General features: G+C 46.0%; 48 protein-coding genes and 2 pseudogenes. 21 read left to right on the forward strand and 29 right to left on the reverse strand.

Going from position 1 to position 57,671, the window contains the following annotated elements; genetic code table 11:
* Positions 1 to 472: 472 nt before the first annotated feature.
* The 6 genes and pseudogenes from rpsU to ACLGGO_RS02545 all read right to left on the reverse strand — a co-directional run bounded on the left by rpsU (position 473) and on the right by ACLGGO_RS02545 (position 5,513).
* Complete coding sequence (gene rpsU, locus ACLGGO_RS02520; RefSeq protein WP_006103066.1) at positions 473 to 664, reverse strand: 30S ribosomal protein S21; 192 nt, start codon at positions 662 to 664, stop codon at positions 473 to 475.
* A 325-nt stretch (positions 665 to 989) separates the two neighbouring features.
* Positions 990 to 1,283, reverse strand: a complete 294-nt coding sequence (locus ACLGGO_RS02525; protein WP_446334466.1) for an RNA recognition motif domain-containing protein — start codon at positions 1,281 to 1,283, stop codon at positions 990 to 992.
* Between the two features lie 184 nt (positions 1,284 to 1,467).
* A pseudogene (locus tag ACLGGO_RS02530) lies at positions 1,468 to 3,297 on the reverse strand (phosphoenolpyruvate synthase).
* A 252-nt stretch (positions 3,298 to 3,549) separates the two neighbouring features.
* Complete coding sequence (locus ACLGGO_RS02535) at positions 3,550 to 4,071, reverse strand: response regulator (RefSeq protein ID WP_446418161.1); 522 nt, start codon at positions 4,069 to 4,071, stop codon at positions 3,550 to 3,552.
* Entirely contained in the window at positions 4,046 to 4,798 is a 753-nt protein-coding gene (locus ACLGGO_RS02540) for a PAS domain-containing protein (protein WP_446418162.1), read from the reverse strand. The genes ACLGGO_RS02535 and ACLGGO_RS02540 overlap by 26 nt, the downstream gene beginning before the upstream one ends.
* The gene (locus tag ACLGGO_RS02545; protein WP_446418163.1) at positions 4,752 to 5,513 is read right to left on the reverse strand and encodes a PAS domain-containing protein; all 762 of its coding nucleotides are present in this window, start codon (positions 5,511 to 5,513) and stop codon (positions 4,752 to 4,754) included. Before ACLGGO_RS02545 ends, ACLGGO_RS02540 begins: the two co-directional genes overlap by 47 nt.
* Before the next feature lie 640 nt (positions 5,514 to 6,153).
* Between ACLGGO_RS02545 and ACLGGO_RS02550 the strand changes: the two genes are divergently transcribed.
* Positions 6,154 to 6,417 carry a hypothetical protein gene (locus ACLGGO_RS02550; RefSeq protein ID WP_446418164.1) on the forward strand — a complete coding sequence of 88 codons (264 nt, stop codon included), beginning with the start codon at positions 6,154 to 6,156 and terminating at the stop codon, positions 6,415 to 6,417.
* Positions 6,418 to 6,790: 373 nt separating this feature from the next.
* On the opposite strand, the gene ACLGGO_RS02555 is transcribed toward ACLGGO_RS02550, so the two are convergent.
* The 3 genes from ACLGGO_RS02555 to ACLGGO_RS02565 all read right to left on the reverse strand — a co-directional run bounded on the left by ACLGGO_RS02555 (position 6,791) and on the right by ACLGGO_RS02565 (position 8,003).
* Positions 6,791 to 6,997 carry an RNA-binding S4 domain-containing protein gene (locus ACLGGO_RS02555; RefSeq protein WP_446334470.1) on the reverse strand — a complete coding sequence of 69 codons (207 nt, stop codon included), beginning with the start codon at positions 6,995 to 6,997 and terminating at the stop codon, positions 6,791 to 6,793.
* 35 nt (positions 6,998 to 7,032) lie between these two features.
* Positions 7,033 to 7,479 carry a peptide-methionine (R)-S-oxide reductase MsrB gene (gene msrB, locus ACLGGO_RS02560; protein WP_446361356.1) on the reverse strand — a complete coding sequence of 149 codons (447 nt, stop codon included), beginning with the start codon at positions 7,477 to 7,479 and terminating at the stop codon, positions 7,033 to 7,035.
* A 296-nt stretch (positions 7,480 to 7,775) separates the two neighbouring features.
* Positions 7,776 to 8,003, reverse strand: coding sequence for a photosystem II protein, Psb35-related (locus tag ACLGGO_RS02565; RefSeq protein WP_446334509.1), 228 nt, complete (start codon positions 8,001 to 8,003; stop codon positions 7,776 to 7,778).
* Positions 8,004 to 8,147: 144 nt separating this feature from the next.
* Between ACLGGO_RS02565 and ACLGGO_RS02570 the strand changes: the two genes are divergently transcribed.
* From ACLGGO_RS02570 to hetR, 3 genes are all read left to right on the forward strand, one after another.
* Positions 8,148 to 9,983 carry an FAD-dependent oxidoreductase gene (locus ACLGGO_RS02570; RefSeq protein WP_446418165.1) on the forward strand — a complete coding sequence of 612 codons (1,836 nt, stop codon included), beginning with the start codon at positions 8,148 to 8,150 and terminating at the stop codon, positions 9,981 to 9,983.
* A gap of 271 nt (positions 9,984 to 10,254) precedes the next feature.
* Positions 10,255 to 10,521, forward strand: coding sequence for a heterocyst-inhibiting protein PatX (gene patX / locus ACLGGO_RS02575; RefSeq protein ID WP_446361360.1), 267 nt, complete (start codon positions 10,255 to 10,257; stop codon positions 10,519 to 10,521).
* 270 nt (positions 10,522 to 10,791) lie between these two features.
* Positions 10,792 to 11,691: a heterocyst differentiation master regulator HetR gene (gene hetR / locus ACLGGO_RS02580; protein ID WP_446334474.1), complete on the forward strand. Its 900-nt coding sequence runs from the start codon at positions 10,792 to 10,794 to the stop codon at positions 11,689 to 11,691.
* Between the two features lie 84 nt (positions 11,692 to 11,775).
* On the opposite strand, the gene ACLGGO_RS02585 is transcribed toward hetR, so the two are convergent.
* On the reverse strand, positions 11,776 to 12,546 hold the full coding sequence (locus tag ACLGGO_RS02585; protein ID WP_446418166.1) for a TIGR00297 family protein: 771 nt from the start codon (positions 12,544 to 12,546) through the stop codon (positions 11,776 to 11,778).
* 301 nt (positions 12,547 to 12,847) lie between these two features.
* On the opposite strand from ACLGGO_RS02585, the gene ACLGGO_RS02590 reads away from it, so the two are divergent.
* On the forward strand, positions 12,848 to 13,276 hold the full coding sequence (locus ACLGGO_RS02590) for a VOC family protein (RefSeq protein ID WP_446418167.1): 429 nt from the start codon (positions 12,848 to 12,850) through the stop codon (positions 13,274 to 13,276).
* 48 nt (positions 13,277 to 13,324) lie between these two features.
* Here the strand turns inward: ACLGGO_RS02590 and ACLGGO_RS02595 are convergent, their stop codons facing one another.
* A complete protein-coding gene (locus ACLGGO_RS02595; RefSeq protein WP_446418168.1) occupies positions 13,325 to 13,924 on the reverse strand; it encodes an esterase/lipase family protein in 600 nt (199 codons plus the stop codon).
* 184 nt (positions 13,925 to 14,108) lie between these two features.
* On the opposite strand from ACLGGO_RS02595, the gene ACLGGO_RS02600 reads away from it, so the two are divergent.
* Genes ACLGGO_RS02600 through ACLGGO_RS02610 form a run of 3 tightly spaced genes read left to right on the forward strand, consistent with a single transcriptional unit; the run spans position 14,109 to position 17,073 of the window.
* The gene (locus ACLGGO_RS02600; protein WP_446418169.1) at positions 14,109 to 14,432 is read left to right on the forward strand and encodes a hypothetical protein; all 324 of its coding nucleotides are present in this window, start codon (positions 14,109 to 14,111) and stop codon (positions 14,430 to 14,432) included.
* Positions 14,402 to 16,771 (forward strand): CHAT domain-containing protein, encoded by a 2,370-nt coding sequence (locus tag ACLGGO_RS02605; RefSeq protein ID WP_446418170.1) that lies wholly within the window; start codon positions 14,402 to 14,404, stop codon positions 16,769 to 16,771. Before ACLGGO_RS02600 ends, ACLGGO_RS02605 begins: the two co-directional genes overlap by 31 nt.
* Before the next feature lie 2 nt (positions 16,772 to 16,773).
* A complete protein-coding gene (locus ACLGGO_RS02610; protein ID WP_446418171.1) occupies positions 16,774 to 17,073 on the forward strand; it encodes a tetratricopeptide repeat protein in 300 nt (99 codons plus the stop codon).
* Between the two features lie 702 nt (positions 17,074 to 17,775).
* Here ACLGGO_RS02610 and ACLGGO_RS02615 read toward each other — a convergent pair.
* From ACLGGO_RS02615 to ACLGGO_RS02635, 5 genes are all read right to left on the reverse strand, one after another.
* Positions 17,776 to 18,069 carry a UPF0175 family protein gene (locus tag ACLGGO_RS02615; RefSeq protein WP_446418172.1) on the reverse strand — a complete coding sequence of 98 codons (294 nt, stop codon included), beginning with the start codon at positions 18,067 to 18,069 and terminating at the stop codon, positions 17,776 to 17,778.
* 267 nt (positions 18,070 to 18,336) lie between these two features.
* Positions 18,337 to 18,567, reverse strand: coding sequence for a DUF4926 domain-containing protein (locus ACLGGO_RS02620; RefSeq protein WP_446418173.1), 231 nt, complete (start codon positions 18,565 to 18,567; stop codon positions 18,337 to 18,339).
* A 15-nt stretch (positions 18,568 to 18,582) separates the two neighbouring features.
* Positions 18,583 to 18,915 carry a DUF6883 domain-containing protein gene (locus ACLGGO_RS02625; protein WP_446418174.1) on the reverse strand — a complete coding sequence of 111 codons (333 nt, stop codon included), beginning with the start codon at positions 18,913 to 18,915 and terminating at the stop codon, positions 18,583 to 18,585.
* 476 nt (positions 18,916 to 19,391) lie between these two features.
* Positions 19,392 to 20,174, reverse strand: coding sequence for a hypothetical protein (locus ACLGGO_RS02630; RefSeq protein WP_446418175.1), 783 nt, complete (start codon positions 20,172 to 20,174; stop codon positions 19,392 to 19,394).
* A gap of 20 nt (positions 20,175 to 20,194) precedes the next feature.
* Complete coding sequence (locus ACLGGO_RS02635; protein ID WP_446418176.1) at positions 20,195 to 21,514, reverse strand: WD40 repeat domain-containing protein; 1,320 nt, start codon at positions 21,512 to 21,514, stop codon at positions 20,195 to 20,197.
* 704 nt (positions 21,515 to 22,218) lie between these two features.
* Here ACLGGO_RS02635 and gndA point away from each other — a divergent pair.
* Positions 22,219 to 23,634: an NADP-dependent phosphogluconate dehydrogenase gene (gene gndA / locus ACLGGO_RS02640; protein ID WP_446418177.1), complete on the forward strand. Its 1,416-nt coding sequence runs from the start codon at positions 22,219 to 22,221 to the stop codon at positions 23,632 to 23,634.
* A 327-nt stretch (positions 23,635 to 23,961) separates the two neighbouring features.
* Here gndA and ACLGGO_RS02645 read toward each other — a convergent pair whose 3' ends face one another.
* On the reverse strand, positions 23,962 to 26,316 hold the full coding sequence (locus tag ACLGGO_RS02645) for a hypothetical protein (RefSeq protein ID WP_446418178.1): 2,355 nt from the start codon (positions 26,314 to 26,316) through the stop codon (positions 23,962 to 23,964).
* A 489-nt stretch (positions 26,317 to 26,805) separates the two neighbouring features.
* Positions 26,806 to 28,791: an iron uptake porin gene (locus ACLGGO_RS02650; protein ID WP_446418179.1), complete on the reverse strand. Its 1,986-nt coding sequence runs from the start codon at positions 28,789 to 28,791 to the stop codon at positions 26,806 to 26,808.
* Between the two features lie 811 nt (positions 28,792 to 29,602).
* On the opposite strand from ACLGGO_RS02650, the gene ACLGGO_RS02655 reads away from it, so the two are divergent.
* Positions 29,603 to 29,815 (forward strand): DUF2839 domain-containing protein, encoded by a 213-nt coding sequence (locus ACLGGO_RS02655; RefSeq protein WP_446334486.1) that lies wholly within the window; start codon positions 29,603 to 29,605, stop codon positions 29,813 to 29,815.
* A 337-nt stretch (positions 29,816 to 30,152) separates the two neighbouring features.
* On the forward strand, positions 30,153 to 30,536 hold the full coding sequence (locus ACLGGO_RS02660) for a DUF1815 family protein (protein WP_446334487.1): 384 nt from the start codon (positions 30,153 to 30,155) through the stop codon (positions 30,534 to 30,536).
* A gap of 155 nt (positions 30,537 to 30,691) precedes the next feature.
* On the opposite strand, the gene pdhA is transcribed toward ACLGGO_RS02660, so the two are convergent.
* Complete coding sequence (gene pdhA / locus ACLGGO_RS02665; protein WP_446334488.1) at positions 30,692 to 31,723, reverse strand: pyruvate dehydrogenase (acetyl-transferring) E1 component subunit alpha; 1,032 nt, start codon at positions 31,721 to 31,723, stop codon at positions 30,692 to 30,694.
* Between the two features lie 242 nt (positions 31,724 to 31,965).
* On the opposite strand from pdhA, the gene ACLGGO_RS02670 reads away from it, so the two are divergent.
* A complete protein-coding gene (locus tag ACLGGO_RS02670) occupies positions 31,966 to 34,299 on the forward strand; it encodes an IMS domain-containing protein (protein ID WP_446418180.1) in 2,334 nt (777 codons plus the stop codon).
* A gap of 38 nt (positions 34,300 to 34,337) precedes the next feature.
* Here ACLGGO_RS02670 and ACLGGO_RS02675 read toward each other — a convergent pair whose 3' ends face one another.
* From ACLGGO_RS02675 to ACLGGO_RS02700, 6 genes are all read right to left on the reverse strand, one after another.
* Positions 34,338 to 36,068, reverse strand: coding sequence for an iron uptake porin (locus ACLGGO_RS02675; RefSeq protein ID WP_446418181.1), 1,731 nt, complete (start codon positions 36,066 to 36,068; stop codon positions 34,338 to 34,340).
* Positions 36,069 to 36,253: 185 nt separating this feature from the next.
* Complete coding sequence (locus tag ACLGGO_RS02680) at positions 36,254 to 38,062, reverse strand: iron uptake porin (RefSeq protein WP_446418182.1); 1,809 nt, start codon at positions 38,060 to 38,062, stop codon at positions 36,254 to 36,256.
* A 379-nt stretch (positions 38,063 to 38,441) separates the two neighbouring features.
* Positions 38,442 to 39,740 carry an RNA-guided endonuclease InsQ/TnpB family protein gene (locus ACLGGO_RS02685; RefSeq protein WP_446418183.1) on the reverse strand — a complete coding sequence of 433 codons (1,299 nt, stop codon included), beginning with the start codon at positions 39,738 to 39,740 and terminating at the stop codon, positions 38,442 to 38,444.
* 298 nt (positions 39,741 to 40,038) lie between these two features.
* Positions 40,039 to 40,707, reverse strand: coding sequence for a phosphate signaling complex protein PhoU (phoU, locus tag ACLGGO_RS02690; protein WP_446418184.1), 669 nt, complete (start codon positions 40,705 to 40,707; stop codon positions 40,039 to 40,041).
* Positions 40,708 to 41,097: 390 nt separating this feature from the next.
* Positions 41,098 to 42,390: a sensor histidine kinase gene (locus ACLGGO_RS02695; protein ID WP_446334494.1), complete on the reverse strand. Its 1,293-nt coding sequence runs from the start codon at positions 42,388 to 42,390 to the stop codon at positions 41,098 to 41,100.
* A gap of 136 nt (positions 42,391 to 42,526) precedes the next feature.
* Positions 42,527 to 43,279, reverse strand: a complete 753-nt coding sequence (locus tag ACLGGO_RS02700; RefSeq protein WP_446334495.1) for a response regulator transcription factor — start codon at positions 43,277 to 43,279, stop codon at positions 42,527 to 42,529.
* 312 nt (positions 43,280 to 43,591) lie between these two features.
* Here ACLGGO_RS02700 and ACLGGO_RS02705 point away from each other — a divergent pair, with 312 nt between their 5' ends.
* From ACLGGO_RS02705 to ACLGGO_RS02720, 4 genes are all read left to right on the forward strand, one after another.
* Positions 43,592 to 44,338 carry a creatininase family protein gene (locus tag ACLGGO_RS02705; RefSeq protein WP_446418185.1) on the forward strand — a complete coding sequence of 249 codons (747 nt, stop codon included), beginning with the start codon at positions 43,592 to 43,594 and terminating at the stop codon, positions 44,336 to 44,338.
* Positions 44,339 to 44,518: 180 nt separating this feature from the next.
* Positions 44,519 to 45,451 carry a hormogonium polysaccharide biosynthesis glycosyltransferase HpsE gene (gene hpsE / locus ACLGGO_RS02710; protein WP_446418186.1) on the forward strand — a complete coding sequence of 311 codons (933 nt, stop codon included), beginning with the start codon at positions 44,519 to 44,521 and terminating at the stop codon, positions 45,449 to 45,451.
* A 20-nt stretch (positions 45,452 to 45,471) separates the two neighbouring features.
* Positions 45,472 to 46,518 (forward strand): glycosyltransferase family 2 protein, encoded by a 1,047-nt coding sequence (locus ACLGGO_RS02715; protein WP_446418187.1) that lies wholly within the window; start codon positions 45,472 to 45,474, stop codon positions 46,516 to 46,518.
* 120 nt (positions 46,519 to 46,638) lie between these two features.
* The gene (locus ACLGGO_RS02720) at positions 46,639 to 47,691 is read left to right on the forward strand and encodes a glycosyltransferase family 1 protein (protein WP_446418188.1); all 1,053 of its coding nucleotides are present in this window, start codon (positions 46,639 to 46,641) and stop codon (positions 47,689 to 47,691) included.
* An 83-nt stretch (positions 47,692 to 47,774) separates the two neighbouring features.
* Here ACLGGO_RS02720 and ACLGGO_RS02725 read toward each other — a convergent pair whose 3' ends face one another.
* Both ACLGGO_RS02725 and radA read right to left on the reverse strand, forming a co-directional pair.
* Entirely contained in the window at positions 47,775 to 48,707 is a 933-nt protein-coding gene (locus ACLGGO_RS02725; protein WP_446418189.1) for a polysaccharide pyruvyl transferase family protein, read from the reverse strand.
* A 36-nt stretch (positions 48,708 to 48,743) separates the two neighbouring features.
* On the reverse strand, positions 48,744 to 50,312 hold the full coding sequence (gene radA, locus ACLGGO_RS02730) for a DNA repair protein RadA (protein ID WP_446418190.1): 1,569 nt from the start codon (positions 50,310 to 50,312) through the stop codon (positions 48,744 to 48,746).
* 174 nt (positions 50,313 to 50,486) lie between these two features.
* Between radA and rpaB the strand changes: the two genes are divergently transcribed.
* From rpaB to ACLGGO_RS02745, 3 genes are all read left to right on the forward strand, one after another.
* A complete protein-coding gene (gene rpaB / locus ACLGGO_RS02735; RefSeq protein WP_446334510.1) occupies positions 50,487 to 51,215 on the forward strand; it encodes a response regulator transcription factor RpaB in 729 nt (242 codons plus the stop codon).
* 82 nt (positions 51,216 to 51,297) lie between these two features.
* Entirely contained in the window at positions 51,298 to 51,960 is a 663-nt protein-coding gene (locus ACLGGO_RS02740; RefSeq protein WP_446418191.1) for a cofactor assembly of complex C subunit B, read from the forward strand.
* 64 nt (positions 51,961 to 52,024) lie between these two features.
* The gene (locus tag ACLGGO_RS02745; RefSeq protein ID WP_446334506.1) at positions 52,025 to 52,564 is read left to right on the forward strand and encodes a DUF456 domain-containing protein; all 540 of its coding nucleotides are present in this window, start codon (positions 52,025 to 52,027) and stop codon (positions 52,562 to 52,564) included.
* A 299-nt stretch (positions 52,565 to 52,863) separates the two neighbouring features.
* Here the strand turns inward: ACLGGO_RS02745 and ACLGGO_RS02750 are convergent, their stop codons facing one another.
* Positions 52,864 to 53,790 carry a glycosyltransferase family 2 protein gene (locus tag ACLGGO_RS02750; RefSeq protein WP_446418192.1) on the reverse strand — a complete coding sequence of 309 codons (927 nt, stop codon included), beginning with the start codon at positions 53,788 to 53,790 and terminating at the stop codon, positions 52,864 to 52,866.
* A 444-nt stretch (positions 53,791 to 54,234) separates the two neighbouring features.
* On the opposite strand from ACLGGO_RS02750, the gene ACLGGO_RS02755 reads away from it, so the two are divergent.
* Positions 54,235 to 54,387, forward strand: a complete 153-nt coding sequence (locus ACLGGO_RS02755) for a hypothetical protein (protein WP_446418193.1) — start codon at positions 54,235 to 54,237, stop codon at positions 54,385 to 54,387.
* Between the two features lie 723 nt (positions 54,388 to 55,110).
* Here ACLGGO_RS02755 and ACLGGO_RS02760 read toward each other — a convergent pair.
* Positions 55,111 to 55,441, reverse strand: a pseudogene (locus ACLGGO_RS02760) (protein kinase domain-containing protein); the annotation flags it as partial.
* 523 nt (positions 55,442 to 55,964) lie between these two features.
* Between ACLGGO_RS02760 and ACLGGO_RS02765 the strand changes: the two are divergent.
* Positions 55,965 to 57,575 (forward strand): adenylate/guanylate cyclase domain-containing protein, encoded by a 1,611-nt coding sequence (locus ACLGGO_RS02765; protein WP_446336331.1) that lies wholly within the window; start codon positions 55,965 to 55,967, stop codon positions 57,573 to 57,575.
* The last annotated feature ends 96 nt before the right edge of the window (positions 57,576 to 57,671 follow it).

Consider the following 57,671-nt stretch of genomic DNA (forward strand, 5'->3'; position numbering starts at 1 on the left):
ATCTTTGGCTGGCATATTTTTTTTGTTCTTCGGATTTCCTATTTTAATTATACCCTATTTAAATGCCGAACAGCTTAAGTGAGGTACACAGACAGATCCCCGACAAGTCCTACGAAGTCGGGGATCTTGGTTGAGGCTGTACCTAATCAACCACCAAATCTGCTGTAAATTGGGTATTAGTAGCGAGCAAGACGCTCGCACTACAACGATTTCGCAAAGGATATTCAAAAGTTTAATTTCTCGGACTTTTTCCCTTGATTAGGTATGTAGTTTTTTGTGATTCGGCGATCACTCTTAGGTTGAATAGCACGTTCAGATGAGGCTGGTGGGCATTGCCCACCCTACGATATATCAAGGGTTTCGGCGCTCCAAAAATGTAAATTTTCAGTGCCATTCCTCTTAGATTGGTCTACTTTAGAATCGTTTACGGGAACGATTCTAGTTACCTTGCGAGTTCCATAGATACCGTTGTTTAACGCCGTTTCCGATATCTGCGTTGTTGTCGGTGTCTGGCTATTTCCTTGCGTTTGTGCTTTTCCAAGGGAGTTTCAAAAAAGCGGTTCTTCTTCATGTCTGAGAAAATCCCAGCGCGAGATACTTTGCGCTTGAATCGTCTAAGTCCAGATTCAATTCCCTCGTTTTCTCCAATAATCACTTGAGCCATGCTTATCTCCTTTGAAGCTCAACACAAAAAGGGCAGACAATTACCTGCCCTCAAAATTCAAAAGCTATAATAATTTAATTCCTTATCGTTCCTAATTTCATAGAAAAATAAGGAAATCAGCTTTTGAAACTCCCACCGCTAAATGCTTAACCTTATAGCGCTCTTGCCACAACTGTCAGGGTGAGAAAATAACTTTTCTCACAAGAAGGCGCGATTTATGTCACCACTCTCATCCAGTGTAGCGATATCAGTATGACACAAAAAACGAAACATTCACTATCCATCCCCACCGCACGAGATGAGTGGGGAATTGGAGCGATTTTACTTAGAAAGAGCTACGGCTATAGTCACCGCGATTTCCATTTCCATTGCTTCGTTCCCGTGGTCTTGCTTTGTTAACCTTCATTGAGCGTCCCATCCATTCAGCACCATCAAGGGTTTCAATGGCACTGTCTTCGTTAGAGTCAGACTCCATCTCCACAAAAGCGAACCCTCGTGGACGTCCGGTTTCACGATCTTTAGGTACACTCACACGAGTGACGGTGCCGTATTCGGCAAAAACTTCCGTCAGATCCTCTTGAGTTACATCGTAGGACAAATTACCAACGTAAATAGACATAAGGCACTTCCTTTTACTGAACCTGTAGCGAGATGAATCGGAGAAGTGCCTGCGGACAAAATCGAAATCGAAAAAATCGAAACAAGCTTACTTACCGAAAATCAACCGTATCTACTCTAGCATTGATGGGGGGAGTTTGGCAAGATATTTAACTTGTCTGGATCATCTCCCCCCAATCTACCCCTTATCCCTTATCTTCCTGTTGTGCGACTTGCTGCTTCACCTGACTCACACTATCCGGATTCAGGGAAATCGAATCAATTCCCGCTTCGACTAAAAACGCGGCAAAATCCGGATGATCGCTGGGTGCTTGTCCACAAATACCCACCTTGCGATCGCACTGATGCGCGGTTTTAATCAGTCGCAGGATCATTTTCTTGAGCGCCAGATTGCGTTCGTCAAATAGATGGGACAGATCTCCAGAATCTCGATCCACCCCTAAAACTAACTGAGTCAGGTCATTACTACCAATGGAGAAGCCATCAAAGCGTTCAGAAAACTCCTCCGCTAACTCCACATTAGAGGGAATTTCGCACATCACATAAACTTCTAACTCATTTTCCCCGCGCTTGAGTCCATTTTCTGCCAAGACGTGGAGAACCTTATCCGCCTCATCCAGGGTGCGACAGAATGGAATCATGATAATCACATTATTAAAGCCGATTTCTTCTCGTACCCGTTTCAAGGCGCGACATTCCAAGGCAAACCCTTCCCGGTAGCGATCGCTATAATACCGAGATGCGCCCCGGAACCCCAGCATGGGGTTGGCTTCCTTTGGTTCAAATTGTTGACCGCCAATCAAATCAGCATATTCATTGGTCTTAAAATCACTCATCCGCACAATCACGGGATCAGGATATTGGGCGGCGGCGATTTTGGCAATTCCCCGGGCTAAATTATCGACAAAATATTCCGTCTTATCCTCATACCCCTGAGTCAAGTCCTGAATCTGTCCCGCCGCGATCGCATCCCCTATACTGAGTCCAGAAAGGATTTCTTTGCCCTTTTCCTTGAGGCTATAGGTTTTTAATGATCCGGCTTCTTTTTGGGATTGAACTGTTTCTGGACGCGCTTGCACGATAAACAAGTTGCCTGTATCTCCATCTTTTGCCCATTCCATATCCATGGGTTTTTGGTAATGGGCTTCAATCGCACTTGCCTATTGACCCAATTGTAAAATTTCCTCGTCATTCAAGACAAAGGAATTACGCTCTTGGGACGATGTGTCTATATTTTGCGTCGTCTCGCTTCCCCCTTTCGCGTAGATCATTTTCTTCTCTTTGGCGCCCTGTTTTTTCTCAATAATCGGTTTGAGATTGGCATCCTCTAATAGGGGTTTAAATACCCGATATTCATCTGGCGTTACTGAACCCTGTACCACATTTTCACCTAATCCCCACGCCGCATCAATTACAACCACATCGGGAAAGCCCGTCTCGGTATCCAGGGAAAACATCACCCCAGCGCTAGATTTATCCGATCGCACCATCTTTTGCACCCCCACCGAAAGCGCCACTTTCAGATGGTCAAAGCCTTGCGCCTGTCTATAGCTAATCGCGCGATCGGTAAATAAGGAAGCATAACATTTACGACAGGCTTCTAGTAATTCTTCATAGCCAGTAACATTGAGAAATGTTTCCTGCTGACCCGCAAAACTTGCTTCCGGCAAATCCTCAGCCGTTGCGCTACTTCTAGCCGCGATATCTACATCTTGGGTATCATAGCGTTGACTGAGGTGGTCGTAAGCCTCACGAATTTCACTGGCAATGTCTTCGGGAAAGTCGGCAGAATGAAATAGCTTGCGGATAGATTTACCGACTTTTTCTAGAGGATTTTTTTCATTTTCTAGTTCAGATAAATGCGACTTTATTTTTTCATTTAGCTGGTTAGCCTCAAGGAATTTACGGTAGGCATCAGCCGTAGTAGCAAAGCCATCAGGTACACGAACCCCTTCATCTTTTAGACTGCGAATCATTTCACCTAATGAAGCATTCTTCCCCCCGACTATTGACACATCAAATGACTAAGCTATATCCCTCAGACTTTTACCAGATGACACTGTACCGGAAAATTCCAGATGTAGCAGAAGGCTCCAGGGCATAAGGCAGAAGGCTTCAAGGAAAAAGTACCCTAGGGCTAAAGGGGGTTACTTCGTCGAATTTGGTATCATTCTTTATTTTTTGAGATGAAGGAAGTGATAATCTAGATAGTGGCTACAATCTCACTTTCTTACCCCAGCGATCTCTCACGCTTGGGTTTTCCTGAGTCAGCCGATTGTCTTGGGTTCACTTTGGTTTTGTGCCAGAACAGCCACAGCTCGAACTAACTGCTCTGGCTCAAGGGGCTTGGAAACGTACCGTTGATAGCCACTGCTGAAGGCACGCTGCTGATCTTCAAGTCTGGCATAAGCCGTCAGTGCGATCGCGGGAATTTGTCCCCCTTTTTCGGCTGGTAAAACACGAATCTGTTCAAGCAGGGTATAACCATCCACATCCGGCATCCCGATATCACTAATTAACACATCCGGTTGAAAGGATTTCAAATTGGCGATCACTTGGGACGCACAGGCAACAGTCAAGACTTCTGCACCATACTCCGTGAGCAATACTGTTAATAGCTCACAGGCATCAGGTTCATCATCAACAGCGAGGACTCGAATTCCGGTCAGATCGAGTTCGGGTTGGCGCAACTTTTTGATCGGCTTGATTTGCGGTTGAGCATTCAACAGTGGCAACCTTACCGTAAAGGTGGCTCCGAACCCTTCACCGGGACTGTCTGCCGTGATCATGCCGCCGTGAGCCTTTTGCCTTAATCCAGCGTTCAATACCATCCTGAATGCCAATGGTGCGATATTCCACATCATAGTCACCGCCGTTGGCTGGGTTAACAGACCCCTGTATTACCTGTTCCACTCGTTGGCGATCATCGGGATGTAGTCCCTCAAAAAATGTCTCAATGCTGATTTTGGCTTCGGGGGGTAAACCAAACATGGCTTTGCAACCTGCATCCCAAGTTAGCTGATTGGTGGTCAGATTCCAATCCCACGTTCCCAACTGGGCGGACTCGATCGCTAGGCGAAGGCGGTCTTCACTCTCTTTGAGGGCGGTTTCTGCTTGCTTGCGATCGCTGATATCACTCACTACTCCCACTAGACGTAGTGGTGTTCCATCCAACGCTACATCGAGTTGCCCACTCAGTTCAATCCACCGCCACTGACCATCATTGCGCCGCCGAATGCGACAGATCAAATGAAAGAGGTTGTTGCTTTTGATTCCCTCAGCTAAAGCCCATTCAAAAGTCTCGCGGTCTTCTGGATGAATCACGCTTTCCATAAACTCAGCTTTGCCCAGGGTCTCGTCTTCGAGAGTGTGACCGAAAATTTGGTACGTCTGGGGGTTCTCCCAGATGGCATAGTCAGTCTGGATATCCCACTCGAAGACGCCGAGTTGGGCAGCAGTTGTGGCTATGTCAAGACGCTGTTGTCGTTGGTGTAATGCTTCTTCTGGGAAAGGCATAAACATCAAACCAGCGATTCATCGATTCAGAGCCATTCTCAAAGCGAACGGGTTCACCGGTTAGAGCCACTGTGCCGTAAATCTCAAACCAATGGTCTTCGTGATTGGGAATCAGTTGACGTACCGTTTTACCCTCTACCTGTTCAAGTCCCGTTTGTTTCTCGAACATGGAATTGACTTCTAGGAAGCGGTAATCGACTGGTCTACCATTTTCATCGAACAGCATTTTGATGACGCAAAAGCCTTCATCGATGGATTCAAACAGTGTGCGATAGCGTTCCTCCGAGCGGCGCAGGGTTTCTTCTGCAAGTTTGCGATCGCTAATATCAGTCAGGACGCCGGGAAAGGTAATCGCATTGCCGTTTACGTCGTATTCTACCTGTCCCCGGGCGATGACCCATCGCTGTTTTCCGTCAGCATCGCGGATGCGGTACTCAGCCTCATAGTTTTCTCCGGTTGCGATCGCGCGTTCAATTCCGGCGGTGACTTGAGGACGATCTTCGGGATGAATGGCGCTCAGAAATTGATCGACTGGCAATCCTGCGGTAGCCTTGTCTGGGTCAACCCCGAACAGGTGCGCGAAGTTGCGATCACTAATCACCAGATCCTTGACGATATTCCAGCACCAAGTGTAGATCGAACCGGCTGCTAAAGCGGCTTCTATTGGAATATGGGCTTCTTGCAGAGCTTCTTCTGCTTGTTTGCGATCGCTCATATCAATGACTGAACCGATATATCCTTTAACATCCTCTCCCTACCCCAGTTCCTCTGCTTCGGTTTGCCCTCAATTTCTACATTGACCAGAGGTTATCCCATTTCTAGGATGGGGTGCAGAAGCTGTTCGGCAGTATCGGCTAGTTCTCATTGTAGTACAATAATATCAAGCCTTCTCTAGTACAATTGTTGGTTTTTTGCCAAACATCATCGGTAAAACCCGCCCCTACCGCCTTGCTCCGGAAGCGCTCTCAACCCAAAGCTTTTCCAATAACTAAACTTTTGTAACGGGATCTTCCCAATTTAGCGGCAAATTGGGGCGGTTTTGTTTACAAATATTGATGTAAATGTAAAGATTTAATTATATCTATTGAGCATTATGAAATTCAAGTAACCTAATGTATATAAAAAAAGCTCGTGCAAGATCTAAAGCTGAAATTTCTCCGAAAAATCTGTGACATTAATCACAACGAAGCGTTTTAAAAATCACATCATTTAAAGGAAACTATCACAGAATCCCGTGAGAATAATCACTATTTTTTAGGGATTAAATTACAGGAATTCCCCTAAAAATGAGAGATCATTTAACTATAACTTGGTTTATGGTCTAGATTGAGTTGAGAGTAAGCGGGGAACTAACCATGAAACTATTTGCCAATTATACGGTCAGCGAAGGAGACATAGAGCTTCTGTTAAAAGAAACAGATAACGATGGGGATTTATCCTTCGAGGAGTGGGATGCAGATGTCTTATCCCATGACTGGGAGGTGGATGCTTTTATCGAGGAATGGGATGCAGATTATCCAGTAAATGATAACAATAGGGAGATCTGGTTTAATGACTGGAAGGAGTTTGAGACAAACTTAGACGACCTGCTAATTGACTGTCGCGAATGGGAACTATAAGCTATCTCTAAAATCCAACAGCTTCCCATTGATTTTTGTCTCTGACTTGATGAACCCAATTACCCAATTTATTAGGGGCATTACCCTGAACTCAATTCCTAATAATTAACAGCTTCTTGCCGTTAATCTTAATTCCTTAATACCGTAAAGAACCCTACCTTCATTTTACAGGTTAGGGGAGGGCGGGTTGGGCAAATAGATTTATAAAACACAATTAAGCGCCTCTCACCCGCCCCGAAAAGCTCCTAAATACTTGTTGTATATGCAGGAGCGCCATACATAAGCGCCATACATATAGGAACAAGGTACTCGCGTCTGGACACTGGGGAGTTACCTCGCCATTTTTAATAGCAAAATCTCCGCTCAAACAGGGTTAGAGTGGAGTTCCAACCTTATAGGTTTCCCCTTGTACGCTTACCAAATCTCCTTCAACTAATTTACGTCCGCGCCGAGTTTCGATGATACCATTAACGGTCACATCACCTTCTTGAATCATCAGTTTGGCTTCGCCACCTGTGGACGCGATACCTACCCACTTGAGGAACTGATCTAACTTAATGGTTTGGATGGAGCTGGTCATGCCAAAATAGACAAATCGCTGATCTCGAAGTCAGGTTAGGCAGTTGCAGATTTATCAGTTTCCGCCTTAGATGCTGATTCTACCTGATCAGACTGGACAAAGTTTAGCGAGGCAGAATTTAGACAGTAACGCTGACCCGTTGGTGCTGGTCCATCATTAAATACATGACCTAAGTGAGCATCACAAGCTGCACAGAGGATCTCAGTACGACGCATCCACAAAGTATTATCCGCTTCATATTTGACGTTTTCTTCATCAATCGGTGCCCAAAAACTGGGCCACCCTGTCCCAGAATCATATTTGGTTTTGGATGTGAACAAATCATTGCCACAGCAGACACATTTATAGATTCCCGGCTGCTTGTTGTCGTGATACTCTCCGGTAAAGGCGCGTTCTGTTCCCTTCTGTCGGGTCACTTTGTATTGTTCTGGGGTAAGCTGTTGTTTCCAATCAGCGTCACTCTTTTGTACTTTCTGAATCATGGTTTCAGGTTCCTTAACTATGCGAATATCAGCTTAAATTCAAGGGGGTGTAGGGGGAGAGGAAGAATGGAGATTATCCTCTCTTGGCTCATCCTACCCAATCTAATCCTATCGTCACATCCTCCTGCCCATCTTGAGCTACACCGAAGAAAAACTAGCAAGTTGTGAGTCCAATGAAAACCCACAACTTAAATCTCTACTATTCTCTTCCTGCTTTCTCCACCGTGCTTAAAAACAAATGCTGTTAACACTAAGATGGTGGCGTGGAAGAAGCGTTGAGCGGATAAGGGATGCGGCTAGGAAGGCAAATTATTGCTCGCATAAGCATCCATCCTGTAAGCTGGGGTGCGATCGCTGTAATTTGTCTCGATCCCTGTGATCGACTCTGCTAGCTGCTCAAAGGACTCACAACGCCAGTTGCGATCGTGGATTGGCTTGCTCTGTTCGCCTCGGAAGTAAGCCTGAGTCCCTAATACAGCAACGGCAACCCAACCCACGAAAAACAATGACACTAAGATAAGCATTGGGCTAATCATAATCGTTCCCCTTTGTTTAGCAATTTTGTAAATTTATATTACTCATAATGTAACGGATTATTACAAAACGTATCTGTGACTTGACTCTGGTGTAGGTGTGATGATAATCACTATCCCCAACCCATTTTTTCTATGGCTGTGAATGAATTAACAACAGAAGTCTTAGTTGTCGGTGGTGGTACAGGTGGCACGAGTGCGGCAATCCAAGCGGCACGTCGAGGCGTCAAAACAATTCTAGTCAGTGAGTTTTCCTGGCTAGGAGGAATGCTGACGACAGCCGGTGTCTGTGCGCCCGATGGCAATGAATTAGCCGCGTGGCAAACGGGGTTATGGGGCGCATTTTTGCGAGAACTTCAACAGCGACAGCCCGGAGGACTCGATCATGGGTGGGTGAGTTTGTTTACCTACCACCCTAGAATTGGCGCTCAAGTCTTTGCAGATTGGGTTCAAGCATTACCCAACCTAAAGTGGATTGCTGGACAAACGCCGTTAGCGGTATTGAAAGCAGGGGATTGTGTAACCGGGGTGCGATTTGCTGATGTTGTGATTAACGCCAAAGTCACCCTAGACGCCACGGAATTGGGAGATGTGCTGGAATTAGCCGAGATTCCCTATCGCTGGGGTTGGGAGTCGCGCACTCACTTTGGTGAACCGAGTGCGCCTGTTTCCTTCAATGACTTGACTCAACGCTATCCAGTTCAAGCACCAACCTGGGTTGTCATCCTCAAAGATTTTGGCACCGATACAGCCCCGGAAATTCCGCCCCCACCTCAATACAGCCCAGAACAGTTTGTCGGGGCGTTGGAAGGCTATGGGGTGGAATCCTTTCTCAATTATGGACGCTTACCTGGGGGACTGTTTATGCTGAATTGGCCCCAATATGGCAATGATTATGGTGAGGGAGTTGGGCGCTTAGTGGAATCGGATGCATCCCGACAGCAGTTTCTCCAGGAAGCCCTTTGGCACACTCAAGGCTTTGCTAGTTTTATTCAATCTCAACTGGGACGGCGTTATGGTTTAGCCGATAATAGTTTCCCAGAGGCGTCCCTCGGTGGTGGGGCTTACGCCCTACATCCTTACTATCGAGAAAGTCGGCGTCTGGTGGGAGTGGTGACGTTGAAAGAACAAGATATTTTACCGATAGTAGGGGGTCAAGTTGCGCCTTTGCCCGTCGATGCATCAGGGGCTTTTACCGGAATTGCTGTGGGCAATTATGCCAATGACCATCATTATCCTGGTTTTACCTTTCCCTTAGCCCCAAAATCGATCCGTTGGGGAGGACGTTGGACGGGAACACCGTTTACGATTCCTTATGGTTGCCTTTTACCTGTGTTAATGGATGGTTTATTGGTCTGTGATAAAGATACTTCTGTCTCTCACATTGCCAATGGTTCGACAAGGTTGCAACCTGTGGTGATGAATCTAGGTCAAGCCGCAGGAATGGCGGCTGCGCTGTGTGTGGAACTTGGCTGTCAACCGAGGGAGTTACCCATCCGGCGTATTCAAGAGGCATTGTTGGGCGATGCTATTGCCCCTGCGGCTATGATTCCCTTATTCAACAAATCCCTTGATCATCCAGATTGGCAGTACTGGCAACGTTATTACTTGGATAATCCAGAAGAGTATCCCAGTTCTGGGATGGTTGAGGAGCCGGGGGAGCTTGTCGAGACGTTGCGGTGGAAGGTTTGGGAACATAGAAGCACAGGAGAATCTTCCCAATCACCAATCACCAATCACCAATCCCATGCCTTAATCTATTTCACTGGCATATTCCAACGCCGTGCTGACCAGGATTACATTATTACCCTGAGCGAACCTGAAAGTTATGGGGGTCAAATTTGGATGTTGATTACGACACAACCTGGTGTTAACCAGCAACTCCAGCATTATCCTCATCAGCAACAGCTACAAGGGTGGGGACGTTTTAATCCGGCGGGAAACTGGTTGCTGGTAAACAGTTTGCACTGATCAGCAATCAGTCTCCAAACATGGATGGGTATAACCATTGGGTCAACTTAAGCGCCAAAAGCAGGGATTGTAGAGACGTAGCATGCTACGTCTCTTAGCAATGTAAAGACACGATGCCAGAAGCGTCTGGGAACTGGAACAATTTGAAGACAAACTCGCTAGTGTACCATTAATCTTCACACAATCCACATTAACTCTGGCAGGAATTTTTCCTGAACCCTGAGTAAAAAGTCCGTAACAGGGACTAGAAACCCTGACACGGACATCTGCTATGCGCTTTTACACTTGTGTTACTTTAGTGAGCCTGCTTACGCTCTCATTTGCTGTCCATGCTCATGATAGTCGCGATCGCTCGGTCTCACTTTTTCAGTCTACTCCTGCCCACTCGCTGTTGTCTCTAGTCAAAACTGGAGATGCTGGTCCTCAAGGTCCTGAGACCAATCGCGGTGGACAACGGCGTTTCTTTACCTCCCAAGATACCTTCGTGCCCCAGATTTGTCACCGGGGTAGTGGACGGCGCGAATTTACTTGGGCATAGGCAGTAAGTGCCATTTGATATAATATATACTTTCCTGGAAGAATTTTACCCCCTAGTTGTGACCCACCCAGGGGGTCTTCCAGTTGGCGGTATCTCCTAGGTTGTTTATAATCCAGTCTATAATCTAAGGAGAATTTAGACTTTAATATTAGGGTGCTTTAAGTAAGCGCATGTTTTGCTTCTTGAGTTGGACTCGCTGGTTTAGGTGAAGCCGTGGGTTCGCCATTACCTTTATTCTTTTGTACCCATGCGATGTGACCGCTCCCTAAAATGACTAATCATCTCGATCTGATCAAAAGCCTCAGCCCCAGCGCCATGGATCAGATTATGATATATCTGGCTTTCAGCGCAATGAGAACCAGTGGACACCGACATGGGGCGTTTCTAGATGCGGCAGCAACGGCTGCTAAATGTGCGATTTACACGACCTATTTGGAACAGGGTGAAAATATCCGGATGACCGGACATCTACACCATATTGAGCCAAAACGGGTCAAGGTTATTGTTGAAGAAGTTCGACAGGCATTAACAGAAGGAAAACTGCTGAAGATGCTGGGGTCTCAAGAACCCCGCTATTTGATTCAGTTTCCTTATGTGTGGATGGATCAGTATCCCTGGCAACCGGGGCGATCGCGGATTTCTGGCACTAGCCTGCACAGGGAAGAAAAACGCATCATCGAGGAAAAATTACCGGATCATCTCCCCGATGCCCAGGTGGTCAGTTCTTTACAGTTTATGGAATTGATTGAGTTTCTGCACAGCCGTTCTCAGGAAGATTTACCTCCGGAACGACAGGCGCCTCTTTCTGAAGCCATGGCAGAACATATCAAACGACGCTTACTGTATTCGGGAACAGTGACGCGCATTGATTGTCCATGGGGTTTACCCTATTATGCCCTGACCAGTGCATCTTATTCACCCGTAGATGGCAAAGAACGTACCTACACGGTGGTGGAGGATACGGCGCAGTATTTCCGGTTGATGAAAGAGTGGGCAGAACGTCAGCAGCATGTGATGCGGGTTTTGGAGGAGTTGGATATTCCACCGGAAAATATTGACCAAGCGATAACGGAACTTGATGAAATTATTCGCGCTTGGGCGGATAAATATCATCGAGATGATGGTCAACCGATGGTTTTACAAATGGTGTTTGGTCGGCAACTGGAATAGTTATTTGTCCTTTGTCATTAGTTATTTGTCCTTGGTTTTTTAACTGAGGACTTTTCTATGACTCCGGATAAAAGGTGAGGAAAACTATCCAGGTAATCCCATGATACTGTGCCAGATGATGACAAAAAGGATAGCCGCGATCGCACCAATTAATGTATTGATAAAATTCACGACTTCGTTGGTCATCCATTCGACCTGAGATTGCCAGGTGGCACCAATCACACTTTCCAAGTTGGTGGCAATAAAGGCAGCGAATACACAAAACCAGACTTCTGTCAAGTCTATGAAGCCAACGCCCCAACCCAGAAACGCGATCACAGCCGAGGCGACAGCCCCGGCTAAGGTTCCTTCTAGACTGACTGCGCCTTCGGTTCCGGGGGAGACGGGTTGTAAGGTGGTGATTAAAAAGGTGCGCTTACCGTAGGCTTTACCCACCTCACTGGCGGTAGTATCAGAAAGCTTAGTGGCGAAACTAGCGACAAAACCCAGTAGGAGGAAACTGGGATAGGGTTCATCCAGGAAAAGAACGCCCACCGCGCAAAGCGTACCCGTTAAAGCTGAACCCCAGACATTTTCCGGTCCTCTAGCGCCCGAACGCTTTTCAGCAATCCCCGCCGCTTCTTTTTGTGCCATACCGATGCGGGTAACAGCAGAACCGACAAGAAAATAAACCATCACAATCAGATACCCTTGCCAGCCTAACGTCCCCCAAATCACAATTCCCAACGCCCCGGCGTGGAGAAGTCCAGCCGGGGTGAGGAGTTGCTTGGGGATCACCCACGCGATCGCTAATAATATTGTATTTAAGAGGACGGCAATCAGCCAAGGATTAAGAGAATTGAGTGTTGCAAGCATTGCTGAGTTTTGAGTTTGATTGTGTAGGGGCGGGTTTTATTACTATCGTTTCTTACCTCACAAGGGATGTAACTCGCGCCCGCCCTGAGTGAGTGCTTTGAGTTTTGTGTCAGGGCGGATTTTACTATTATCGTTTCTGATAACCCAGATGCGACTCGCGCCCGCCCAGACCCCACAATGGCATATATTAAGGGTTAAGAGGATGTTTCCGGGTGTATAGTAGGCAACAGTTTTTGGTATGCAATCGATGCATAACTGTTTAGGGTGATTATCGGATTAGGCAAAACTTAAATTAATAGCGATGAATCCCATTCTCTTCCATTTAGCATTTCCCGTTAGTGATATTGAGCAAACCAAAGATTATTATGGCAGAGGACTCGGCTGTGATATTGGGCGAGAAACCCGTCAAGCGGTCATTTTAAACTTATATGGGCATCAACTGGTAGCCCATCTCACCAATGAACCCTTAACACCACAACGGGGGATTTATCCGCGTCACTTTGGTTTAATTTTTACAGCACAAGCCGATTGGCAAGCTTTATGCGATCGCGCCCAACAGCAGCAGCTTCAATTCTATCAGCAACCGAAGCGACGCTTTCCAGGTGATGTGACTGAACATCGCACTTTTTTCTTACAAGACCCATTTTATAATTTAATGGAGTTTAAATTTTATGCTCATCCAGAGGCAATTTTTGGTAGTTACGAGTTAGCCGCGATCGGCGATGGGTGATTTGTCATTTGTCAATCATTAAAATAGGGCTAAAGCCCTTACTACAGACTACGAGGCTAATTTGCCTTCTGAATCCGATAAAGCAGAAGCTACCGCTTGCATACTGTGGGAATTTATCACCATACAAGCATGGGCAAGAACTGAAACTTTCACATTTTTACCCACGGGCATTTGTGAACTATTACCCGGAATAATAATAAAATCCCACGGTGTCCAAATTGATGTAAAATTAAGGCGTTCTAACATTTGGACATCTCGATTTAAATCCTCTATTAAAGGACTTCCTGGACGCATTTGTACGCAGGCGCGACGGTTCAATAGGTAGGCTAACCAGGTGCCGTGATGGGGGGCGGCAATGGTAATATAACGCTGCACTCGGTTAATTCCACCTAATCGCTGGACATAATAGCGGGTGACAAGTCCCCCCATACTTAAACCGACTAAATCAATGGGTTGGTTTGGGGGAAATGTTTGGTTGATAAAATCGGCTAATTGGGCTGCCATTTCGTCTAAACCCAATGTAGCATTATTGGGTTTAAGGTCAATACTATAAACAGAAAAACCTTTTTTTTGGAGGTAGGGAGAGAGTTTGCGGAAAACCGATGAGGTGCGGAAAATACCGTGAACGAGAATAACTGGGTTTGTCATTTGTCATACTCAAGGAAGCGATAAGCAAGCTACGTCATTCCCTTATTTTCAAATGAATAGCACTGAAAAATTGCATTTTTAAATTGCCGAAATCCTTAATATACCGTAGGGTGGGCACTGCCCACCAGCCAAAATTTCAGTATCATTCATCTTAAAATTGATTTGTCGAGATTAGCCTATAAAAATGATAACAGCCGTTCAAGTTGCGATCGCGGGGGAGGCGGCTGAACCCGCCGTGTCTGAGTTGATGGCGATTCCGGGATTATCGGTATCCTATGAAGCCCAAACCCAAAAAGAGGGAACCCTAGCCGTAATTGCTACAATTGTCGGCATTGCTGGGGGTACGGTGGCGCTAGCCGAACAAATTCGCAAGTGGTATCAGGAATGGAAGCAATCCCAGTCAGGACAAACCTTTGATGTGGTGATTCAAAGTCCCACTGGGCGAATTGTCCTGGAGGAAGCCACAATTGAGGAAATTTGTCAAGTCCTAAAAGCCTTGGAACCGTAATTGTGCAAACCCTCTATATCAAATTAACCGACATTGACGGCGATTATGCCCAACTCCGCTATTCCTGGGGTCAACCGGGAGGGTATGAATCTCAAGACTTGGATTTGGGAATCATCCAGGATTTGATTCAGCAGGCGCGGCGAGACTATTATATGCCACTGCCAGACTTGGTGGGCATGGGTCAACGGCTGTTCCTGTGGCTGGATGGAGACGGGCGCTGGTTGAGTCGGGGGATTCAGGGGTGTCGCGGTTCCGGGTTGGTGTTGGCAATTCATACTGGGCAGAAGTTGGCGCATTTACCCTGGGAAGTGTTGCATGATGGGCAGACGTTTTTAGTGCAGCGAGTTAATCCCGTGGTTGTTCCCATGCGTTGGGTGGATCATCCGGGGGAGGTGGGGGATACAGAGGCGCGTCCCTTGCGGGTGCTGTTTATGGCGACTGCCCCCCAGGGGGTTAAGCCTGCGTTGGATTTTGAGCAGGAGGAGGGGGCAATTTTACGGGATACGGCTGATTATCCCATAACCCTGCGCGTGGAGGAAAGTGGCTGCGTGGCGGAGTTGGGGAAGCTGTGGCGGCGATATCGGGAACCCTTTGATGTGTTCCATTTGACCGGTCATGCCTCGATTAATCAGACGGAACCCTATTTTATTACTGAGACAGAAACCGGGGAACCCTTGCAAGCAAAGGCGGCGGAGATTGCCGAGGCGTTACAGTTTCGCTTTCCGCCCTTGGTGTTTTTGTCTGGATGTCGCACTGGGGAGGCGGGGAATCAGGGGGCGATTTCCTCATTGGCGGAGGCGTTGATTGGTTATGGGGCGAAGGCGGTATTGGGTTGGGGACGCCCGGTGACGGATACGGGGGCGACGGTGGCGGCGGCGTATTTGTATGGACGATTGGCGGCGGGGTTTCAGGTGGCTGAGGCGCTGGCGAGTACGTATCAGCAGTTGTTGAAAAATCAGATAGCCGACTGGCATTTATTACGGTTGTATATTCAAGGAGAATGTCCTGGCGCATTGGTGGAACCCTTGGGGGATGAGCCGTGGTGTACGCCAGAACCCGCCTATAGTCAATTTTTAGACCCCAAAACCCAGTTAATTCGGGTGGCGACAGCCCAGGAATTTGTCGGGCGGCGGCGGGTATTACAGCGCTGTTTGCGGATACTGCGGAGTACGGGGAATTTGGGGGTGTTGATGTATGGCTTGGGGGGTGTGGGGAAGAGTACCGTGGCGGCGCGATTGTTGGAGAGGTTGGTGGGATATGACCGAATTGTGGTTTATCGGGGATTGGATGAGGATAAACTGGTGCGGCTATTCTCGGAACAATGTACGTCGGAGGCGGGGTTGGAGATATTGCAGGGGAAGTTACCCCTGATGCAGCGATTGACTAAGTTTTTCCAGGTGGGATTGAATCAGCCACAGCAACGGTTTGTCCTGGTGTTGGATGATTTTGAGGCAAATCTGGAGGTACGCGGGGATGGGGTGGCGGTATTAAAGCCACAGGTGGTGGATGTGTTGCAGGCGCTGCTGAAGGCTATGGTGAATTCTAAGTTACCCCATCGGGTGATTATTACCAGTCGCTATGAGTTTAGATTAGGGGATGCCATGGTGAATCGTCGCCTGCATCGAGAACCCTTGGCGGGGTTACAGGGGGCGGATTTAGCTAAGAAATATACCCGGTTGGCGGCGTTTAGTCGGGAGTCTCCGGTAGAAGGGGCGATACAGGAGAAGGCGAAGCAGGTAGCGGATGGGAATCCGCGTTTGTTGGAGTGGTTGAATCAGATTCTGGAAAATGAACAGGTGGATGGGGAGGTGATTCTCCAGCAGATGCAGGGGAAAGCGGCAGAGTTTCGCGAGAGTATTTTAGCGGAGGAGTTGTTGAAGCAGCAGCCATCTGGGGTAAGGCAAATCTTGGGGATAGGGTTGGTGTATGAGTTACCGGTGCCTTATCCGGCGATGGAGGCGGTTTGTCAGAGGATTGGGAATTTTGATAATGGGGTGCAACGGGCAAAAAGTTTGGGGTTGTTGGAGGTGAGTGAGTTTCAGGGGGAGGAGTCTTATCGGGTGTCGCGGATTTTGGCACCGTTATTGGAGATTCCGGAAGAGAGGGAGGATTTGGCTAAAACGGCGGCGCAAACCCTGTATGACTTATGGTTAGATAAAAACCAAAGTGTAACAATATTTCATTTACAGGAAGCTCATCAACTGGCGTTGCAAAGCCAAGATGAATCGTTAGCCGATGAGATCTACAGGAAGTGGATTGAATATTACCAATCTCTTCCTAACTATGGGCGGCGTGATTTTACTAATCCCCTAAATTCAATGTATCTTGACTTCATATAATTTTGGCTTTTTGGAGAAGATTACTAACCTCTCAATATTATCCATTTCTAAATTTCCAAAAGAGAGAAATCGAGAAAGCCATTTCTCTGTATCAGCAGTCCCTGGAACTCAAACGACGGATTGGGGATGTGCAAGGGGAAGCGGCGACGTTAGCTATGCTGGGACAACTTTTAGCCGATGAGAAAGGAGAGGTTGAAACCGCGATTGACTATTTGCAGCAATCCTTGGCTATATTAGAGCACCTGAAATCCCCCGATGCGGAGACGGTTAGGGACATTTTGAATCGGGTGAGGCGGATGTAGGTTTTTGCAACGGTATCCAGAAGCGTCCGCGTAGGGGCTTGGTTTCCAAGCCCGTACAGGTGGGGAAGTGGTGTTGAGTTGTCGCTAAATACGGTAATAAGAGATCCCCCCTAACCCCCCTTCAAAAGGGGGGGACAAGAAATTGCCTGCTTTGAGAACCAGAAATTGTATTTTTGTCAGGGGGGAACAAGACATTTTACCCTTTGTTAGGAAAGAACCAGAAATTGCACACTTTGTTAGGAAAGAACCAGAAATTGCACACTTTGTCAGGAGTGAATCAGAAATTAAGCCCAGTCATTTAAGGGGACAATAAAACATCAATCAAAGTCTCCCTTTCAATGAATCAATTACTCAAAGTCCCCCTTTCATCCCAAATCCGGGTTAGCTACCCCCGTTATAAACCAGTCCGCGCAGGCGGACTTTGTTTGTGTAGCAGCGATTTCAATCGCCGTGGCAAAAGGGGGTAATAAAGGCGGATTTGGTATCAAAGGAGGATTTAGGGGGATCTCAACCTTAATCGCGTAATCACAAGCTTAAATAAACCCCAATGGCAAACGGTTTACTCTCACAGTAAAGAAACCCACCGAAATTCTGGGGAAGGGCGGGTTTTGTATAGAAGTTATCGGATTTTCCCTCAATATTTTGGCTAAACCCGCCCCTACAAGTTTTCGGATTGATAGCGCTGCAAGAGAGTACGAATGACTAATGACTAATGACTAATGACAAATTTCCTTCTTGGCGTAATTGCTTATGGGTTTGCCGATCCGCTTCCAAGTCCGCTTCATTATAATGTAACTCGACACCTTTGGCTTTGAGGAATGTATCAACCTCCAAGCGGGTAGACATTCCCAGTAATTCTCGCACTTTACCGACACTAATCAAACCCTCACGATAGGCGGCAATGACAATCATTTCTAGTAGCCTGCGTTCCAAGCTACCCCATTTAAGTTCTAACGAATGCGCGACATCATCGGGTAGGGCGATCTGAATTTCCATGAGTGGCTTTCTGTTAAAGGTTATTCGGATTGAATCTGTTTAGATTATCCAGACGCTGTGGGCTATTCGGATACTATTATTTGGCTGATGAAGAGATACCGTTCGGAATTTTGTTAAGGAAAGCAGTCAATTGAATCAACCAGAGTCTATAGGCGCACACCTTCTCCGATTATACTGTTTATTGAATCATAGAAACTGTTTTTTTGTCAACCCGTTTAATCCTAAAAAATAGGTTCTGATAGAAAGGTTGAGGACAGGGCGATCCGATTAAGCGGCAATATCACCAGATACAGGCTCAAAGTGGAGAACCATAATTTGATCGGGACGCAAACCCAGAGATTCGTAAGTGCGTCCACTGCGATCGCTAAATTCCACTTCAAATGCTTTACCCTCTGCCAAAATTTCAACCACTGTACCTACTTGTCCACGCCAGAGATTGCACTCTGGCAAATTAACAGTAAGAGCAACGACATCCAATAATTTGACTGCATTTTTCATCGAAACCTCCAAGCCTTACAACGGGTAACAGGTTGTCAATCGTGGATAGTCTGAGTCATGTTCGATAATCCAACCACTACGAATCGTAGCGTTTCTATCACCCCATTCAATCATAAAATCAAGGGTATAGCGTTGCCCGTAGGCATCCCTTCGCCCTAACTGTACTTCCTCTGTTTTGACGACTTCCAATAAAATTCTGCGTAATTCCTCTGCATCATTGGGGGTCATGCCCAGCCTATATTCAAATAAACGTGCCTTATGTTTGCCTTGATCATGGGTGCGATTAAGACAGTAATCCCGTAACTTCCGAACATCAACCACAGCACGTTCTGCATTGGGAATTATCATACATACAACTGATACAAAGGTTTGAGAACACAAACCAACCAAATTGAGCGGATGCCTTTCTTAATTGATGCCAGCGGATCGCTTCTAGAATTCTTTGCCAGGGAAAGCAGTCAATCCAATTAACCATACTCTATAGGCGCACACCTTCTCCGATTATACTGTTTATTGAATCATAGAAACCGTTTTTTTGTCAACCCGTTTAATCATAAAAAACACGTTCTGATACAAAGATTTTAGGACAGGGCGACCCGACCGAATTAATTTACTTTTCACAGGAAATCATCAAACCTGCGAATCGGGGCGGGTTTAGTCGCATCCCTTGTGCAACCGAAGAGATAATCGTGAAACCCGCCCCTACAGGGCAACCTGTTAAGTTTATTTCACCATTTTAGCTGTGTCAAAATTAATCTCTGTCGTGAAAATAAGCCTAACAATTCATACCCGATACATTGAGGCTAATCTTCCCGCATCCGGCTTTAATTCTTAGCCGGAATAAAGTTATCCTGGAGACTTACTAACCCATCCCCATAGATAACTTTAATTTCATGCTCACGTCCATCTTCCCCAGAAAGGGTATAAATAAACTGCTGACGCTCAGACTCTAAGCCAGTAAACTGATAATTGAGTGAGTCTAAAGAGAATAAGTCCTCATATTTTGATTGAATCGCCTTCAAATCCTCTTGACTAAACAAGGTTTCCTCAAGATTTAAAACTTTGCCGAGCTTCTCAAGATCTTGGTTTTGAATGGCATCAACATACCGTTCAACTAAACGATTCGCGTAAACTGAATAGAGTAAAAAGGGGTCATCTAAGCGAATGCTTTGATCTTGATAAACAGAAATCGAATTACTCATCCCGCTAGGGGTATAAATGCGGTAATTAAAGCGTTGAATCGGCATTTTATCGCCTGTTTTCCCCAATTGTTCAACACCCAGACGCTCAAAATCAGTGATATCTTCCCCTTGGAAATAAGCCTGATAATGCTCAAGTGCAGCTTGCACATTTTCAGAGACGCGATCGCGTTCCATCAAGTAGGGCATAAAGAACTCAACATTTTCCTGATTAATTGCCTCAATTGTGGCAGCAATTAACGCATCAGCTGCTGCGGGTGTTAGGGGTTTAGCGGTTTGAGCGTCGGGAACTTGAGTTATAGTTTCCGCTGCTACTGTTTCCCCTCGACTAGAAACTGTTTCGGTTTGAGAGCATCCAAAAAACAGAACGCTGGATAGACTAATAATCAAAACAATGGACTTATTCATGCTCGAATCGGGTAAAGGGTTTAATGTCGCCAAATCTTCGTTGTTGGAGCAACGGCTACTAATAATTCTCCATCTGGACTAAACTGAATTCCGGGCAAACTAAACGTTTCTGGCACTTCTAAAACAAATTTTTGTTGCGGGATATGCCAAAGTTTAATACCCAGGCGAGGAACAAGATCTGCGGTTGACATTAAGGCTTCTATGGCTAAGGTTTCTCCATTGGGACTAAAAACAACTCGACCGACTGGATCTTGATTAAACTGATCAGTCACACCAATATTAGTTATCGTGCTATCCAGTTTGTAAGCTTGTAAATTCCAGAGTTTAACTGTATTATCATTACTGCTACTGACCAATGTCTTGCCATTGGGACTAAAAGCCAGAGAGTTCACTTGATCTGTATGTCCCTTTAGAGTTAAAAATCGGCTTCCGGTGCGAGTATTCCAGAGTTTTACACTATTATCTTTATCGCTAGTCGCTAATAGTTGCCCATTGGGACTTAAGGCGATAGGATTGTGTAATCCAGGAGACGGATCAGAATTAAATACCGTCCGAATCAGTTGTCCTGTCTGAAGATTCCACACCTGAATTTTATTAGTTGTCGTTGCACTAACTAAGGTTTGTCCATCGGAACTAATAATTAAACGATTAACGATACCATTAGACGGGTTAAGGTTAAGGGTGTGTAGTCGTTTTCCAGTTTGCAGATCCCACAGGTTCACCGTTTGATCAGAACTTCCACTGGCGAGGAATTTCCCATCCAAACTAAGTGCGATCGCGTGAACCGCATAACGGTGTCCTCGCAATGTCTGCACTTCTTCTGTTGTGTTCACATCCCAGATTTTAACGGTTCCCTGAGAAAGACCTGCAATAATGTGCTTATTATTCGGCGTAAATGTCACCGCATTAGCTATATCACCGGCAATATAAGTATTACCTTCAATCGGTTCTTGAGCTTGATTTCCCTCTAACCAAAAGGCTTCTGTCGCATTTCCTTGGATTAAAGTTTTGACTTTTTCTCCCGTCTGTAAGTTCCACAACGTTAAAGTACTGGTTCCACTTCCACAGGAACGTTCATAGTCATGGCTACTAATCGCTAATAGGCGACTATCAGAACTAATCGCTTGAGTAACAGTAGAAAGCTTACAAAATCGGCTATGAGGGGGATACAGGCTGTATAAATCTAGCTGATGCAACAGTTGAGCTTTGTCCCAGGTTTGGGGTGGGGAATTAGCCGTCTGTGTTGATGGGGAGATTACATTTACAGGAAGGCTAACCACAGGAAGTGGGGACATCAGCAGGGTTAGGGAAACCAAAGAGGCAATTTTAGCAAGATTCACTGTTGTCAGATGCAATCCGAGTATAAAAGGAAGGATTTGATTATTAGCTTATCTGTCTCTCCAGGGATTTAACTTCCCCCATCTGGCTCATGCTTTCGGGTAATATTAATAGGGTGGTTAAAAACCGCAGCTACACAAACCAAACCCACCGGAGTTTACCCTCTCAGAAGCGAAGGGTGGGTAATTTTGTCCTAAAAACATGCATTGATTGATCTCACCCACTCAGCCAGGACATTTGCTTAGGCGAGAAGTGAAGGTGCGTGCGATCGCCAAAACCTGGAATTGAGCTTAACCTGTTTGGCGATAATTATATAGAGGATTTCCTTTTGCCAATACTATCCCAAAGCTGTTGAATGAGTAGGTAATTTCATTTGCCTTTGCTGATGAAGGGATACAGCTAGGGATTCTTCGCCCAACAAAGCAGTCAATGGCACAAACTTTAGTTTATAGGCGCACACCTTCTCCGATATTAATGTTTATTAAATCACAAAAACGCTTTTTTTGTCAACTCAGTTCTCAGACAGTCAATAAAAGGAGTCGATTCTTGTTTCCATCTCTAGCGAGATTGCCAGTTTTGAAGTTTTATGTACTCTAGTTGAGGCATACTCATAATGCAAATTTTACAAGATTCCGCCGCAGGGCAGGCTACCCTGTAGGGGAAATAAACACGATTACACGTTCAATTACATTCTGACGAGAGATATATGACACAACCAAGCTTCGGAGTCATCGGTTTAGCTGTGATGGGAGAAAACCTGGCGCTCAATGTAGAAAGTCGCGGGTTTCCTGTGGCGGTGTACAACCGGACTAGCTCGAAAACAGAAGAGTTTATGGCAAAGCGTGCCTCCGATAAAAACGTCACCGCCGCCTATTCCCTGGAAGATTTTGTCAAAACCTTGGCACGTCCCCGCAAAATCCTGGTGATGGTCAAAGCAGGCAAACCGGTTGATATTGTCATCGATCAACTCAAACCCCTGCTCGAATCGGGCGATATGATTATCGATGGCGGGAACTCCCTCTACCAAGACACCGAACGCCGCACCAAAGACTTAGAAGCCACAGGACTCGGCTTTGTCGGAATGGGGGTCAGTGGTGGCGAAGAAGGAGCGCTCAATGGTCCTAGCTTGATGCCAGGAGGCACCGATACGGCATATAAAGAGTTAGAACCCATTTTGACCAAAATTGCCGCTCAGGTGGATGATGGTCCCTGTGTCACCTACATTGGTCCTGGGGGTGCAGGTCATTATGTGAAGATGGTGCATAACGGGATTGAGTATGGCGATATGCAGCTCATTGCCGAAGCCTATGACTTGCTCAAAAATGGCTTAGGACTGGATCACCAGCAGCTTCATCAGGTGTTTTCCGAATGGAATACGACGGATGAGCTAAATTCCTTTTTAATTGAAATTACGGCGGATATCTTCAAGTATATTGACCCAGATACGAATCAGCCTCTAGTTGATTTGATTCTGGATTCTGCCGGACAAAAGGGAACCGGGCGCTGGACGGTGGTCAGTTCTCTAGAATTGGGTGTACCGATTCCCACCATGTACGCGGCGGTGAATGCGCGGGTAATTTCGTCCTATAAACAGGAACGGGTAGCGGCAGCGAAGGAGCTTACAGGTACTACGGGTAAGTATGATGGAGATAGCCAAGCGTTTATCAACAAAGTCCGTGACGCTCTCTATTGCTCAAAAATGTGTTCCTATGCTCAAGGAATGGCATTGTTGGGTAAGGCATCACAGGAGTTTAATTACAACCTGAACTTGGCAGAAACTGCCCGGATTTGGAAAGGGGGTTGTATTATTCGGGCGGGATTCCTGGATAAGATTAAAAACGCCTTCAATGAGAATCCAAAACTGCCGAATTTACTATTAGCGCCAGAGTTTAAGCAAACGATTCTGGATCGGCAAGAGGCATGGCGGGACGTGCTGGTGGTTTCTAATCAGTTGGGAATCCCAGTTCCAGCCTTTAGTGCGTCGTTGGATTACTTCGACAGCTATCGGCGCGATCGCTTACCGCAAAACTTGACCCAGGCACAGCGCGACTACTTTGGCGCTCATACATATCAGCGAACCGACAAGGAAGGGGTTTTCCATACCGAATGGGCGCAGTCGTAGAGACATGCCCTGTCGCGTCGGTTAAAACTGATAGTTTGCACCATTTTTAGTTAGCCCCGACAGCCGCCAAGAACTCAAGTTCTTGGCTTATAGTGCAAGTCGGTTGAAACCGACTGGAATTCTTTTGTAGTCGTCTTTAGACGACTTGAGCTTTTGGTTCCTTGGGTTTAAACCCAAGGCTGTGTTTTTTGACCCCCATTCGACGACCGTAGGGGTTTGGTTACCAAACCCCTACGGCGTGGTGAGGATGTCAATTAAACGACATAGATAGGTAGGGGTATCGCTACCCCTAAACCTATCTCAGAAGCACTTATTCCTTAGCCGCCTTTAACGATTGACTGGCTGACCAGGTGTCCGTCCGCCTTCATCGTTACTACCACCACGGGGTGCAGAGTTACCAGGGTCTCCACCTTCTGGACCATTGCCAATCCCTTGGTTGAAGTTGCGATTCATATTACCCTGCCCTTGATCATCGTCATCGTCATCGTCATCGTCATCATCGCCCATGTTGTCATCGTCAACTTCTAAGTCATCATTGATGTCAGTATCAGTATCATCAAAATCGTTGTCACCATCAGCCGGGAAAGTTGCATTGTTATTGACACCGGCAGTATTGTCAGCTTCAAGATCAGCATTATCTGCAACATCACCAAGTTCATCTTGAGAAAGTTGTCGCAGACCAACTAAACCTGGAAAACAGCGACTTTGTGGACCAACTAACTTATAGCCAGCAACGACTGAGCCGCTACCGGAACCCGATCCAGCACCTGCACCTGCACCTGCGCCGCTACCAGCACCTGCGCCTGCACCAGCACCAGCACCAGCACCAGCACCAGCACCAGCACCAGCACCAGCACCAGCACCAGCACCAGCACCAGCGCCTGCACCAGCACCTACGCCCGAACCTGAGCCACTACCAGCACCAGCACCTACGCCCGAACCTGAGCCACTACCAGCACCAGCACCTGAGCCGCTACCGGAACCAGCACCTACGCCCGAACCTGAGCCACTACCAGAACCAAAACCACTACCGCCACCTGTTGTAACCAAGTAGTATCGATCGCCACCTCGCGCGTGATACTTAACTTTTACCTTCGAGCGGAACTGATACTGGCTGCTGCTGTTGAAACGAGCTGATTGAGAAATTTGGTAGTTGGTCTGAGTACTACTTGCTCCGCCGTTGAAGGCTACGTAGTTAGTGTTAAACGTGTTCGCACTTGCACCTGCGCCAGCACCAGCACCTGCGCCAGCACCTGCGCCAGCACCAGCACCAGCACCTGCGCCAGCACCAGCACCTGCCCTTGCCCTTGCCGATAACCTCGTACCTGCCGAACCACTGCCATTGACAATCACGGTATCACCACCGCTAAGGGTGTAGTTTATAACTGTGCTACCGCCACTTCCAACCAAGTTGATTGTGGTGTCACCGAAAACGATATCTGTATCGAATAAAAGTGGGGAACTCGCACAAACACCGCAAACCAAATTCACATTGTCATCATCGCTGGGATTAGAGTAGGTATACCCACCTTTAATGTCATTCTCAACATTAAAGTCACTCACTCCAGCCACGGCGTAGAAATTAAAGCGACCCCGACTCTCTCCCTCTAGTTTATTCTCACCCTGTTCAAACGTGAACTTAACTTTATCTTTGTCGCTATCACCAAAGCTGCTAAATGCTACACCGTCTGTACCAAAGATAGAAGCGTAGCCAGCCACAGCCCCTTCATCTTTGCCCTCAATTTTGAACTTGTCTAAATCAAGGCTAGTATCAATAATTCCTTCCTGCTTTATCTTATTGATATCATCAATAGTGATATCAACAAAACCGAGTTCTCCCTTAAATTTGAACTTTCCACCGGAAGCGTCTTCGGTTTCAATTTCAAATTTCTTGTTGGCTTCGCCGACAAAACGAAGGCTATCGCTGTCTACACCTGCTAAGGTGTAACTTCCGGCAGCTAAGTCTTCCCCTTCAAACTTGAATTTGAGTTTTTCTAGCAGCGAGACTTCAGAAACCATCACGTTACTAGAATTGCCCAAAATATAGCTAGCAGGCAGATTAATCAGCCCACTATTTAAGTCAGCCTCAAAGTCACCAACTTGTAAATCACCGAAGGTTGCTTCAAACTCAGACTGAGACTGCTGAGATAACGTCGCCTCTACATTTGGCAAGAAAACCAGTGGTGCATCACCCATGACCGCAGGACTCACCAGAGTTCCTGACAAATCTGAGAAGGTTTGGTCAAAGGAACTCAGCTCAAAGTTGAGGACTGTATCAACCCTATTATAGGGAACGATAATACCTTGTCGTGTATAGGCTATCCCTGTCAGTTTACCTTGGAGGACGCCTGTGTCTCCAGCGTCTGGCGTACCACTTGTATTAACATCGTCAAAACTAGCAGCGCTGGGTTCAAAGCGGGCGGTTGTGGTATTTCCATTGGTGCTTTCGATGCTTAGTTCCTGAATCCCCACATCAAACAGGGTGACATTCCCCCCTGCGTTCATCCCTGGAACAAAAAAGGCAGCTTGACCCCCAATTGAACCGCCTGTCACTTCAATACCGTTAGTTGTGCTTTGGCTCGTCGTTGTCGCGGTTTGAGCGTCAGCCCCTGGTGCGATAACTACCGATAAACCGCCAACTATCCCTAAACCAACCATGTAGCGTAGTGATTTGAGAATCATCTTGTTAGACTCCATCTGTAAATGAACGAAAGGAACCGAGATATGTGGTTGACTCCGAGACCTAACCCAACAGTTGGCTAGTTATGATTTAATCCTGAGCATAGTCAGATCGCGAAGTATTGATCCAGAAGAGGGGATAAAGTACCCCAAGACTGGCTTTTCACTGATGTCCGCAGCCTAAGAGGATGCAGAGTCTTGATCATTTGGTTAGCCTGTCTGAAGTTCAAGACGCCCCTTGATCCGGGGGGTTCCGTCAAAAAAGCAACTTTACAAGAACTTCATAAAAACTTCAGAAACGGAATTTTAGCGCTGTTGGGAAGTATTTAAGTGTGAGCATTTTGAATTCACTGAAAACGTCATGAGTGTGAGCATTTTCCTTGAAGTGCAAAGGAGCAAGATGCTCACACGAACTGGTAACAGTAGCAAGATTGGGATGCACCCTATCCCATTAACAGTAATCCAGCGACTGCCCCAACCTTAGATTTCGGCTTAGAACGTAAAGGTTGTACGAATTGCTCCTATGGTAATCGTGTCATTGTCATCGTTATGCAGGGGATTGAATATCACAATCACTCCAGGCGTGATGCTGATATTGTCTGCCACTTGCCAACGATAGAAAACTTCCAAGTGAGTTGTCGTATCCGGTTGACCTCCCTCATCAAATGCATTGGGGATGCCATCGGTGGTGAAGAAACCCGGAACGTTCCTGGCTAAACCATTATCGTCGGTAATATCACTATCCGTGATTTTTGGCGGCTGACCGACATAAATACCCCCTAAATTCCCTTCACCAAATAAGTCAGGGAAATTCAGGAACGCCATCCAGTTAAATGTCTGCACGTCTCCTGAACCGTCTTCATAGCCCGAATCAGTAAAACCTGCCCAACCGCCAACAGTAAGTTTGGGAATGACACGCCATTCCAACCCAGCACCAAAGGCGTTGGTATTAATCGGTGCCCGCAAGAATCCATTATTCACTTGCTGTAAAGCAACCCGATCATCCCCAACGCCAGTACCTAAAAAACCATTGGGTGAATAGGAATTGATGTACTGAAGGGATATATCCAGGGTATCTAAGGGTGAGACAACTAACTGTGTCCCAGCCGTAGTTGTCGTTTGATCTCCACCAAAAATCCCCCCATTCTCCGGGTCTGCTGAAAGACTGGACGAGTAAACCCCTTGTAAACTCAGACGAGTCGCAATTTGCCAGTCAAAGCCAATACCACCGCTGCCATTGCCGATATTAATGATCGGGTTGCGCTGGGCGAAGCGAGAGAGGGGACCCGAACCTGCACTTTCAATGCGGTTAACGCCTCGGAAGACGTTGACCGGGTTAACCCCTTCTGGTCCAACGATTAAGGCAAAACTACTGCCAAAGAGTTGACGATAGTTGAGGTCAGTCAGTTGTAAATCGTTATCGTTGTCTCCTTCATATCCCAGACCAACAAAGTTACCCAAGGGATCTCTAGTTGCGGCACTGGTGGTGCTACCATTCCCAGCTTGGAAGCTGGTGAGTAAAAGACTACGGGGACTCAATTGGGTGAACAGACTCAATTGGACATTGTTAATCACATTGACATTGGTGTCATCATCGGAAATGTCATTGCCCGCGAGTACAAACTCATCACCACTACGCCCTTGCACCCCGAGAATGGCTTGTCCAAAGATTTTAGTCGTCGTCGAGAACTGATTATCCTCTAAAAGGGCAGTTCGACCTTCTAGGTTATCCACCCGTGCCCCTAGGGTCGCGATTTCTGCCTCAAACTCTAGCACCAACCGTCGCAACGCCTCTAAATCCCCGGTGGGAAACTCGGAACGACCCGCAATCAACCGCTCAATTTGCTGTAAACAAGCATTCAACCCAGCGGCAAATTCATACCGGGTCATCGCCCGATTCCCCCGAAACGTGCCATCTGGATATCCGGCAATACAACCATACCGTTCCACCAGACTCCGCAGTGCTTCATACGCCCAGTCTCCGGGAGAAACATCTCTTAACTGAGACACGCTAGTCACTTGACCCATCGGGTCAGATTCCTCGACAGCCTCTAGGGGATCAACGAATAGGGTATCAGGAACAGTGGGATCACTCGCCTCTTCCACTTCGGGTAAGGCTTGGGCTAAGTCTTGAACTTTGATGTCCTCAAAGGCTTCCTCGGATTCAATCAGGGAATTCCTTGGCGTAATCATCCCTACTTCACTGGCGGCGGATACGGCGAGTTCAGTGGTGATGTCTGTTTCAGTTGTTGGGGAGACTATCTCAACCGGAGAAGTTGCTAGTTCCGTTTCAGTTGACGGAGATAGTCCTGGGTCTACTCCTGAGGTTTCCGTCAGCCGAGCCAAATCGGTCTGCTGCTGATCTGACGATTCAACAGGCGTTGCTTGCGCGGCACAAAAGCTGGTTACCCAGCAACCCACAGTAGCAAATATCAAAGCTGATGACGCTGTTTTTGCCAAACGTCTATAAGTCGTCATGGTTTTATTACTCCTCACAAAAACCACACTCGCCCTCGATTTTAGCTAGAAATAAGAGACAACTGTCAATTAGCTCTTTATTCCTTGATCAAAGCTAAGTTTTCCTTTTGGAGAAAGGGATCAGGAAACAGGGAACAGGAAATCAGTGATTATTGGTATCTGTCGGGGTACGACATGTCGTACCCCGACTCGCGTTAAAGTCGCTGCGTCAGTTCTAATTTCTCAGCTTGATTGGCATTCGATCTCTGTTGGGCTGGATTCTTTCCCGTTAATAAAACTTAACGAAGTTCAGAACTTATCAGTCTTTTTGTAAATAATTAAGTGGGAAAAATTAAAGTCAGGCGGCGGGGATCGCCATACTCAAGGGAGCGAGAAGCAAGCTACGTCTTATTGTCAGGGTTTGAGGACTATTTACACAACTTAATAAAGTTGGGTTTATTTCCACCAACTACTTATGTCAGTCTGCGGGGTATCGAACCCCTCCACTGGCACTCTTGTACCTTCCAGCCTTGAATCACGGGGGAATCACAGGGTTTCTCGGAGGTTTCCCGATCGACTATTGATGAAAAATAATTATTAACTTAATGACGGTTGAGTTCCGGATTGGCTCAGGATTTCTAATCTAACGATCCCCGATCCGGGGGTAATTGTCAGAATTACTTGTCATTTCGTAAACAAATGCCAACCAAATCTCAGGAATAGCGCTAAGATCGAATTCATTTATACCCCGTCTAAGTTGAAAACTGGAGATTCTCGTCGAGAAAAACTACGGGTTTCAACGTAGATGCGGTTTAGTTGAGGAATGCAAGGAATGGGTGAAGCAAAACGTCGTAAAACTGCACTTGGAGACAAGTACGGTCAAGAGGCGAGACTCTTCCCCTGGCTCCCGATTACTAAAAGTCAGGGTGAGAAGTTCGTCAAACTGACGACTAAGGGCGCTTGGATTGGCATCGGCCTTCTCGTAGTCTGGTGGCTAACCGTGCGCTTTGTGGGACCGACATTTGGTTGGTGGCAAATCGATTAGCCAATTCCCACCGATGGACTAGGCGGCAATAGTATCAGATTGAGTACCGCCATTGTTGCTGCTGATACAACTGATTAGGAATTTGTATCGGATAACTTGAGGATTGTCCCCAATGACTTGAGCTATCTAGATAGCAACTCTTCTGAAGTGGGCTAGAATCATGGAGCCAGCTCGTCAAGCTAGAATCACTCAAGTCCTAACCCTGTTAGTCAATTTGAGGAATCTGCACAACTCAGGATTTGTTCATGTTTTGCACTGACCCCTCCCAAAACAGAGTCTTAAATCCTTAAGAAAGTATAAAATCTAATATTCTAGGAAAGGTGTTTGGAGGATTAACGTGTTCATAAGACTTGCAGAGCAACATCGCCAATTTGTCCGAGATTTAGTTATGAATCTTCAGGCTTTGGCGATCGTGCTAGAAAACAGAGGCTATTTGGCATCTTGCTACACCTGCGGCAATCAAATGAATAGTGCCTCATTTATGGTCAGTCTGGGCGATAGTCACCTGATTCGTTTTTTGGTCTCCGATTACGGGATCACTTGGACGGAGATGCGCGACGATCGCGAACTGATGAAGCTAGAAGGGGCTGAAGCGATTAGCCAACTTCAGGACTTAGCGAATCTGGTCAAGTACCAAATTCAACCGTCTTCTGAGCTTCGTGGTACTTCAGCGCGATCGCCAATTACCTCTTTTCGCGAATCGATGGAAGTGATTGGTTGAGAGTCTGATTGTTTGGAACATCACCGTTTCCTTGTCTCAAGGCAAGACTCCAGGTAACGCGAGGCGAGGGGTTAAATGAGATGGTAAAAAATTTAATGCCCTCTTGCCTCTGACGTTTACCGATTAATCGTTAACAACGGCTCATTACTTATACCTCAATCTTCGGCAAAAATATAACGATACAACTCACTCTTGTCGGGTTCTGGACTGGTTTGAGCAAACTGTACCGCATCATTGAGAACCTCTTGAATACGATGGTCGATCGCCTTGAGTTCTTCAGCGTCGGCAAGATTTTGCTCCTTCAGGTAAGCGGCTAGCTTTTTAATCGGATCGCGAGTCAGCCAAAATTCCTTTTCTTCTGATGTGCGAAGTTCATCGGGATCGGCTAGGGAGTGACCTCGGAAGCGATAGGTGAGGGCTTCAATTAAGGTAGGACCTTCACCTGCACGGGCACGAGCAACGGCTTCTTGGGCTACAGAGTGCACCGCAAGGACATCCATCCCATCGACTTCAATTCCTGGCATCCCAAAAACACTGGCTTTCTTGTAAATTTCCGGCTGGGACGTTGCCCGTTCATGTGCCATGCCAATTGCCCATTTGTTATTTTCTACAACATAAATAATCGGCAATTTCCATAAGGCTGCCATGTTCAAGCATTCAAAAAACTGACCGTTATTGCAGGCGCCATCGCCAAAAAAGCAAGCCGTAACCTGATCGGCATTGGGATCACCCAAGGCGTCACGATGATATTTTGCCGTAAATGCTGCTCCTGTGGCAACGGGAATCCCCTCTGCAACAAAGGCAAAACCGCCGAGGAGATGATGGGGTTGTGAGAACAGATGCATCGAACCCCCACGTCCTTTTGAGCATCCAGTGGCTTTGCCAAATAACTCTGCCATCACCTCCCGTGCTGGCACGCCTGCGCTCAGAGCATGGACATGATCGCGATAGGTGCTACATACATAATCATAACCCTGGCGCATTGCCCGAATCACCCCCGTGGAAATAGCTTCTTGACCGTTGTAGAGGTGAACAAAGCCAAACATTTTGCCCCGGTAATACATTTCAGCGCACTTGTCCTCAAACAAGCGCCCCAAAACCATATCTTCGTAAAGCAGTAATCCTTCGTCTCTGGTAATTTGACCGTCTTGAACTTGAAACTGAGGTAACGTCCGTTCCTGAACCATGGCGAATCGAGTATCCTTGCAGCAATTACTATACTGGTATTTTGTTCTCAAAACTCAAAACTATTTTTCAGTTAGGATGAGCGAGTATTGCTAGAATGACTACTATGTTGGGGATACTATAGGTTACTATACTTCAACGACCAAACCATTAGGGATGCGGCTTTCTCCCCAACGTCAGACGATGGGGTATCCGTCGCAAAATTAGGATGAATTCAGTTGTTGCAGCGCTGGGGAAGTGAAACGTGCGAATTCCGCTCGATTACTACCGAATATTAGGAATGCCGATCCAGGCGACATCGGAACAGCTTCAAGTAGCCTATCGCGATCGCACTCTCCAACTTCCGCGTCGGGAATATTCGGAAGTGGCGATCGCATCTCGCAAAGAGTTGCTGGATGAGGCGTATGGGGTTCTGTCTGACCCGGAACAGCGCTCAACTTATGATGCCAGCTTTCTGGAGAAAACCTACAACCCCGAACCTAGCCCCTCTGTAGACCGAGAATCAATCGTCTCTGGGGCTCAAACAACAGCCACGGATAGGATTGATCCCAATAATCCCAGTCTAGATATAACCAAGGAACAATTTGTTGGCGCTTTGCTGATTCTGCAAGAACTTGGGGAATATGAACTCGTCTTACAGTTAGGACATCCCTATTTGCAAAGTCGTGACAGCATCAGTTTGGACAAAGGTCACTTAGGAGACCCGCAACTGGTGCGACCTGATATTATCCTGACTTTGGCGTTAGCTTGTTTGGAACTGGGTCGGGAACAATGGCAGCAAGGTCGGTACGAAAATGCTGCCTTGTCTCTAGAAACAGGTCAAGAATTACTTCTGAGTGAAGGATTATTTCCCACAGTGCGAGGCGAAATTCAAGCCGATCTCTACAAGCTGCGTCCTTACCGGATTCTGGAATTATTGGCATTGCCCGATGAAAATATTGCCGAACGGCGTAAGGGTTTACAACTGTTGCAAGATATGCTTCAGGAGCGGCAAGGAATTGACGGCAGTGGGGATGACCAGTCGGGACTGAGTATTGATGACTTTTTGCGCTTTATTCAGCAGTTACGAGGGTATCTAACGGCGGCTCAGCAGCAAACCCTATTTGAGGCAGAAGCCCGCCGCCCTTCAGCCGTCGCCACCTATCTGGCGGTTTATGCTTTGATTGCCCGGGGATTTGCCCAGCGCCAACCGGCTTTAATCGCCCGGGCTAAACAAATGCTCATGCGTTTGGGTCGGCGTCAGGATGTGCATCTCGAACAAGCCGTTTGTGCGCTGCTACTGGGTCAAACGGAAGAAGCCAGTCACGCTTTAGAACTAAGTCATGAATACGAACCTCTAGCATTTATTCGGGAACAGTCTCAAGGCGCTCCTGATTTGTTACCAGGATTATGCCTGTATGGAGAACGATGGCTGCAAAATTCCGTATTTCCCCATTTCCGAGACTTGGCAGAACAAACAGCCTCGTTGAAAGATTATTTTGCCGATGAGCAGGTACAAGCCTATTTAGAGCAGCTACCGGAATCGACGCCAACTGCTAATAATGAATGGTCAGTGACGGCTCAGAAAAAAGCCTACACCACAGCAGCATCCGCAGGTCGGAGTAACGGTCATTCGCGCGATCGCGAACCGGCAATCGTTGGCTCATACAGCACCCTAGAGCAGGATATGGCATCTAAAACCGGGAGTTTTGGAACAGGGAGCCGCACCTCGGTATCGGGTGTCTCGACGTTACCCACAAGCCCACGGGTTGCTTCCCCAACAAGTCGGGTTGGGGAATCGGCGACTCAAGCCATCAATGCTTCTGGGGATTCATCAGCAAACGCGGCGCTCAAGTCACCCCCTTCAGGGCGTCCATCCAAAGTCCGCTCAGAAGCAGAAGCCACTCGAGTGCGTCCTGGGTCTGGGATATCCACTCCGTCTGCTGAAGGACATCTGGATCAATCCCCTCCAGGACGCCTGCAACAATTACCTGAGCGCCGCAAGGCGACTCAAAAAAACCGACGCTCTATTTTGCTGGTTATTGCCGGATTAGTGGGTGTGGGATTATTAGGGTGGTTGGTAATCGCTTTGATCCAAAACATCCGCCAAGGTTTCTCAGCGCCAGCCTTAGAAGGCGAACAGCCCATGGTAGAACTTGCCCAACCTCCTATTCCTATCCCCGAACCCGGTAGCCAGTTGATGGCACCAGGAGGTCCCTTGACCCAAGATACAGCACAGCAAGTAATTCAAACCTGGCTTTCGACTAAATCTCAAGCATTTGGACCCGATTATCAAATTGATCGATTAGATCAAATTCTTTCCACGCCGGTTTTATCTGTTTGGCGGCGACGGGCGCAAACCAATCAGCAACGGAATATTTATGCTCAGTACAATCACCAGGTTAAAGTAACATCCGTGCAAACGAATCCGGCTAATTCTGACCAAGCCAAGGTAGAAGCGGCAGTCAAAGAAGAAGCCCGCTTCTATCAAGACGGTGAGATTACTCAGGGACTCTCATACAATGAAAATTTGCAGGTTCAGTATGAGTTGGTGCGTCAGGACGGTCAATGGTTTATTAAAGATATGGCGGTAAGGTAGGTGTAGAGACGTTGCATGCAACGTCTCTACACCTACGATTAGAAACTAAAGGTTGTGCGGATTGTGCCTACCCAAATATTATCATTTCCATCATCATGATTGGGATTTAAAATCACATAAGCTCCTGGTGTAATCAGGATATTATCCGTAATTGGATATTGATACTGCGCCTCAATTAAGAAAGATGTATCTTCATCTTCATCACCACCATCAACATTAGTCAGTTTAGGTGGCATTCCTCCCATAATCGAAAGTGCTGCACCCTCTTTACCTAAGTCCAGAAACGACACGTTTGCCACCCAAGTCCATAAATCAGCATTATCCCCTTCTCTAGCACCCGCTTCAGCTTCCGCATCAATATAACCGCCCCAACCGGCGAGATTAATCGTCGGTGTAAGTCGCCAACTTCCTTGGATACCAAAGCGTAAAGCTGAAGTAGCGATTTCGCCGAATGGTTCTTTTGCCCGTGGACTACCTGTGCTACCGGAAAGGTTGACATCTTCACCGGGATAGTAGGAATAGCCAAAAGCAAACCCTAAATCTAATTTTTCTCCCAGCGCCAGATTCAATTGAGAAATGGCGGTGAAGTCTCCATCAAAAAGCCCATCCTTATCTGCCGGACTGTTACTTTCACCCGTCAAATAAGCGAGATCTAAACTCAGGAAATCACTAAACTGAATATTAGCACCCACACCTTGCTCAGCGTTATTGCGGAATACAAAAGGATTGCGGCGATTGAACCGATTTAAAGCACCCGTACCACTACTTTCGAGAATAGGGTTGTGGATTTCTGCGATGTCATTGAAATCAAAGCCATTAGCACCCACTAAAAGCCGGATATTATCGCCTAATGGAAAGCGGTAGTATAAATCATTAACTTCAACATCATTATTTGAAGCCGCTTCAAACCCCAAGCGAGCCATTTCTGTGCCAGTCGCTTCATCAAACTCAGGGGTATTTCCCGCTTGTAAACGAACTCTCAAGCGGTCTTCTCCCGTGAAACTGGTGTCAAAGTTTAAACGAGTCCGGTGACTTAAGGTGATATTGTCTTCAATATCTTCGCCGCTATTATCAGCCTTTTCATCACCAAATGCGCTACCCAAGTTGAAAATAACTTCCCCTCTCAGCTTGGTGGTGGTAGAGAATTGATTGTCTTCCAAGAACGCCACGCGCCCTTCTAGATTATCAACTCGTGCGCCTAGGGTTGCCAATTCGGCTTCAAATTCCTGAATTAACCGCCGCAGGGTTTCTAATTCTGTACCATCAGGAGTATCCCCAACCATTAACCGCTCAATTTGCTGTAAACAGGAATTCAAGCCAGCGGCAAATTCATAACGGGTTAAGGCGCGATTACCCCGATAGGTGCCATCTGGATACCCAGCAATACAACCATAGCGCTCCACTAAGCTACGCAGTGCTTCATAAGCCCAATCCCCTGGAGAAACGTCTCGCAGTTGACCCACGCTAGTTACTTGGTCAAGGGATTCGGTGTTATTTTCACCACTGTAGCGTTGGATTTGTTCTAATAGTTCACGATTAGGATCAGCCGTCGTGTTAGTCGGACTCAAGCCAGGGCTGACATCGGAAGCGATTTGTAGAGAATCAATCTCTACTGACATTTCAGATAACGGGTTATTGAGTTTAACGGTTGATTCGTTAGTGGCTGTTTGGTTCGGAACCGCCGCATAAGCGTTGCTAGTGACAAACAAAGATAGTCCGAGTAGGGCGGGACTGATTTTCAGCGTTTTCCAGACTAAAGGTGATTTCATCGAATTTCTCTCCTTACACCGAATTACCTTAGATAATCTGCAATAGTGTTCGCGGTTAGACTATACACGATTAGGACAACGATTGAAAATTAATTGTATTAATCAACGTGAAAATTAATCAGGGTACAGCATTGCTGTACCCCAAGGCTAAATCATGCAACTAATCAACGACAGTTGAAACCTGCTTAGAAGGTAAAAGTCGTGCGGATAGTGCCTACCCAAATCTCATTATTGTCATCGTTATGTTCTGGGTTGAAAATGACAAAGGCGCCAGGAGTGATGGCAATATTGTCCGTCAGTTCATAGCGATAGAAGGCTTCGAGGTGATAGGAGGTGCCGTTGTTTTCACGACCACTAAGATCGTTATTGGTCACCTTAGGTGGCATACCGAATAAGACACCCAGCTTGTTCCCCTCACCGCCTAAGTCTAGCAAAGCCAAGTTAACCGCCCAGTTCCAAATATCGGCATCAAATCCTTCAGTGGCTTCTGCTTCAGCCTCTTGATAACCGGCCCAACCACCAACAGAAAACCTGCCAAATGTTACATTCGCTTGTAGTCCGTAGGAATCGACTGAGGTAGCCAGACCCTCAAATGGATCAGAGGCAAAACCACTACCCGTACTTCCTGTAATGTTTACCTCATCGCCATTGTAGAAGGAATTTATATAGGTTGCGGCTAACGAGATATTCTCAGTCGGATTGAAGACTATCTGACCAAGGGCAGCATAATTGCCATTAAACAGACCATTCTTCTCAGAAGGATCACTGCCGCCTCCATCAACAACGTAACTGGCTGAGATCGATAAGGCATCGCTTACGTTAAACGTTGCGGTTATTCCTGGACCACCAGATTCAACTCGGTAGATCGGGTTGAAGCGCCCAAAGCGGGAGATAGAACCACTGCCACTGCTGTCAAAATAAGGATTGACTACATTGATAATGGTATCTTGGTACTCAGCTCCGGTGGCGTCAATTTGAACTAGGAATTTTTCACCGATGGGGAAGCGATACCACAGCTCATCGATTTCAACGTCGTTATCGTTATCACCATCAAACGCCAAACGGGTCATGTTTGTCCCCGTTAAACCTGTGTTAAATGACGCGATATTTGCTGCTTCTAAACGAGTTCTCAGTCTGTCTCTTCCCGTAAAGCTGGTTTCAAAGTTCAGACGTACCCGATCGCCTAAGATGACATTGGTATCATCATCACCACCACCAATACTATCGCCGAAGGTATCAGCCAGGGCAAAGATGACTTCCCCTCTCAACTTTGTCGTCGTCGAGAACTGGTTGTCCTCTAAGAACGCCACGCGCCCTTCCAGGTTATCCACCCGCGCACCTAGGGTTGCCAATTCCGCTTCAAACTCCTGAATTAACCGCCGCAGGGTTTCTAAATCACGACCATCAGGACCATCATCAATTAGTAACCGCTCAATTTGCTGTAAACAGCTATTCAAACCAGCGGCAAACTCGTAACGAGTCAAGGCGCGATTGCCCCGATAGGTGCCATCTGGATACCCTGCAATACAACCGTAGCGTTCTACTAAACTACGCAGCGCTTCATACGCCCAATCCCCTGGCGAAACATCTCGCAACTGACCCACGCTGGTTACTTGGTCAAGAGACTCATTCCCTTCGTTGCCATAGCGCTGGATTTGCTGCAAAATTTCTTGATTCGAGTTAACTGAGGTATCTCCAGCCGCCGGAACGGGTCCAGGGAAGGTACTATCTGCCAGTTCAAAGGTGGGACTAACGGTTACGGCGGGTTGAGGCGTATCCGTTGCTCTTATAGGTTCAGACAGCGTTTCATCATCATTCAACGTGGGACTGATGGAAGCTGTCAGTTCAGCGTCCAAATTCATGGTAGCTTTAGACAGACCTGCAGTCGTCAGATGGGAATTTGACTCAGCCGCTGATGTACCGCTAGCAACGAATAAAGAGGCAACCAGCAGGACTGGGCTTGCCTTTAACGCTTTCCAGAAGAGGTTAGACATAATCATTCACAATCCTCACACCTAATTCAATCCAAAACTGTAAAGCAATTGCGCTGAATGAGCAATAGCCTTTTGGCTTTTACTCCAACCTATCACTAAATTTACTAATTAACTTTTACCATTTTCGAGAGCTATAAAATATAAATTATAAACCAAAAACACTTGGCTGGATACCTATAAAATATTAGAATTATTTATCTAACTCACTACTTGTAGAGAACTCTTCATGAAGAGTCCCCTACTGATGGATAGAGTTGCTGCGTAAGTCCTGATATGAGGGAGGTTTTGATACCAAGTCTGATAGCAGCTTGATTGTCTTGAGCAGGGAGAAAAAGAAAGGGCGAGATTGACTTCTCCCCCGGTTAAAACGCGGGGGATTCTAAGCAGATACTTTGGGACGGGCTGAAGCCGCGTCCCGTCGTTTTATCTTTTTAGAGTTCCAGAGGAAGACTCTGGATGGCGCAGTCAAAAACGCCCTACTGACCTTGGCTAGAGCAAGACCTAGCTGTATCTCTACTTTGCGGAGAATGTTAGCAGCACCATTAGCATCGGCGTTGATAAATTCTCCATTTTTTGTGCGATACATTCCACGATGAACTCTTTTCCCACTTGGTTTCCACCCTTCCGGGACTGAGCCGAATACAGGTAGAAAATCCTTGTCCAGAAAACTAGCCTTCGATGTATAGCTTTCTTCAGTTTCTATAAACTGAATTCCATATTGTTCGCACAATTGTCGGATTCTTTCTTTAAGACGAGTGGTAGGAATTTGAACAAATTCCTGATTATTCTTTTTGCCTAGCTCAATCCCATTCTTGTTGCCTTGATTCCACCCGAAAACAATAGTTCCAATCCGGCAATTTAAGCAGTGATTGACAACAATTCTTGCTGCCTTATTCACGGCGTCTCTAATTTGACGATTGCGTTTTTCGGTTAAGGATGCCAATTCTTCATTCCAGAACCCTTGGGCTTTTCCTTTTTTTAGAGTTGCTACTCGCTTGTTATAGAACTGGTTTAGGCTCTTGAGCTTACGACCATCAACAATAAAGCTGGTTCCTACGTTAGAGACACAGGTTAGCCAGTTGTTTAGTCCTGGGTCGATTCCCAGGACTTTCTTTGCATCAACATCAGCTTGAATTCCAGGAATACTGTAGACAAACTCGGCATAAAAACAGCCATTGCGAGGCAGTATTCTTAGTTCTTTGATGTTTTTAAAGTCCAGATTGGACGGCATCGCAATAAAGAACTCCGAAAGCTTGAACCAGGTTTTAACCAGTGTTCCTAGAGGAAAACGGATCAAGCCATTTTTGAACCTGAGGGCTTGCCTAGGATAAGCGACAACAGTCAGACCGCCCTTCTTTTGGTATCGGGGCGGTCTGGGTTTATCTGTTATCTTCCCTTTGTTAAATGCTTTGTTTAATCCTTGAAAAGATTTAAATGACTCGGCTACTGCTCTCAGCGTTTGTTGAGCGACCTGGGAATATAATGCTTGGAAGTGCTTATTGCTTTTGTACTCTTTTTCCAGGTCATACTTGCCGATTATTTGGCGACATTTAAACCAGATCTGCCTGGCGTAATAAGTTCCGCAATTTGTTAGCTTATTTGCCTCGGAACAGATGTATTCCAAGACTGCCGCTAACTCGTCATCTGGAGTTAACAGTACTTGCTGACATCCGTACAAGCTTATCACCTCCTTGTTTAGAGATATATTATATCACTGGTTAGAGAATTCGTGCAGGATTTATCCCGCTATCTGCACGACGCCGCTCGTTTCATCCCCCGCTTGAAAAGACGGGGGCTTTCACCATCGCTTTTCGGTAATCTTTGGGTTAATCTGCTCCTTATAACGATGAACAAGGGCGGGTTTTGTTGTTCCGTTACCGGTGAGACAGGGCGAGTTTTGTTGTTCCGTTATTAGTAAAAAGCTAGCGCTAGTTCCTAAACCCGCCCCTACAATCTTCTGCCTCCTGCTTTCTTCTCTAGGAACGATGACCTGTGACAATATAGGTAACCCGTTGACCGATATTGGTCGCATGGTCAGCCATACGCTCGATATGACGAATTGCCAAAACTAATAGTAAAATTGGCTCGACTACGCCTTTAATATCCCGCTGATAGGCTAATGTTTGATAAAGATTATCGTAGGCATTATCGACTTTATCATCCAATACTTTAACCGCTTGTCCTGCCGTCGCATCTAAATCAGCTAAAGACGCCAAACTTGTTGCCAGCATAGCTTGGGCATGGTGGGACATTTCTTCAATTTGGGACATACAAGGATGAGGCGGGTAAGCAAATAATTTTACCGAAATCTCCGTTAAATCTTCAGCATAATCACCAATGCGTTCCAAATCCCGGATTAGCTGCATAAAGGCACTAACCAGACGTAGGTCTTGTGCCACTGGCGATTGAAGTGTAAGCAGAGAGGCACATTCTATTTCAATATGACGGTAATAGCGATCAATTTGTTTTTCAACCGAGGTAATTGCCTCGATCGCCTCCAGATTTTGGTAAAATAGAGCTTGATGACCAAGGCGGAATGAATTTTCCACCAATGCGCCCATCCGCAGAACATTCTGCTCTAGGCGGTTAAGACAGCGCTTAAAGTGATTGCGATCGCAATGGCGGTTTGTAGAAGATAGACTCACCTCATTTGCCCTAAGACGAATAATTGTGTCTACTACTATTGATAGCAGATCAAGGTTAAATTGTAGTAAAGTAATCTGCTGGCAAGGTGGGAGAAGTGTGGAGTTTTGAGTGTTGACCCTTCACGACCTTCGAGTGCATGGTGCGTGAGTTCACTCTCTTGCCTCCTCCGCTTCCCTGCTTCCCATCTCCCTCAAGACAGTTGAAACTCCCTTGTCTCCCCTTCTACCATCTCATACACCTCACCTCGGAAGCCGATGCAGACAGGTTGTGACCAACCACTCTCAAAGGAGACGGTCAAAACACATTACCATGGGCTGGCACAAAAATCCTGTATCTTAGTTAAGATTTTGCACTACACAGACGAATTACAAATGACAAATGACAAATTACTAATTATAAGGCAGTTGAATCTGTAACCAAGCTCCCCCGGTTTCTGGATGATTTTTAGCGTTGACAGTACCACCGTGAGCCTGAACGATTTGCTGGACAATTGCCAAACCTAAACCACTACCACTGTTGCGACCCAATGTGGTTAAGTTCTCAGAATTTGGTTGACGATATCGCGAGGCATCTCCTCGATAGAGTCGCTCAAAGACGCGGGGTAAGTCATTGCCAGAAAAACCAGCGCCTTCGTCAATAATATCGATTTGCATCAGCGCTTTTTCTGTCAGATCAGGAGTTGTTGGGTTACTCACTTCAACTCGAATTGACCCTTGAGGTGGACTATGTTTAATACTATTATCTAATACATTCAAAAAAACCTGAGTGAGTCGAGACTCATCAGCTTTAATGGGTAAAGTATCGGGTCCACTATAGGCAAGATGTAGTTGTTTTTGTTCTGCCAAAGGCTCCAAGCGCTGCCAAGCCGACTGAATTAAAGACTTTAAATCAAGAGATTTATAGGTAAGACTCTGATTCGGATCGCGTTCGAGATGACTAAGTTCCAGCCAGTTTTGAATCAGATCGATCAACCGATTAATTTCTTGCAGAAGTTGCTCAACCCAACGGCTTTCTGGAGGGTTAACTCGTCCTTGCAAGGCTTCTGCGACTAAGCGAATAGACGTGAGTGGAGTTCTCAATTCGTGGGCTAAATCAGACACCCACTGATTTCGAGATTCCGAGAGTTCAATCAGAGGTTGTCGATTTTCCAAAAATACACCAACTTGTCCCTTAGCAAGGGGCCAACCATAAGCCCGCAACATGAGCGATCGCACCTCGCTCATCGCTGCACCATCCATACAGGCGGGATGAAATACCCACTCTTGGCTCGTCGATTGTTGCTGTTTACGAGTTTTCTCGATTAACTGATCCAGTTCGTAGGAGCGCACTACCTCTAGAAGTAAGCGAATCTGTCCAGGTTCCCAGCGGTCAATTTGCAATAACCGACGCGCCTGCTGGTTGCACCAAATTAAGTGATTGTCTTCGTCTACTTGTAAATACCCGACGGGCGCGACTTGGAATAGGGATTGAATGGCGTTGAGTTGGTCTTCTAAGACAAGGCGCTGCTGATTAGCTTGGGCAATGGCTCCCCGTAAACGAGACTCTAAAGAAAACGAGTTACTAGTCGAATCGACTGGCAACAACTCTAAGGTTTGCTTGAGCTGCTGTTTGGTGCGGTGTTGTAGCCATAAGCCAACCCCAATTCCTAGAGCTAGACCCAACAGAAATGTCAAGAGGGTCATGGGTGTAATCAATAAGAATGTTGCCGAGCGATGGTTTAGATATTGTAACCTTTCGACAGGGCGATGTAGATACTCCTTGATTGTTACGGCTGATGTAGGTTAACACGCGATCGCTGGTGTCCCATCTAATTGAAGATCAGCCAAATCGGTAGCCGAAGCCGCGAACGGTAATCAAGTATTCCGGTTGACTGGGGTCTTTTTCTAATTTTTCCCGCAGCCAGCGAATGTGAACATCGACGGTTTTGGTATCTCCGAGAAAGTCCGGACCCCAAACCTGATCGATTAACTGCTCGCGAGACCACACCCGACGAGGATATCCCATAAACAATTCCAACAGTCGGAATTCCTTGGGTGAGAAATTAACCTCCTCGCCACGCACCGTGACTCGGCATTCTTCGGGGTAGAGGGTAATGTCCCGTAACTGTAACGTCGGCGTTGGCGGTATGGAATTATAGCGGTGACGACGCAGAAGGGCGCGACAACGAGCGATTAATTCCCGCATGCTAAAGGGTTTGGTCAGGTAGTCATCGGCACCGACTTCCAAACCCAAAACCCGATCCGTTTCACTGGCTTTGGCACTGAGAATCAAAATGGGGATAGAATTCCCTTTATACCGGATCAAGCGACACAGATCGAGTCCGTTCACCTGAGGCAGCATCAAGTCTAGAATCAACAGGCTAAAATGGCACTCCTCGTTATTGGAGTCGCCCTCAGACAGAAGGGTTAAAGCAGTACGACCATCAGCAGCCGTCACCACGTCATAACCTTCCTCTTGTAGGGACAACATCAGCATTTCTCGGATGAGAGTCTCGTCTTCTACGACCAGAATGCGGTTGGATTGTGCCAGTTCTGGAGTGGAAGGGCTTTGCGGTAGATCGACAGAAAGCATATAGGGTAAGGAAATTGGGTATCTGAGGTTCTAAGCCAAGGTATACACCAAAATCATGGTGTTGAAACTATATAGAAATAAAACTCTACGTCTAGATTGACACAAGATTCAGCTAGTGTGGCTATACCCTGTCAATTTTTAAAGACTTAAAACAATTTGCTTAAATTTATTGCCGATTCTTCTATGGTGGCATACACTAAGGATAGTGTAATACATGTCATACGCAAGTATGACAAAATGAGGGGTCTTACAGAAACAAAGCAGGGGGCTGGTAAGCCCAGTCCACCTGCTTTCACTTTTTTAGAAGGGATAATGCTGCTACATTTGATGACCTGGATCGAGGTTGAGGAGTACTTGAAGCGATCGCCGGGGATTATTCTGCCAATTGGTTCAACGGAACAACATGGACCAACGGGATTAATTGGTACCGACGCGATATGTGCCGAAGCGATCGCGCGAGGGGTGGGTGAAGCGACCAATGCGATCGTTAGTCCAACGATTAGTGTGGGGATGGCGCTGCATCATACAGGTTTTCCGGGTACGATGAGCCTGAAACCCAGTACCTTGATTCACGTCATCCAAGATTATTTAGTCAGCTTAACCCGGGCTGGATTTAGCCGATTTTTCTTTATTAATGGTCATGGTGGTAATGTGGCGACGCTGAAAGCCGCCTTTTCTGAAAGTTACGCCTATCTCTGGGATCTCAACATTCCCAACAGCGATCAAGTCAGATGTCGCCTTGCTAACTGGTTTACCTGTAATTCGGTTTACACGTTAGCCAAACAACTGTATGGCAATCAGGAAGGGTCTCACGCCACACCCAGCGAAGTCGCTTTAACTCAATACCTTTATCCCGAAGCAATCAAACAAGCCCCCTTAGCCGCTAATGTAGCCTCTGGACATCCAATTTACGGTGCGACAGACTTCCGCCGTCGCTATCCCGATGGACGAATGGGTTCTAACCCCGCCTTAGCCAAACCGGAACATGGTCAGAAATTGTATGAGGCGGCGGTGAAAGAAATGAGTCAGGCATATCTGGAATTTTTGCATACCGAGTGACAGTCTTCTAGAGACAGGTTAAACTCATAATTACACTGTGCCTGCTGGCAAAGGAAGCAACACAGCATTGTGTTTTCTAGCTGTATTGGCTACAAGCGAGCAGGTTTGGTTTGAGGAGAGAGTGAACGCTTGACTCTGGCTTACAAGTCCGTTTGAGGGGGGAGTGATTCCCAGAGGAAGATGAGAACCATGAGTGCGATTGACTTTACTGTCGCGATTTGTACCTATAACGGCGCGAATCGTTTACCAGAGGTTTTGGACAAGTTGCGATCGCAGGAAGGGACAGAGGATATTGCCTGGGAAATTATTATCGTTGATAATAACAGCACTGACAATACAGCTAAGGTGGTTCAGGAATACCAAGCGAACTGGTCTGAACCTTATCCCATTCATTATTGCTTTGAACCGGAACAAGGACTAGCATTTGCTAGGGGATGTGCTATCCGAGAAGCCAAGGGGTCTTTGATCGGTTTTCTGGATGACGATAATTTTCCCAAATCCAATTGGGTGGCACAAGCTGATCATTTTGGACAATCTCACCCGAAAGCTGGAGCTTATGGAGGACAAATCCATGGCAAATTTGAAGTAGAACCCCCGCCAGGATTTGAACGAATCGCCCGTTATTTTGCCTTGATCAAAGGAAAGAAACCCTATTGTTACAACCAAAGGTATGCCTCTACCCGCAAAAAGATGTTTCCTCCAGGAGCCGGAATCGTCATTCGCAAACAGGCTTGGATAGAGAGTGTTCCTGAACGTCCCCTGCTCCCTCAAACGAATGAAGATTTAGAAATGCTGTCATACATCTGGCAAGGCGGTTGGGAACTGTGGTTCAATCCAGCCATGGAAATTGATCACTTTATTCCTAAATCGCGTTTTGATAAAGAGTATCTGCGGCGTTTTTTTCAAAACAATGGTCGGCTACGATATCAGGTGCGAATGTTAGCCTATAAACCCTGGCAAAGACCCCTGGTTGTACCGATCTATCTAGGCAATGATATCAGAAAACTCATCCTTCACTTTCTCAAATATCGTTCTGTCCTGAAAACGGATGTTGTTGCTGCTGGAGAAATGGAATTGCTACTCACGATTCTACTTCGGAATTTTTATAAATAAATCATTAACTTTGATTAAATATGAAAAATTTAAATCTAGTTGATTCTAAAGACATAGAATTAACAGGCACAGAAATTCTATGTTTTGTAATTGTCAGAAATGAATTAAAACGTTTCCCTTTCTTCTTAAAATACTATAGAGAAAAAGGAATATCTAAGTTTTTTATCGTCGATAACGACTCAGAAGATAATACCTTAGACTATCTAATCCAGCAAGAGGATATCTATACTTGGCATACTCAAGAATCTTTTAAAGAAAATAAACAAAATTGGCTAGAATGGTTACTCAATAATTATGGTCAAAATCACTGGTGTTTAATCGTTGATGCCGATGAAATTCTCTATTATCCCGATTGTGAAACCCGCAGCCTAAGCGATTTTTGTAGGCAAATAGAATGGCAAGGTAAAAATGCCGTTCAAGGGATTATGTTAGACATGTATTCGCAGCAGCCTGTTCAGGAAGCCTACTATAATCCTGGAGATAACTTTTTAGAGGTTTTTCCCTATTTTGATAGACAGTATTATCATCACCAGGAAGGAACAATCAGGGATTATTATTGGGGAGGATTGCGACAACGTATCTTTGGCAGTGACGATAAACGAGGCAAGAAGCCCTACTGTTTAACCAAGTTTCCTTTGCTTAAATATAATGATACGATGATATTTTATTCAGAACATGTCACCAAAAATATTAAACTGTCTTCGACAACGACGTGTTTGCTACACTTTAAATATTTTTCATTTTTTATCGATTATGTTAAATCAGAAATCCAGAGGAATCAGCACTGGCAAGGAGCAGTCGAATACCAAAAATATGCTCAACTTATTGCCGAGAATAAGCCACTAAACCTATACGATCCAGAAATTTCCGTGCGGCTGGAAAATAGTAAGCAGCTGATAGATATGGTAATTATAAATCGGGGAGTTCTTATGGAGAAACGGTTAGGATATGTAAGCTTATTGTTAGAATTATTTTACGATGCTAAAATACTGGGACGTGCACTCCTTAAAGTTTTGTCCCAAAAAATAGCCTCTCCAGGAGTTATGGTAATCAGGAAAAGTTATTGAATTGACTCAAAGGACTTTTCCTCTTCCTTCCTAAAAACTAAGGTTCCACCACAAATACCGAAGAGTCATCTGTATTTACCCAGATCCAAGTAAAACTGTTTCATTATGACATAAAAACAAATGCAATTAATGCATCCGGGTCTCAAAGATATTCTGCTTGTTGAGCAATACATTAAGACTAAAAAAATAGGTTTCTTGTCTATAGAAACCCCTTTACCCCCTTGGTTCAAAAAAATAACCCAATCAATCACAAATTACTCTATAGGACTTCAACTTCGCCGCGAGTACCGCCACATCTCAATGGGCATTAGAGCTTTTCGGCTTAAAGATATCGATACAATTTTTATATTTGAAATTTATAACCAACATTTATTAGGAGTTCTGCCTTTACTAGCTTTAACGGCAAAACAGGTATTCATTAGCTTACATGGTAATCAACAATTTGCCATGACTAGCAAAATCAAATTCTTCGGATTAGTATACCTAAAAACGTATCTGCAACTTTTCAACAATTTAAAAGTCGTTTTATTTGAAATCGATGATCATGTTATCCCAGATAAATTCCGCTTACCAGCCTCATCCAAGATAATCATCCCTCATCCAATCCTTAGCGAAGTCACGCCCAATCTGAGATCCGGTGAACGCTTGCCTATAGATGCCAAAATTAAGATAGGTGTGGTGGGGATAATTCGACAGGATAAACCGATCTCGACAATGATTACCAAATTACAGGAATACATCAGCTCAAATTCTGATCAATGCGAACTAATCATAGGTACACCCTTTGGTCAAAAACCTAATTATTTAGATCAATTAGAAGTAGCCCTTTATGATACCACCAAAGAAGAGGACTATATCAGTGTCTTAAAACAGATTGATATTTTGGTCATTCACTATGACAAAGATCGTTATTACTACCGCACCAGTGGTGTAATTAGTGATGCCGGATCGTGTGGTTGTTATATTATTGCCTCTGATTATCCAGTTATCAATCATCAAGTGAATTTCCCTGTCCCAATTGGTGCAACATTCTCAACTTTTGACGAAATTGGCTCTCTAATTGATCAAGCCATCATTCACATTCGCCAGAAGGGACAGGATAACCACTGGATTTGGCGAGAACAACGTTCCGCAGAAGCGATCGCAAAACTCCTCTTCCCCCAAAACTCATAACTAAACCTTTAAGTCGGTGGGGATCGTCATTCGTCATACTCGCTCCCGAAAAGAAGTAAGCTACGTCATTCGTCATCGATAAATTAGGCGAAATTACCCGCTCCAACATCATCCTTAAATTGCTGTAGTCTTGTCTCTAGTTCATGGGTAAGACGCTCAACAATGAACTCATCACTTAAAATAGGTTTGACTGTTTTGGCAATATCCATAAGTTGTCGGGCTACTCGCTGATTTGGATCACCGCCAATTTGATTAAACACGTTTAATTGCTCCTGTTTTAACCAGTCTAGCCAGTAATTAATTTCTGGGCGAATACGCAAGCGAGTCGAAGGAGCCTCAGGAAACACAGGATAGAAATCCCAGAGAGGCATAACATACCGAGGTTGGTATTCAATGCCTAGAGAAAGACACCAATCCTGCCATTTAAAGGAATTAATATTGGCACTGGTTTTGATCGGAATCCAAGGCACTCTCAGGGCATCTGCAATGATAGCACCATGCATGGCTTCAGCGAGTAAGACCTCAGTTTGGCTAATTGCCGATAAAACGTTTTCAACTGACCAACGTGGATCAATATAGGCGAATCCCAGTTGTTCGCAGATAGCAGCCCAGGCTGAACTTGCTGGGATAGCGTGCTTGAAATGAGGCATAAAAGCAAAGCGCTGGGTTTTAGAATGATTCGCCTGAAATAATCGCCTTACGAGTAAAGCAGCATCGGTAACGGCGACTTTTTCGGGAACACTGAGCGCTTGGGCAGATAGGGGTCCTCTGAGGCAATATATCGTCCAAGAATCATTAATTTTGGGTACAGTTCCATATCCATATCCCACACCCGTTCCAAATACGATGGTTTTCTCTGCCTTGGGTAATTTTCTGTTGAGTAACGTCCCAATCCCTACAAAGAGGGTTCGTTCGTCTTCATCCAGAAGGTTGGGTATGAGTTGTTTCCAGAGCCAAGGGTTGAGTTCATCACCAAAATTGGCGTATTCATCGGATTTGTAGTAGTAGAGCTTCATGTTTATTTTTATCCCACATTCTGCACGCCCCAAGATCTAAAAGTCGTCTTCCTGCTCATTTTCCTCATTTGCTGAATTCTGGCGCAATCCTCCTGGTAAAGCAGCAATAATTGCATCCAGAACCCTGGAAACCGGGATCACCTCAATATCCATATCTGGTAACACTTGACCCTTGGGAACGATCGCGCGTTTAAATCCTAACTTGGCGGCTTCCTTCAAACGCAGTTCCATCTGCGACACCAGCCGCACTTGTCCCCCTAACCCAACTTCGCCAATCATCACCGTGCGTGGATCAACCATGCGATCGCGAAATGAAGCCACCACCGCAATGGCAATCCCCAAATCAGCAGCCGGTTCTTCGACTCCCAACCCGCCAGCCGTGGCGACATAGGCATCTAATTTAGATAGGGGAATCCCCACCCGTTTTTCCAATACCGCCAAAATTTGCTGTAATCGACTATAATCCACGCCAGTGGTTGAGCGACGCGGTGCCCCATAACTAGCTGGGGACACCAACGCCTGTAACTCAACTAAAATCGGACGAGTCCCCTCACAAGCCACCACCGTCGCCGTACCGGGACTCATTTCATCCCGATTACCCAAAAATAACTCCGACGGATTCAGCACCTCCTGCAACCCCTTATCCACCATTTCAAAAATACCGATTTCGTGGGTGGCGCCAAAACGATTTTTTACCGATCGCAGCAGACGATGGGAGGCAAAGCGATCGCCCTCAAAATACAATACCGTATCCACCAAATGTTCCAGCACCCTCGGTCCTGCGATCGCGCCTTCCTTAGTCACATGTCCGACAATGAATAACGTAATATTCGCCCGCTTTGCCACCTGCATCAGGGCTGAGGTACATTCTCGCACTTGCGCCACGGAACCGGGTGCCGAGGTTAACGCGGCAAAGTACAGCGTCTGGATACTGTCAATTACTGCCACTTGGGGTTTGAGCGACTCCAACTCCCGTAATACCTCTTCTAAGTCTGTCTCTGGCAACACATACAGGTTTGGCTCTTGCTCCCCTGAGGTGTTATCCCCATCAGCCGTTTTCGATTTTGCCGACTTCCCCCGCTTTTTGGGGGCACCATTATTCGTCTGCTCAATATTATCTGCCTCCTCCTGAATCGGAGCAGCACAAACACCTAGCCGGGAGGCTCGCAGTTTCACCTGTTGTCCCGACTCTTCAGCACAGACGTAAAGGATATGATGCTCCTGTGCCAGTTGATTTGCCACCTGTAGCAGCAACGTGGATTTGCCAATCCCTGGATCACCGCCAATCAACACCAAGGAGCCAGGGACAATCCCTCCCCCCAACACTCGATCCAGTTCACTATACCCGGAAGCAAATCGGCTCTGGACATTATTGGAAATTTCTGAGAACTTAAGTGAGGATCTCGGTTGAGCGCGTCCAGAGGTAGGAGACGGAGTGTAGGCACGGGCATTTGATTGCCTTCCCCCACTTCTCATGTTGGCAGTCGTTGACAGCATACTCTCCTCTAAAGAGTTATACGTGCCGCAGGAGGAGCATCTGCCGAACCACTGGGAGTGTTCCGCCCCACATTGATTACAAACATAGATAGATTTAGTTTTAGGCATCCTGATCTTAAGGTGCTAGGAATTTTCAATAATTAAACTAATCTTAAAAAGCCGTAAGAAAATGTCAGATTGAACGGTTATAGCTTAAAAAAGCTTCGTATAACGTTATATCTTAGAGATAAGCTACTGATAAATTAACACTTCGTTGACCGTAAAATAGGAGTCTTGAATCAATTGGAAACTCATAAGGAAAAAATTCTGGTTGTCGATGATGAAGCGAGTATCCGCCGGATCTTGGAAACTCGCCTGTCGATGATTGGCTACGATGTCGTCACCGCCGCCGATGGGGAAGAAGCCTTAGAAACCTTCCGCACCAGTGAACCCGATTTAGTGGTGTTAGATGTGATGATGCCCAAGCTGGATGGCTACGGCGTCTGTCAAGAGTTGCGAAAGGAATCGGATATCCCCATCATCATGCTAACGGCATTGGGTGACGTTGCCGACAGAATTACTGGGTTAGAGTTGGGCGCGGATGATTATGTGGTCAAGCCCTTTTCTCCGAAAGAGTTAGAAGCTCGGATTCGTTCCGTGTTGCGACGGGTTGATAAGGTAGGTGCTTCCGGGATTCCCAGTTCTGGGGTAATCCATGTCGCCAGTATCAAAATTGATACGAATAAACGACAGGTTTATAAGGGAGACGAGCGGATTCGGCTCACGGGGATGGAGTTCAGTCTCCTGGAGTTATTAGTTAGTCGCTCTGGAGAACCATTTTCTCGGTCGGAAATTTTACAGGAGGTGTGGGGGTATACTCCAGAACGCCACGTCGATACCCGTGTTGTCGATGTTCATATTTCCCGACTGCGAGCCAAGCTCGAAGATGATCCGAGCAATCCGGAGTTGATTCTCACCGCACGGGGGACTGGGTATTTATTCCAACGGATACTGGAATCGGGGGAGGAGTGAATTTTGAGTGTAGAGACGTAGCATTCTACGTCTGAATTTTGAGTTGTTTTATGGGGTTTGTGCAACCGACGCTTTAGAGATAATGGCTAAACCTGATCAGAATTCTGTGTTGCGACAATTGCCGTTTGTTGTTGGGGGATTAGGCGGGACACTATTGTTGATTAATCGCTTGCTGACTCCCCAACTTACGGAATCTCAGGCGCGTTCAGACGCACTGGGGGTTATTCTCAGTGCCATATTGATTTTGACAGGTTTACTGTGGCAGCAGGTGCAGCCGCGCTCGCCGGATGCTGTAGATTTGATTGGCTCACAAGGGTTTGAACTTGCACCTGAGTTACCAGAGGCGGTGAAAACAGAACTGGCTTGGGCGTCACATTTATTATTGACCAATACCGTGACGCGATCGCTGGTTGTGTTTTATCAGGGGAGGGTGCTACTACGGCGGGGAGTATTGGGGGTGAACCCCGAGGTGAAACCGGGTGCTATCCTGAAGCGGGTTATCGAGCAACAAAAACCCGTTTACCTGGTTGACTTGAAACTGTATCCAGGGGGAATCGAATTTGACTACTTGCCAGAAAATACCCAAGGACTCATCTGTCAACCTCTGGGTACTCAGGGTGCTTTAATCTTAGGCGCGAATGCTCCCCGCAGTTACACCAAACAAGATGAGCGCTGGATTGAGGGTCTAGCTGATAAACTAGAAAACACGTTGAGTCAGTCAGCACGGTTGAACGTCAACAGTTAGGATCGTCATTTGTCATTTGTAAGGCTTTGAGTTCTTTGTACCAACTTGATATCGTTAAATTTAGATGTCTTTAACTGTGCTCTACTGGATATTAATTGCCCTGATGCTAGTGGGTGTCGTGGGTGCTGTAGTCCCTGGTCTTCCTGGTTCTAGCTTAATTGTCGTGGCAATTTTAGTCTGGGGATTTGTCAAAGGGTGGAGTGCGATAATTTTGGCGTTAGTTGTTGCTGTTGTGGTATTGCTCCTCAGTGTCGGCATTGATTTTTTAGCCACCTACTGGGGAGCAAAACGGGCAGGGGCGAGCAAGTGGGGGCAAATTGGTGCGATTATTGGGTTAGTCGTAGGGTTTTTAGGGCTACTCCCAGCTTTACCTGTGGGAGGTCCTCTGTTAGGTATTTTAATCGGTCCTCTGTTAGGAGCGTTTATCGGCGAGTTTTTATCCCGCCGTCAGTTGGAATTAGAGTCACGGTTAAAGGCGGCGTTCAAGGCGAGTTTGGGGATTGTGGTGGGTTCGCTGGTGGGGAATCTAATTCAGGGCGCATTGGCGCTGGCGACGGTTATTGTATTTGTGTTTACTACCTCTCCCCCCGGAGTTGCAGGTTAATCGAGCTAAAGGGGTGAATGTCAACGAGAGTAGGTTGGGTTGAGCAACGAAACCCAACTTATCTGGTTAGCTGGAATATTACGTGCTTTCCCTGACATGCTCCCAGCTAAAACCCTTGTCATTGGTGTTAACTTAAGTTATAAACCTTTAGTCTCGTTTCCAGCTTTTAGTTAGCGGCTGAAGCGGCTCATGAAGGGAGGCAGAGCCTTCCAAGGAGCATTCCCTTCTCAGACCTGGGAACGAGGATGCCCTACTTACCAAATTTCAGGTAATAAAGACATGGGCTTAGACATTGGTTCTTAGCAATGTTGTTCAGACGTTTGCTCAAATTTTCTAGCGTAAATCACTTGAGTTAATAGCTGCCAAGCTTTCCGAGAAAACAGAGCGGGAAATAGCAGGGTAAAAGCGTCAGAAAATTTTCCTTGCTTGAAGCCAACTAAACTCCAGTACAACGTCAAAAAATCCTGAATATCTTGAAGCGGAGGAAGAGAGTGATGATACTTGGGATGGACAAATCTATAAATTTTTTCTTTAATCGAGATATGCTTTTGCAGGCGCTGTTGTAGGGAAAACTTGAGATGATTCCCTTGATGCCATAATGTCCGGTAGGCTAAATGCTGATTAACCAGGATGGCATCTCCATATCGGGCAATTTTCACCCACGAGTCAATATCATCGTAGTTCACTTCAAAGCTAGAATCCCAACCGCCTGATTTACAAAAGGCATCTTTGCGAAAGGCAACTTGTACAGGTGTACCAAAGGGCAGTTGCTCTAGAAGCATCCGATAATGAATCTCAGACTGAGGCACATAATCAATTGGAGCATCGCTAATTGGTTGGGTGCGTGTTATTTCTCTACCCTTCTCGTTGACTTGTATTGCTTGACAGGAACAGAGAACCGCTTGGGGATACCTGGCGATCGCGTGGGTCAATTCCTCGATACAATTGGGGGCAAGATAGTCATCATCATCAATAGGTTTAATCCAATCCCCTTGAGCTAACCTAACGGCGGCGTTCATCGTGGCGCAATGTCCCAAGTTAACCGGATTGCGGTGATAAACCACGCGATCGCCTAGACTACGGATGTATGCCTCTGTACCATCTGAGGAACCATCGTCAGCAACAATCACTTCACAGGGTAAGGTTTGTGACAATGCTGATTCAATGGCTCGTTGCAACAGAGACAACCGATTATAGGTGGTAATGACAATAGTAAATTTAAACACAATGCAAGACCCGCCTCGACTTAAAGACCATTATCTAACAGATTTTATTAAATTCCTATAAAGTTTCGATAAAGATTTAGGTATTTCTCAGGATGCATTGTTGGGAAACTTGATCTATCTTTTCCTCTAGAAGAATTTAGGTTATAAAACAGTGTATATATGTTAGGGTACTGATATTTTAACGATTAAATAATAGATTAATGTTTTTTTAATCGACTTAGTATCCACAATTTTTATAAAAAAATCAGCACTAGGTCTTAATTGATTTTCCGTCTTTCAATTGTAGTGATCGACTTACTACTGAATTCCCTGGGACAAGGGATAGGGCAGCAGAAGAAGCAGGGGAGGAGGGAATTAGAGTTCTTTGGGGGTAGGTGTGACTTAACCCTAACCGATTGAAGCCTAGCATAAGAATCCCCACTCAGAATCTTCGATTTGAGTGGGGTGCGTTCAATACAACAGGGAAACTCATTGCTGGGTAAGCTGTTCCGCCAGCATCTGTTATCACCAAACCTTGAGGCTGGCAATAGAGATGCGATCGCGTGGCTCACAGCCGATGGATTGAGAAAACAATGTAACCGATTTAACCTAAAATGAAAATAGGGGATTTGATGATTCACTCTATCCCTTATTACTCAAGTCTTGCACGCCCGGAGCAACAGTCCGCTAGGGAGGCAAAGATGTTGTCGGCAAGGAGGCTAACTCTTCAACAACCCTAACCTAGCTATCGCTCTTTGGTTAGGGATTGCCGGACAAACGACAATTTAAACCGTTGAATACCGCATAGAGTCTCAGTTTGGCACAGACACCCAAAGCACAGGTTTCTGTTTCCGATAGCAATTGGAAACGACTAGGGCAATTTACTGCCAAAAAAGTCCAATTGTTGCAGCGAAGCACGGGATTAATTGTCGTGCATTCAATTGGATTGTCAAATCTCCCCTTATTGAAAGGGTCGATTTGACCTCTATCCCTCCCCGCAAAGATCCGCTGAATGCGGGGTCTCACGAGATACACGATGAAAGTATTGACATCGACTGCCATGACAGCTACGAATTCTTTAAGAATTGAAACAATTCGACGCTATATCTTAGGAAAAATTCATAAATTTATAATTGCTTCTGTGATAAAATTTTGCCGATTTAGCATCTATTATGGAGCTTTTATTGCCCACACAGATTATCCACATCAATAATAGGCTGTTCCGCATTTAGATTAGGATACCTAAATGTCTCAAAGGGAACAGGAAACAGAAAACACAGGATACCCCATTTAAATGCACATCAGCTTAGACAGATGAAGAATCATCCCTTATCCGGAAGGGCGTTGACCGGCTTGCAGTTCCACACCTAGGGAATGTTCGGCAATGAAATCTGGTACTAAATAAAACTCTTGGTTATCCTCAAAGTAAGCTAACAGCCGAGGGATCTGGTCATGAGTGCCAAGCTGTTTCAGGATTTCAGCATCCCGATTAAACAGGCGTCTGGCACTCTGTAAAAAGTCCGGTTCGCTGGTAGGCAGGTTTGAGGTGTTTGACTACATAAGTCAGATTACTAGGTCTGTGGGTGTCTTGTGCCAGATATGTATGACCAAATCCACCTTGTCCTAGAACCTAAACCACTTGGTAACGTTGGTCTAGTAATGCGCCTATCATTATAATATTGATCGCTACCCGGACGTAAACTTTTAGCCTAATCAGCTTTTCAGGCAGAAGCTGTGTTATCCGGATTTTTAGGTTTTCAGCCTCAGATCGGGTACAACGAGGATGTCAACGACTCCCGCCTACTACGCCCTAAGCGGGAGATTGAAAGAGCCAGCTTTCAATCTGACTTGTCTACAACGCCGAGTCTAACGCTGGTAGAGTTGGCTGAATGTTCTCCTAGTTCAGCCCTCTGTAAGACCTCTGGAGGGGGTCGATTTCAGAAAGGACATCTGGTGTTAGATGGTAGTAAGGAGCAAGTTACTTTCAAACTAGAGGATTATCTTTATGGAACAAATACCAGTTATTTCAGCTAAGAGGCATCCACTGATGTCTACGAAACCCTCAAGGGCTAGGCGTTGGCTTAAGGACTGGAAAACTCAAGTTTACCCCAATGACTTGAATATTAAAACAAATAACTGATGGATTATCGGAAAGCTTTTTGCGCCCCACATTCGCTTCCAGGACGTATCTAGGTATGGCTGAACTCAAACTGCGCCTGCAACAAGGAAATACTAAAAAAACGGTGACAGTAAATCAGGATGTATTTACAATTGGTCGCTTACCGGAGTGCGACTTAACCTTGCCCTATGAGGGGGTATCCCGATATCATGCCCGCCTTTTGAAAACGGCAACCGAGAATTGGATGATTAAGGATATGGGGAGCAAAAACGGAACGCTGCTAAACGAACGCCTAGTGACCTCGCCTCAACTGGTGAAAAACGGGGATGTGATTTGGTTGGGGGATGTCAGTCTGGTGGTTGTTTTGGCTGATCCGTCTCAAGGCAAAACAGCCCAAGTAGAACGGATGCCCGCAGAAGCTACGATCCTTCGCAGTGTCAAAGAATTGCAACAGCAATGGATACAAGCAAAAGATAAAGGTGATGATCTTAGCGTCAAGGAAACAACGATTGCTCGCCTCAAAGATTTGGTAGAGATAGCGAAAAGTTTAAGTGCGGCTGAATCCATCGAAGCCATTTTCTCACGGGTAAAGGATGTGGTATTTCGCTATCTCGAAAGCATCGAACGTATCGCTTTATTGGTAGATGTGACGGGTTCAAGGCAACTGGAATTACTCAATGCTGCATCCAGAAACGTCAATCAGCAGCAAACCTTAGCCGAGTCCAGCCATTGGATTAGTCGTAGTATATGTCAAAAAGTCTTCACTGAAAAAGTCGCCATTCAAACGGCAGATGCCCAAGCTGACCAACGCTTTGAGGGAGAAGTCAGTATTCTGTACAAAGGAATTCGCAGCGCGATCGCTGTTCCCCTTTGGGATGAAAATAAAGTGGTTGGGGTACTCTATGCCGATGCCCATCACTCGTCAACCCATTGGACTCAAGAAGGCGAAGAAGACCTCAGCTTTTTTTCTACCTTAGCCAACCTGGTGGCATCCAGTGTACAACGCTGGCTCTTGACCCAAAAACTCACCAGCGAAGAAATAATTCGGCAACGGCTAGAACGTTATCACTCACCCGCCGTCGTTCAACAACTCATTGCCTATAAAACATTACCCGACGGTCGCTTACCTGCAGCCGAAAGTGAAATTAGTATTCTATTTGCCGATATTGTCGGCTTCACCGCGCTCTCAGAACGGTTAAGTCCAGTACAAATTGCCCAATTGCTCAATAGTTTATTTGAGGAGATGCTACAAGAAGTATTTGCTTTTAATGGCACCCTCGACAAATATATTGGCGATTGCATTATGGCATTTTTTGGCGCTCCTGAATCTCAACCGGATCATGCGGATCGCGCCTTGGCTACAGCGAAGGGAATGCTGCATCGTCTAGACAAACTAAATGCTGATGAGGTATTACCGGAACCCTTACAATTAAGGATTTCAGTGAATAGTGGAAAAGCTGTGGTAGGAGATGTGGGGAGTTCTCAACGGGTAGAATATACTGCCTTAGGCGCAACCATTAATCTGGCGGCTCGAATGGAAGCTATTTGTCCACCTGGGGAATGTGTACTGAGTGAAGATACTTATGTTTTACTGACGCACAAGCAAGGGTTAGAACTAATGGACGAGTATCGATTCAAAGGGATTGATCGACTTGTGCAAGTTTATCAAACGAAGCGAAAAACTTGAATTGTATAGCCCTATAACACCAGTAAGCGTAATCAAAATCGATACTAGAATCTCCCAAAAACTGTAACAAAAACTACAAAATTTCCTTTGAGTAGA

The sequence above is a fragment of the Coleofasciculus sp. genome, from assembly GCF_046565525.1.
GTDB lineage: Bacteria > Cyanobacteriota > Cyanobacteriia > Cyanobacteriales > Coleofasciculaceae > Coleofasciculus.

Excerpts from the sequence above, each read along its gene's own strand:
- rpsU (WP_006103066.1), bottom strand. The coding sequence starts at position 664 with ATGGCTCAAGTGATTATTGGAGAAAACGAGGGAATTGAATCTGGACTT.
- ACLGGO_RS02525 (WP_446334466.1), bottom strand. The coding sequence starts at position 1,283 with ATGTCTATTTACGTTGGTAATTTGTCCTACGATGTAACTCAAGAGGAT.
- ACLGGO_RS02535 (WP_446418161.1), bottom strand. The coding sequence starts at position 4,071 with ATGATCACGGCAGACAGTCCCGGTGAAGGGTTCGGAGCCACCTTTACG.
- ACLGGO_RS02540 (WP_446418162.1), bottom strand. The coding sequence starts at position 4,798 with ATGCCTTTCCCAGAAGAAGCATTACACCAACGACAACAGCGTCTTGAC.
- ACLGGO_RS02545 (WP_446418163.1), bottom strand. The coding sequence starts at position 5,513 with ATGAGCGATCGCAAACAAGCAGAAGAAGCTCTGCAAGAAGCCCATATT.
- ACLGGO_RS02550 (WP_446418164.1), top strand. The coding sequence starts at position 6,154 with ATGAAACTATTTGCCAATTATACGGTCAGCGAAGGAGACATAGAGCTT.
- ACLGGO_RS02555 (WP_446334470.1), bottom strand. The coding sequence starts at position 6,997 with ATGACCAGCTCCATCCAAACCATTAAGTTAGATCAGTTCCTCAAGTGG.
- msrB (WP_446361356.1), bottom strand. The coding sequence starts at position 7,479 with ATGATTCAGAAAGTACAAAAGAGTGACGCTGATTGGAAACAACAGCTT.
- ACLGGO_RS02565 (WP_446334509.1), bottom strand. The coding sequence starts at position 8,003 with ATGCTTATCTTAGTGTCATTGTTTTTCGTGGGTTGGGTTGCCGTTGCT.
- ACLGGO_RS02570 (WP_446418165.1), top strand. The coding sequence starts at position 8,148 with ATGGCTGTGAATGAATTAACAACAGAAGTCTTAGTTGTCGGTGGTGGT.
- patX (WP_446361360.1), top strand. The coding sequence starts at position 10,255 with ATGCGCTTTTACACTTGTGTTACTTTAGTGAGCCTGCTTACGCTCTCA.
- hetR (WP_446334474.1), top strand. The coding sequence starts at position 10,792 with ATGACTAATCATCTCGATCTGATCAAAAGCCTCAGCCCCAGCGCCATG.
- ACLGGO_RS02585 (WP_446418166.1), bottom strand. The coding sequence starts at position 12,546 with ATGCTTGCAACACTCAATTCTCTTAATCCTTGGCTGATTGCCGTCCTC.
- ACLGGO_RS02590 (WP_446418167.1), top strand. The coding sequence starts at position 12,848 with ATGAATCCCATTCTCTTCCATTTAGCATTTCCCGTTAGTGATATTGAG.
- ACLGGO_RS02595 (WP_446418168.1), bottom strand. The coding sequence starts at position 13,924 with ATGACAAACCCAGTTATTCTCGTTCACGGTATTTTCCGCACCTCATCG.
- ACLGGO_RS02600 (WP_446418169.1), top strand. The coding sequence starts at position 14,109 with ATGATAACAGCCGTTCAAGTTGCGATCGCGGGGGAGGCGGCTGAACCC.
- ACLGGO_RS02615 (WP_446418172.1), bottom strand. The coding sequence starts at position 18,069 with ATGGAAATTCAGATCGCCCTACCCGATGATGTCGCGCATTCGTTAGAA.
- ACLGGO_RS02620 (WP_446418173.1), bottom strand. The coding sequence starts at position 18,567 with ATGAAAAATGCAGTCAAATTATTGGATGTCGTTGCTCTTACTGTTAAT.
- ACLGGO_RS02625 (WP_446418174.1), bottom strand. The coding sequence starts at position 18,915 with ATGATAATTCCCAATGCAGAACGTGCTGTGGTTGATGTTCGGAAGTTA.
- ACLGGO_RS02630 (WP_446418175.1), bottom strand. The coding sequence starts at position 20,174 with ATGAATAAGTCCATTGTTTTGATTATTAGTCTATCCAGCGTTCTGTTT.
- gndA (WP_446418177.1), top strand. The coding sequence starts at position 22,219 with ATGACACAACCAAGCTTCGGAGTCATCGGTTTAGCTGTGATGGGAGAA.
- ACLGGO_RS02645 (WP_446418178.1), bottom strand. The coding sequence starts at position 26,316 with ATGATTCTCAAATCACTACGCTACATGGTTGGTTTAGGGATAGTTGGC.
- ACLGGO_RS02650 (WP_446418179.1), bottom strand. The coding sequence starts at position 28,791 with ATGACGACTTATAGACGTTTGGCAAAAACAGCGTCATCAGCTTTGATA.
- ACLGGO_RS02655 (WP_446334486.1), top strand. The coding sequence starts at position 29,603 with ATGGGTGAAGCAAAACGTCGTAAAACTGCACTTGGAGACAAGTACGGT.
- pdhA (WP_446334488.1), bottom strand. The coding sequence starts at position 31,723 with ATGGTTCAGGAACGGACGTTACCTCAGTTTCAAGTTCAAGACGGTCAA.
- ACLGGO_RS02675 (WP_446418181.1), bottom strand. The coding sequence starts at position 36,068 with ATGAAATCACCTTTAGTCTGGAAAACGCTGAAAATCAGTCCCGCCCTA.
- ACLGGO_RS02680 (WP_446418182.1), bottom strand. The coding sequence starts at position 38,062 with ATGTCTAACCTCTTCTGGAAAGCGTTAAAGGCAAGCCCAGTCCTGCTG.
- ACLGGO_RS02695 (WP_446334494.1), bottom strand. The coding sequence starts at position 42,390 with ATGACCCTCTTGACATTTCTGTTGGGTCTAGCTCTAGGAATTGGGGTT.
- ACLGGO_RS02700 (WP_446334495.1), bottom strand. The coding sequence starts at position 43,279 with ATGCTTTCTGTCGATCTACCGCAAAGCCCTTCCACTCCAGAACTGGCA.
- ACLGGO_RS02705 (WP_446418185.1), top strand. The coding sequence starts at position 43,592 with ATGCTGCTACATTTGATGACCTGGATCGAGGTTGAGGAGTACTTGAAG.
- hpsE (WP_446418186.1), top strand. The coding sequence starts at position 44,519 with ATGAGAACCATGAGTGCGATTGACTTTACTGTCGCGATTTGTACCTAT.
- ACLGGO_RS02715 (WP_446418187.1), top strand. The coding sequence starts at position 45,472 with ATGAAAAATTTAAATCTAGTTGATTCTAAAGACATAGAATTAACAGGC.
- ACLGGO_RS02720 (WP_446418188.1), top strand. The coding sequence starts at position 46,639 with ATGCAATTAATGCATCCGGGTCTCAAAGATATTCTGCTTGTTGAGCAA.
- ACLGGO_RS02725 (WP_446418189.1), bottom strand. The coding sequence starts at position 48,707 with ATGAAGCTCTACTACTACAAATCCGATGAATACGCCAATTTTGGTGAT.
- radA (WP_446418190.1), bottom strand. The coding sequence starts at position 50,312 with ATGCCTAAAACTAAATCTATCTATGTTTGTAATCAATGTGGGGCGGAA.
- ACLGGO_RS02740 (WP_446418191.1), top strand. The coding sequence starts at position 51,298 with ATGGCTAAACCTGATCAGAATTCTGTGTTGCGACAATTGCCGTTTGTT.
- ACLGGO_RS02745 (WP_446334506.1), top strand. The coding sequence starts at position 52,025 with ATGTCTTTAACTGTGCTCTACTGGATATTAATTGCCCTGATGCTAGTG.
- ACLGGO_RS02765 (WP_446336331.1), top strand. The coding sequence starts at position 55,965 with ATGGCTGAACTCAAACTGCGCCTGCAACAAGGAAATACTAAAAAAACG.